Annotated in this window: 54 protein-coding genes and 2 riboswitches (2 of these 56 cut by a window edge); of the genes, 11 read left to right on the top strand and 43 right to left on the bottom strand. The window is 40.3% G+C overall.

The window, feature by feature from the left end; genetic code table 11:
* The 4 genes in view from H0185_RS08550 to H0185_RS08535 are tightly spaced (at most 24 nt apart) and all read right to left on the bottom strand, a layout consistent with a single transcriptional unit that may run on beyond the window.
* Window positions 1-79 carry the beginning of an ABC transporter permease gene (locus tag H0185_RS08550; RefSeq protein WP_221873026.1) on the bottom strand. It extends 869 nt beyond the left edge of the window, so 79 of the gene's 948 nt are visible here — the first part of the coding sequence; it begins with the start codon at window positions 77-79; its stop codon lies off the left edge, out of view.
* A gap of 24 nt (window positions 80-103) precedes the next feature.
* Window positions 104-1,678 carry an ABC transporter substrate-binding protein gene (locus H0185_RS08545; RefSeq protein ID WP_221873025.1) on the bottom strand — a complete coding sequence of 525 codons (1,575 nt, stop codon included), beginning with the start codon at window positions 1,676-1,678 and terminating at the stop codon, window positions 104-106.
* An 18-nt stretch (window positions 1,679-1,696) separates the two neighbouring features.
* Window positions 1,697-3,307: an AMP-binding protein gene (locus H0185_RS08540; RefSeq protein WP_246629071.1), complete on the bottom strand. Its 1,611-nt coding sequence runs from the start codon at window positions 3,305-3,307 to the stop codon at window positions 1,697-1,699.
* Window positions 3,294-3,506: an acetyl-CoA carboxylase biotin carboxyl carrier protein subunit gene (locus H0185_RS08535; RefSeq protein WP_221873024.1), complete on the bottom strand. Its 213-nt coding sequence runs from the start codon at window positions 3,504-3,506 to the stop codon at window positions 3,294-3,296. Before H0185_RS08535 ends, H0185_RS08540 begins: the two co-directional genes overlap by 14 nt.
* 162 nt (window positions 3,507-3,668) lie before the next feature.
* Between H0185_RS08535 and H0185_RS08530 the strand changes: the two genes are divergently transcribed.
* Entirely contained in the window at window positions 3,669-5,711 is a 2,043-nt protein-coding gene (locus H0185_RS08530; RefSeq protein WP_221873023.1) for a helix-turn-helix domain-containing protein, read from the top strand.
* 135 nt (window positions 5,712-5,846) lie between these two features.
* Here the strand turns inward: H0185_RS08530 and ppdK are convergent, their stop codons facing one another.
* From ppdK to H0185_RS08470, 12 genes are all read right to left on the bottom strand, one after another.
* The gene (gene ppdK, locus H0185_RS08525; protein WP_221873022.1) at window positions 5,847-8,516 is read right to left on the bottom strand and encodes a pyruvate, phosphate dikinase; all 2,670 of its coding nucleotides are present in this window, start codon (window positions 8,514-8,516) and stop codon (window positions 5,847-5,849) included.
* Complete coding sequence (locus H0185_RS08520) at window positions 8,516-9,337, bottom strand: pyruvate, water dikinase regulatory protein (RefSeq protein WP_221873021.1); 822 nt, start codon at window positions 9,335-9,337, stop codon at window positions 8,516-8,518. The genes ppdK and H0185_RS08520 overlap by 1 nt, the downstream gene beginning before the upstream one ends.
* Before the next feature lie 22 nt (window positions 9,338-9,359).
* Window positions 9,360-9,995 (bottom strand): transcriptional regulator CcpN, encoded by a 636-nt coding sequence (ccpN, locus tag H0185_RS08515; RefSeq protein WP_343223109.1) that lies wholly within the window; start codon window positions 9,993-9,995, stop codon window positions 9,360-9,362.
* A gap of 253 nt (window positions 9,996-10,248) precedes the next feature.
* A complete protein-coding gene (locus H0185_RS08510; protein ID WP_221873019.1) occupies window positions 10,249-11,001 on the bottom strand; it encodes an exodeoxyribonuclease III in 753 nt (250 codons plus the stop codon).
* A 181-nt stretch (window positions 11,002-11,182) separates the two neighbouring features.
* Window positions 11,183-11,653: a 6,7-dimethyl-8-ribityllumazine synthase gene (gene ribH, locus H0185_RS08505; protein WP_221873018.1), complete on the bottom strand. Its 471-nt coding sequence runs from the start codon at window positions 11,651-11,653 to the stop codon at window positions 11,183-11,185.
* Window positions 11,654-11,670: 17 nt separating this feature from the next.
* Window positions 11,671-12,864 (bottom strand): bifunctional 3,4-dihydroxy-2-butanone-4-phosphate synthase/GTP cyclohydrolase II, encoded by a 1,194-nt coding sequence (locus H0185_RS08500; RefSeq protein ID WP_221873017.1) that lies wholly within the window; start codon window positions 12,862-12,864, stop codon window positions 11,671-11,673.
* Window positions 12,865-12,876: 12 nt separating this feature from the next.
* The gene (gene ribE / locus H0185_RS08495) at window positions 12,877-13,524 is read right to left on the bottom strand and encodes a riboflavin synthase (protein WP_221873016.1); all 648 of its coding nucleotides are present in this window, start codon (window positions 13,522-13,524) and stop codon (window positions 12,877-12,879) included.
* Window positions 13,525-13,536: 12 nt separating this feature from the next.
* Window positions 13,537-14,616 carry a bifunctional diaminohydroxyphosphoribosylaminopyrimidine deaminase/5-amino-6-(5-phosphoribosylamino)uracil reductase RibD gene (ribD, locus tag H0185_RS08490; RefSeq protein ID WP_221873015.1) on the bottom strand — a complete coding sequence of 360 codons (1,080 nt, stop codon included), beginning with the start codon at window positions 14,614-14,616 and terminating at the stop codon, window positions 13,537-13,539.
* A 136-nt stretch (window positions 14,617-14,752) separates the two neighbouring features.
* Window positions 14,753-14,898, bottom strand: a riboswitch (FMN riboswitch).
* A gap of 94 nt (window positions 14,899-14,992) precedes the next feature.
* On the bottom strand, window positions 14,993-16,267 hold the full coding sequence (locus tag H0185_RS08485) for a LysM peptidoglycan-binding domain-containing protein (protein WP_221873013.1): 1,275 nt from the start codon (window positions 16,265-16,267) through the stop codon (window positions 14,993-14,995).
* Window positions 16,268-16,385: 118 nt separating this feature from the next.
* Window positions 16,386-18,968 carry a helicase-related protein gene (locus H0185_RS08480; protein WP_221873011.1) on the bottom strand — a complete coding sequence of 861 codons (2,583 nt, stop codon included), beginning with the start codon at window positions 18,966-18,968 and terminating at the stop codon, window positions 16,386-16,388.
* Window positions 18,969-19,044: 76 nt separating this feature from the next.
* Window positions 19,045-19,332, bottom strand: a complete 288-nt coding sequence (locus H0185_RS08475) for a DUF2653 family protein (RefSeq protein WP_221873009.1) — start codon at window positions 19,330-19,332, stop codon at window positions 19,045-19,047.
* Window positions 19,320-19,751 carry a hypothetical protein gene (locus H0185_RS08470; protein WP_221873007.1) on the bottom strand — a complete coding sequence of 144 codons (432 nt, stop codon included), beginning with the start codon at window positions 19,749-19,751 and terminating at the stop codon, window positions 19,320-19,322. The genes H0185_RS08475 and H0185_RS08470 overlap by 13 nt, the downstream gene beginning before the upstream one ends.
* A 350-nt stretch (window positions 19,752-20,101) precedes the next feature.
* Here H0185_RS08470 and qoxA point away from each other — a divergent pair, with 350 nt between their 5' ends.
* The 4 genes from qoxA (at window position 20,102) to qoxD (ending at window position 23,900) form a co-directional block, all read left to right on the top strand.
* On the top strand, window positions 20,102-21,004 hold the full coding sequence (gene qoxA, locus H0185_RS08465; protein WP_221873005.1) for a cytochrome aa3 quinol oxidase subunit II: 903 nt from the start codon (window positions 20,102-20,104) through the stop codon (window positions 21,002-21,004).
* 67 nt (window positions 21,005-21,071) lie between these two features.
* Window positions 21,072-23,021 carry a cytochrome aa3 quinol oxidase subunit I gene (qoxB, locus tag H0185_RS08460; RefSeq protein WP_221873003.1) on the top strand — a complete coding sequence of 650 codons (1,950 nt, stop codon included), beginning with the start codon at window positions 21,072-21,074 and terminating at the stop codon, window positions 23,019-23,021.
* Window positions 23,021-23,617 (top strand): cytochrome aa3 quinol oxidase subunit III, encoded by a 597-nt coding sequence (qoxC, locus tag H0185_RS08455; RefSeq protein ID WP_221873001.1) that lies wholly within the window; start codon window positions 23,021-23,023, stop codon window positions 23,615-23,617. The genes qoxB and qoxC overlap by 1 nt, the downstream gene beginning before the upstream one ends.
* A 1-nt stretch (window position 23,618) precedes the next feature.
* Window positions 23,619-23,900 (top strand): cytochrome aa3 quinol oxidase subunit IV, encoded by a 282-nt coding sequence (gene qoxD, locus H0185_RS08450; RefSeq protein ID WP_221872999.1) that lies wholly within the window; start codon window positions 23,619-23,621, stop codon window positions 23,898-23,900.
* Between the two features lie 44 nt (window positions 23,901-23,944).
* On the opposite strand, the gene H0185_RS08445 is transcribed toward qoxD, so the two are convergent.
* Window positions 23,945-24,214, bottom strand: coding sequence for a hypothetical protein (locus H0185_RS08445; RefSeq protein WP_221872997.1), 270 nt, complete (start codon window positions 24,212-24,214; stop codon window positions 23,945-23,947).
* A 283-nt stretch (window positions 24,215-24,497) separates the two neighbouring features.
* Window positions 24,498-24,607, top strand: a riboswitch (SAM riboswitch).
* Window positions 24,608-24,707: 100 nt separating this feature from the next.
* Here H0185_RS08445 and H0185_RS08440 point away from each other — a divergent pair.
* From H0185_RS08440 to metH, 4 genes are read left to right on the top strand one after another with little or no spacing between them, the layout of a single operon-like run.
* Window positions 24,708-25,817: a methionine biosynthesis PLP-dependent protein gene (locus H0185_RS08440; protein ID WP_221872995.1), complete on the top strand. Its 1,110-nt coding sequence runs from the start codon at window positions 24,708-24,710 to the stop codon at window positions 25,815-25,817.
* Between the two features lie 3 nt (window positions 25,818-25,820).
* Complete coding sequence (gene metC, locus H0185_RS08435; RefSeq protein ID WP_221872994.1) at window positions 25,821-26,999, top strand: cystathionine beta-lyase; 1,179 nt, start codon at window positions 25,821-25,823, stop codon at window positions 26,997-26,999.
* Window positions 27,000-27,004: 5 nt separating this feature from the next.
* On the top strand, window positions 27,005-28,855 hold the full coding sequence (locus H0185_RS08430) for a bifunctional homocysteine S-methyltransferase/methylenetetrahydrofolate reductase (protein ID WP_221872992.1): 1,851 nt from the start codon (window positions 27,005-27,007) through the stop codon (window positions 28,853-28,855).
* Window positions 28,848-32,297 (top strand): methionine synthase, encoded by a 3,450-nt coding sequence (metH, locus tag H0185_RS08425; RefSeq protein ID WP_221872990.1) that lies wholly within the window; start codon window positions 28,848-28,850, stop codon window positions 32,295-32,297. The genes H0185_RS08430 and metH overlap by 8 nt, the downstream gene beginning before the upstream one ends.
* Window positions 32,298-32,351: 54 nt before the next feature.
* Here metH and H0185_RS08420 read toward each other — a convergent pair whose 3' ends face one another.
* From H0185_RS08420 to H0185_RS08315, 22 genes are all read right to left on the bottom strand, one after another.
* Window positions 32,352-33,566, bottom strand: a complete 1,215-nt coding sequence (locus tag H0185_RS08420; RefSeq protein ID WP_221872988.1) for a NupC/NupG family nucleoside CNT transporter — start codon at window positions 33,564-33,566, stop codon at window positions 32,352-32,354.
* Window positions 33,567-33,620: 54 nt separating this feature from the next.
* The gene (gene deoR, locus H0185_RS08415; RefSeq protein ID WP_221873094.1) at window positions 33,621-34,589 is read right to left on the bottom strand and encodes a DNA-binding transcriptional repressor DeoR; all 969 of its coding nucleotides are present in this window, start codon (window positions 34,587-34,589) and stop codon (window positions 33,621-33,623) included.
* A gap of 436 nt (window positions 34,590-35,025) precedes the next feature.
* Window positions 35,026-36,231 (bottom strand): ABC transporter substrate-binding protein, encoded by a 1,206-nt coding sequence (locus tag H0185_RS08410; protein ID WP_221872986.1) that lies wholly within the window; start codon window positions 36,229-36,231, stop codon window positions 35,026-35,028.
* A gap of 114 nt (window positions 36,232-36,345) precedes the next feature.
* Window positions 36,346-37,053: an ABC transporter ATP-binding protein gene (locus H0185_RS08405; protein ID WP_221872984.1), complete on the bottom strand. Its 708-nt coding sequence runs from the start codon at window positions 37,051-37,053 to the stop codon at window positions 36,346-36,348.
* On the bottom strand, window positions 37,046-37,810 hold the full coding sequence (locus H0185_RS08400) for an ABC transporter ATP-binding protein (RefSeq protein WP_221872982.1): 765 nt from the start codon (window positions 37,808-37,810) through the stop codon (window positions 37,046-37,048). The genes H0185_RS08405 and H0185_RS08400 overlap by 8 nt, the downstream gene beginning before the upstream one ends.
* Window positions 37,811-37,824: 14 nt before the next feature.
* Window positions 37,825-38,856 (bottom strand): branched-chain amino acid ABC transporter permease, encoded by a 1,032-nt coding sequence (locus tag H0185_RS08395; protein ID WP_221872980.1) that lies wholly within the window; start codon window positions 38,854-38,856, stop codon window positions 37,825-37,827.
* Window positions 38,856-39,719: a branched-chain amino acid ABC transporter permease gene (locus H0185_RS08390; protein WP_221872978.1), complete on the bottom strand. Its 864-nt coding sequence runs from the start codon at window positions 39,717-39,719 to the stop codon at window positions 38,856-38,858. Before H0185_RS08390 ends, H0185_RS08395 begins: the two co-directional genes overlap by 1 nt.
* A gap of 63 nt (window positions 39,720-39,782) precedes the next feature.
* Complete coding sequence (locus H0185_RS08385; RefSeq protein ID WP_221872976.1) at window positions 39,783-41,459, bottom strand: long-chain fatty acid--CoA ligase; 1,677 nt, start codon at window positions 41,457-41,459, stop codon at window positions 39,783-39,785.
* Window positions 41,460-41,529: 70 nt separating this feature from the next.
* Window positions 41,530-42,489 carry an alpha/beta hydrolase gene (locus tag H0185_RS08380; RefSeq protein WP_221872974.1) on the bottom strand — a complete coding sequence of 320 codons (960 nt, stop codon included), beginning with the start codon at window positions 42,487-42,489 and terminating at the stop codon, window positions 41,530-41,532.
* 99 nt (window positions 42,490-42,588) lie between these two features.
* Complete coding sequence (locus tag H0185_RS08375; protein ID WP_221872973.1) at window positions 42,589-43,158, bottom strand: TetR/AcrR family transcriptional regulator; 570 nt, start codon at window positions 43,156-43,158, stop codon at window positions 42,589-42,591.
* A gap of 91 nt (window positions 43,159-43,249) precedes the next feature.
* Window positions 43,250-44,422, bottom strand: coding sequence for a thiolase family protein (locus H0185_RS08370; protein ID WP_221872972.1), 1,173 nt, complete (start codon window positions 44,420-44,422; stop codon window positions 43,250-43,252).
* Window positions 44,423-44,465: 43 nt separating this feature from the next.
* Complete coding sequence (locus tag H0185_RS08365; RefSeq protein WP_221872971.1) at window positions 44,466-45,239, bottom strand: SDR family oxidoreductase; 774 nt, start codon at window positions 45,237-45,239, stop codon at window positions 44,466-44,468.
* A gap of 21 nt (window positions 45,240-45,260) precedes the next feature.
* Window positions 45,261-46,466: an acyl-CoA dehydrogenase gene (locus H0185_RS08360; RefSeq protein ID WP_221872970.1), complete on the bottom strand. Its 1,206-nt coding sequence runs from the start codon at window positions 46,464-46,466 to the stop codon at window positions 45,261-45,263.
* Between the two features lie 219 nt (window positions 46,467-46,685).
* On the bottom strand, window positions 46,686-47,084 hold the full coding sequence (locus tag H0185_RS08355) for a PaaI family thioesterase (RefSeq protein WP_221872969.1): 399 nt from the start codon (window positions 47,082-47,084) through the stop codon (window positions 46,686-46,688).
* A 44-nt stretch (window positions 47,085-47,128) separates the two neighbouring features.
* Window positions 47,129-47,518, bottom strand: a complete 390-nt coding sequence (locus tag H0185_RS08350) for a PaaI family thioesterase (protein WP_221872968.1) — start codon at window positions 47,516-47,518, stop codon at window positions 47,129-47,131.
* A gap of 147 nt (window positions 47,519-47,665) precedes the next feature.
* Window positions 47,666-48,604 carry a ketopantoate reductase family protein gene (locus H0185_RS08345; protein WP_221872967.1) on the bottom strand — a complete coding sequence of 313 codons (939 nt, stop codon included), beginning with the start codon at window positions 48,602-48,604 and terminating at the stop codon, window positions 47,666-47,668.
* Window positions 48,605-48,695: 91 nt separating this feature from the next.
* Window positions 48,696-49,463, bottom strand: coding sequence for a class II aldolase/adducin family protein (locus H0185_RS08340; RefSeq protein ID WP_221872966.1), 768 nt, complete (start codon window positions 49,461-49,463; stop codon window positions 48,696-48,698).
* Between the two features lie 41 nt (window positions 49,464-49,504).
* Window positions 49,505-49,906: a MaoC/PaaZ C-terminal domain-containing protein gene (locus H0185_RS08335; protein WP_221872962.1), complete on the bottom strand. Its 402-nt coding sequence runs from the start codon at window positions 49,904-49,906 to the stop codon at window positions 49,505-49,507.
* Window positions 49,903-50,349 (bottom strand): MaoC family dehydratase N-terminal domain-containing protein, encoded by a 447-nt coding sequence (locus H0185_RS08330; protein ID WP_221872961.1) that lies wholly within the window; start codon window positions 50,347-50,349, stop codon window positions 49,903-49,905. The genes H0185_RS08335 and H0185_RS08330 overlap by 4 nt, the downstream gene beginning before the upstream one ends.
* A gap of 24 nt (window positions 50,350-50,373) precedes the next feature.
* Complete coding sequence (fabG, locus tag H0185_RS08325; RefSeq protein ID WP_221872960.1) at window positions 50,374-51,138, bottom strand: 3-oxoacyl-ACP reductase FabG; 765 nt, start codon at window positions 51,136-51,138, stop codon at window positions 50,374-50,376.
* Window positions 51,139-51,198: 60 nt separating this feature from the next.
* Complete coding sequence (locus tag H0185_RS08320; protein WP_221872959.1) at window positions 51,199-52,377, bottom strand: acyl-CoA dehydrogenase family protein; 1,179 nt, start codon at window positions 52,375-52,377, stop codon at window positions 51,199-51,201.
* 295 nt (window positions 52,378-52,672) lie between these two features.
* Window positions 52,673-53,107 (bottom strand): peptidylprolyl isomerase, encoded by a 435-nt coding sequence (locus H0185_RS08315; protein WP_221872957.1) that lies wholly within the window; start codon window positions 53,105-53,107, stop codon window positions 52,673-52,675.
* A 402-nt stretch (window positions 53,108-53,509) separates the two neighbouring features.
* Between H0185_RS08315 and H0185_RS08310 the strand changes: the two genes are divergently transcribed.
* The gene (locus H0185_RS08310; RefSeq protein ID WP_425515815.1) at window positions 53,510-54,961 is read left to right on the top strand and encodes an IS1182 family transposase; all 1,452 of its coding nucleotides are present in this window, start codon (window positions 53,510-53,512) and stop codon (window positions 54,959-54,961) included.
* A gap of 291 nt (window positions 54,962-55,252) precedes the next feature.
* Here the strand turns inward: H0185_RS08310 and H0185_RS08305 are convergent, their stop codons facing one another.
* Window positions 55,253-55,762, bottom strand: a complete 510-nt coding sequence (locus H0185_RS08305; RefSeq protein WP_221872956.1) for a mismatch-specific DNA-glycosylase — start codon at window positions 55,760-55,762, stop codon at window positions 55,253-55,255.
* A gap of 36 nt (window positions 55,763-55,798) precedes the next feature.
* A complete protein-coding gene (locus H0185_RS08300; protein ID WP_221872955.1) occupies window positions 55,799-56,047 on the bottom strand; it encodes a hypothetical protein in 249 nt (82 codons plus the stop codon).
* Between the two features lie 111 nt (window positions 56,048-56,158).
* Between H0185_RS08300 and H0185_RS08295 the strand changes: the two genes are divergently transcribed.
* Window positions 56,159-56,305: a hypothetical protein gene (locus H0185_RS08295; RefSeq protein WP_221872953.1), complete on the top strand. Its 147-nt coding sequence runs from the start codon at window positions 56,159-56,161 to the stop codon at window positions 56,303-56,305.
* Window positions 56,306-56,714: 409 nt separating this feature from the next.
* Here the strand turns inward: H0185_RS08295 and H0185_RS08290 are convergent, their stop codons facing one another.
* The gene (locus H0185_RS08290) at window positions 56,715-56,948 is read right to left on the bottom strand and encodes a hypothetical protein (protein WP_221872952.1); all 234 of its coding nucleotides are present in this window, start codon (window positions 56,946-56,948) and stop codon (window positions 56,715-56,717) included.
* Between the two features lie 169 nt (window positions 56,949-57,117).
* On the bottom strand, window positions 57,118-57,671 hold the end of the coding sequence (locus H0185_RS08285) for an iron-containing alcohol dehydrogenase (protein ID WP_221872950.1). Its footprint extends 664 nt past the window's final position; 554 of the gene's 1,218 nt are visible here — the last part of the coding sequence; its start codon lies beyond the right edge, outside the window; the stop codon is at window positions 57,118-57,120.

Here is a 57,671-nt window from a genome sequence, read left to right as displayed (position 1 = left end):
GGGAAAAGACTACCAGAGTTGTCACGATTAACATTGGAATCACATACAATAAACGCCTAAATAAAAATTTAATAAACATCGGTGTCCTCCCTTTCCTTCGTCTTTATTCTTCTAACCATAAGAATGAAAACTTTGGTTTCCCTAACAAAGTCCCACTGAACCCTTTTACATTAGGTGTCATCGCAGCTGTTGAAGGGGTAAACATAATTGGAACCGTAATGGCCTCATCGATGATGGTTAACTCATTGATCTTACCGTAAAGCTCAGCACGTTCTTGTTGATCATAAGAAGATGCTGCCTTAGTGATTAGATCTTCAATTTCATCTGTTGTTTGCCCGCCTGCATTATAGAAACCATCCCCGCTCAGTAGTAAATTAACTGTTTGCTGTGGATCAGGTCGCCCTGTCCATGCTGTTAAATTGGCTGGGATTTGCTTTTCATTGAAGTAAAGGGCAACCCCTTTCGTTAACTCCATCGGTTCAATGTTAATATCAAAACCTGCTTCTTTTACTTGGCCTTTAATAGCCTCACCTATACGCATATAAAATGGAGCTGAAGGTACAAACATATCAAAACTCACATTTTCTACTCCTGCCGCTTTTAATAGTTCCTTAGACTTTTCTGGGTCATACGGAATCGTTAGTTCTGGGTTTGAAGCCCAATAATCCTTTGGAAACGCCTGATACGCTGCTTCACCCTCCCTAAATGTTAACGCTTCCACAATACTTTCTCGATTAATAGCATGCTGAAACGCCTGGCGGACTTCTTTTTTATCGAATGGTGCCATCGTTGTATTCAAGTAAATGTTATAGAATGCAACTTTCATTTTGGTGTCCAGAGCGATGGATTGGTCATTCTTTAATACTTGAGAATTGTCCGGAGAAACATTCCAATAGAATTGCACCTGACCTGATTTTAGAGCGTTTAAACGGGTATTTTCATCCGGCATAATTTTTACATTAATGGAATCGAGGTATGGAAGACCTTCTTGCCAATAATTCTCGTAAGCTTCTAATTGTATTTCACCATTACGGACCCAATTAACCATTTTGAATGGACCAGCTCCTACAGGATTTTGGCCATAATCGGCTCCAAATTTTTCTACAGCGCTAGGAGAAACCATCATCCCCGAACGATCAGATAAAGCTAATATAATAGAAGAATCTGGCTGTTTAAGATGTAATTTTACAGTATGGGGATCGACAACCTCAACTGAGTCAACACTTGATAAATCCGATATATTTGATTCCTCTGACCTGACACGATCTAGGTTAAATTTCACTGCTTCTGCGTCAAATGGAGTACCGTCATGGAACGTGACTCCTTCTCGCAAATGAAGTACAATCGTCTTTTCGTCCGGGGTTTCCCAAGACTCAGCAAGACCAGCCTCAGGTTCTAATTCATTGTTATAATTTACAAGAGTGTCATAGACAGGATAGAGTAGTGAATGATCATTTCCCGAGTTTCCTAGAATTGGGTCATAATTACTAACATCGGAGTCGTAAGCTACTGCTATACTTCCACCTTTTTTTGGTTCACTAGTTTCAGTAGAACTTGAACCATCCTTTGTCCCGGATGATTGATTATTACTAGAAGTAGAGCTATTTCCTGAACAACCAGCAATAAACAACAACGTGCCTAACAGGACAAGACTAACGATCTTCCTAACCTTTTTCATAAATTGCCTCCTCTAATTTCAATGAATTTTTTCTCCATCCTTCAATTTGCGGCGTAATAGCTTTCCAGTACCCGTTTTAGGTAGTGTATCTCTAAATTCAACGAATCTTGGATACTTATAAGCAGCCATCTTTTCCTTACTCCATCGGATTAACTCTTCCGGGCTAAAATTGTTCACAAATTCAGGCTTTATTACTACATATGCTTTAACTGATTCTCCTCTAACAGGGTCAGAAACCCCTATCACCGCGGATTCGACTACTGCAGGATGTCGATTCAGCATAATTTCAACATCCTCCGGAAAAACACTGTACCCTGAACACTTAATCATTTCTTTTACACGACCAATAAAATAAAGGTATCCTTCATCATCTATCTTGCCAATATCTCCTGTATACACCCACCCATCACGTAAAGTTTGAGCAGTTGCTTCTGGTTTATTTAAATATCCTTTAAATACACCTGGTCCACGAACAATTATTTCCCCTTCTTCACCGACTGCACATTCAAGCCGAGGCTCCTCTAATGAAACAATCCTAATTTCCGTACCAGGCATTGGTTTACCCGTAGTACCAAATTTCACATCTTCAGGATTCATCATTGTATCTGCAGTATGTGTTTCGCTTAAACCATAGGCGGATTCAAACAATCCTACACCCGTTAGTTCCTTCCACTTTGCGGATATTTCCTCTGTTAATTGAACCCCAAAGCTCGTACAAGAATTCATTCTAAGGGAACTGAAATTGACCGCTGTGGCAGTTGGATGATTCATGATTGCTATATTCATCGGGACTACAGTTTGAGCAACGGTAACACGATGACGCTCAATTACCTCCATTGTCGCCTCAGGCGAGAAGCGATTAAGCAGGACGATTGTCCCGCCAGAATAAATGCTTACATTCATTCCTAGCATTCCAGCAATATGGCAAATAGGCATAACTGAAAGCGAAACATCGGTATTGGAATAGCCTCTTAACTCAGCTACACAACGTGTTTTATATAAAGCATTTTTGTAGGTTAACATCGCACCTTTCGGTAAACCCGTTGAACCTGATGTATAGACAATCAGGGCAACATCCTCGGCTGCATCAATATCGATGTTTGGACATGTAGGTGGACTTACTTCTAGTATGCGGGAAAGATTCTGTGCTATAGGTAGGTCATTTTTTGAGTTTCTCTCTTCTGGGAAACTGGGGATTGGTATTTCCGGAAGAAAATCATCATAGCTAGTTGAAATGACTAACTCTAGATTGGTTCTCGGCAGAACGGTTTCTACAATGCTATGTAAATGATCTAAGTAGATTATCGCTTTTGCTCCTAAATCATTTACCTCATACTGTAGTTCCCATTCTTTTAACATTGGATTACATGGTCCAACAATTGCCCCAATTTTTTGTATACCAAAATGACAGATAATATATTGAGGACAATTAGGTAAGAACAATGCTACTTTGTCACCTTTACGAATCCCTTGCGAATAGAGAAATTGGGCAAAACGATCAGATAACTCATCTAACTCTCGATAAGTAACCTCTTTCCCATAAAAAACAATGGCAGTTTTATTAGGACTCATTCTTGCATATTCTCTTAAATACTCATGGAGCGGACGATTGTCTTTATTCAACTTCAAGAATCACATCCCCTTCATTAACGAAATCTCCTTCTGCAACCATTACTGCTTTTACTGTTATCTCTGATTCAGCACTAATTGGAATTTCCATTTTCATTGACTCAAGAATTACGACATCTACACCTTCACTTACAATGTCTCCTTCTTTAACAAGGACCTTATAAACATTACCTGCCATTGAAGCAATTAGTTGATTCATAGACTTCTCCCCTTTTTAAATATAATAGTAAGCGGTTACAATTATAGTTTCTGAATATTTAGTATTTACAGAAAGTATAGTGGAGTTGTAAAATGAAGACAATGTAGGTTCCTCTATTATTCTCACTGTTCTTATGTAGTTTTTTACATGGAGGTAATTAATGTGTTTAACGAGACCCTTGTCCATTCATTTCTTACCAAACAGTTATCTTTGTCAAGATATCAAATTTGGCTTTATCAACCGTTACATCAAAATTGGGAATTAATTGACGCTAAAGGTTTGTCTACTATTGATGTCACTTCGCCATCTAATTATGAAACTCCACTTACCACATACAAAGATCAATCTGTACTAACCTTCACTTTTCCTCAGGGATATCAAGCACTAGTTATCTATCCTGAAGGTATTCCCAGCTTTGCTCAAAATAAAGTAGACATCCTTTATCACCTTTTGTACCCTCTCTATACAAAGGCGATTTTGAATAGCAAAAACCTAGAATTAGAAAAATTAATAGAAGGAACCCAAAATATCACTTCTTCATTAGATTTAGATGATCTACTGGCAAAAATTCTAGATAATGTTGCAGTTGTTATTCCCGGTGCGAATACTACAGCATTTTGGGTATACGACCCTGCACTTGATCGCTTGGTATGTAAGGCTTATCGTGGTTGGAAAAGGGAAATTACCCTTGTTAAATATAAAATAGGAGAATCCGTGACAGGAAAAACCTTTCGAGATGGGAAACCAAGAATTTATCATTCTTTTCGGAAAGCAAATGAGGCTATGAGAGGAACAAGTAAAAGAAATTTAGAATTATTAACCGCCGCTTTTCATAATGGTCGAGTAAAGGCAGCTGTTATAGTGCCAATTAAGTTTCATAATGAAATTAGAGGCGTATTGAGTATTCACCAAGATGAACAGGCTCGAAAACTTACGGAATGGGATTTGAAATTATTAGAGGGGTTATCTGCACAAATTGCAATTGCAATTGAAAATGCACGGCTCTTTACCGAAATAACAAGAAAAAACCAAGTACTTGTTACTCGGAATGAAGTTCACTCTACCCTAACCAAACTTTCTCTGCAAAACAAAGGCGTTGGAATTATTACAAAGGAATTAAACCGAATGATAAAGCCTTCTGTTGTGTTTGTTGATTTTCTTGAAGAGGAATATTATCCCAAAAGAGAAAAACGATATTTCACATTTGATGAACTGTCTAAGTTACTCAATGAACGAAACCAGCCCATCTATGTTGATCTAAGCGACGTTGAGGATAAAACTTTTTATCTTTATCCTATATTTGTAGGAAATGCTTGTTCAGCTTGTTTAGTTGTAACAGGCGCTTTCCCCTTAAAACAACTTGATCACATGATTATTGAACGAGGCGGTGTCTTCCTTGCATTGGAATTAGCCAAGAGGCATTCCGTAACAGAGGTTTTCTATAAAAAAACGCATGATTATTATTATGATCTCTTAAACAATGACGATCCTTTAGTTCTTCATAAGCAAGGACTCGACTTTGGAATTGATCTTGATAAACATCTTTTCACAGTTATCATTGAGTTTTCGAAATTTCATGATTTACAAGTTCTCGAAACGAAAGTTCATCACTTTGTGTGGACAGTTAAACAAAAGCTATCTGATGTAAGGAAATTACTATTTGGAAATCACAATAAGGTGACATTATTAATTGCAATTGATTCACCTAGTAACAAGCCATTAATAATTGATCAGTTAGAAGCCATTATTAATGATTGGCAGGAGAGTGAAAGAATCCATTTATATGCAGGAGTTGGCCGAATTTATAAGGGTATCGATTCAATTAACAAAACACATAATGAGGCGACAAAGGCGTTGAGCTATCTCTTCTCCTGTGGAACACCTGGAGTGATTGACTATGCTGAAATAGGCATTAACCGCTTATTTATTAATCATTCACAAGATGAGTTAAGTCAGTTTGTAGAAGAAATATTCTCCCCGATAAATACACCAAAGTTACAAAACGTTGAACTTGAGAAAACGCTTATAACCTACATTCGAAGCAATCGATCGGCAACCAAGACTGCTGAGGAACTGCATATCCATATCAACACACTCTATCAAAGAATTAAAAAAATAGAAGAGATTTTAGATGTTTCCCTTAATGATTCTGAAGCGATGTTAAAAGTTCAGCTCGCATGTCACCTTCGTGAAACATATGTCTGATACTGATACTTCCTTTGGAATGGGAACACTTTTAATTAGGACTTCCTCCCTTAGTTTATTATCATTTGTTTCCTTGCACTAAAAGGGATAATCTTCCAATTCAGAAGATTATCCCTTTCCTTTCTTACAATTCTATTATTTTACCAATAACTCTTCAGTCGCTTCCTTCCGAAAACGAATAGTTGCCTGTGCCGCAGCTAGGCGTGCAATTGGCACTCGGTAAGGTGAACAGCTGACATAATCTAATCCAGCTTGGTAACAGAATTCAATCGAGCTTTTTTCTCCACCATGCTCCCCGCAAATCCCTGTTTTGAGCTCTGGCTTTGTTTGACGTCCAAGCTTTACTCCTGTTTCGACAAGCTTGCCAACGCCCTCCCGATCAAGGACCGCAAATGGGTTTTCTGGCAACACTTTATTTTCAATATACGCTTGAAGGAATTTTCCTTCCGCATCATCACGGCTATATCCAAAAGTCGTTTGCGTTAAATCATTCGTTCCGAACGAGAAGAAGTCTGCCTCCTCAGCAATTTGATCCGCAGTTAAGGCAGCACGTGGAACTTCAACCATTGTACCAATTGTATAAACAAACTCTTTCCCTGTTTCTTCCTTTACCAGATTCGCAGAATTCACGACAAGCTGGCGCATTTCTTTTAATTCATTTACATGACCAACAAGTGGAATCATGATTTCTGGTTTAGCATCAATGCCTTTTTCGGATAATTTAACCACAGCGTAAAAGATGGCCTTCGCCTGCATTTCATAAATTTCAGGGTGAATCATCCCAAGACGACAACCGCGGTGACCTAGCATTGGGTTAAACTCATCTAACTGGCGGACCTTTTTTAATAATTGTTCTTTCTCTTTTAACTCTATTGAATTAGGTTCGAGAATTTTTAGCTTCGTTGTCTCGACAATCAACTCTTCTTTATCTGGAAGGAATTCATGTAGAGGTGGGTCGAGCAAGCGAATCGTAACAGGGAACCCTTGCATCGCTTCGAGAATCCCTTCGAAATCTTGTTGTTGCATCGGCAGTAATTTTTCAAGTGCAGCTTTACGCTCATCAAAGGTTTCTGCAAGGATCATCTCTTGAACAATTGGAACACGAGTTGGATCCATAAACATATGCTCAGTTCTGCAAAGCCCTATCCCTTCTGCACCGAATTCTCGTGCTTTTCTAGAATCTTCTGGGTTATCCGCATTACTCCTTACCCCAAGCTTCCGTTCTTCATCTGCCCAAGACAGCAGCTGTTGGAATTCCACTGATAATTCTGGTTCAATCATTGGAATTTCTCCAAGCATAACCTCCCCAGTTCCTCCATCAATCGTAATAATGTCGCCTTCTTTTACAACCGTCCCCTTGATATAAAACTCTTTCTCATGCAAATCAATCTTCATTGCTTCACAACCACAAATACACGCTTTTCCCATTCCCCTTGCAACAACAGCAGCGTGACTTGTCATTCCTCCTCGACTTGTGACAACAGCTTGAGCAGCAACAATCCCATGAATATCATCTGGGGTCGTCTCAGGACGAACCAAAATGACTTTTTTTCCATCCTTAGCTAAAAGCTCTGCTTCATCTGCATCAAACACAACTGCACCAGTAGCCGCTCCAGGTGATGCAGGTAGGCCTTTAGCTAGTTGCGTACGCTCAAAGTTGTCATCAATTCGACGGTGCAATAATTGATTTAATTGATCTGGATCAACTCGAAGAAGTGCGTCTCTTTTACTAATAAAGCCTTCTCTGACCATCTCAACAGCAATTCGAATGGCTGCTTGGGCGGTACGCTTACCGTTCCTTGTTTGTAAAATAAACAGCTTTCCACGTTCGACCGTGAATTCAATATCCTGCATATCTTTGTAATGCTGTTCAAGATGGGTACATGTTGCCGCGAATTGCTCGTAGACTTCCGGCATTTCATCTTTTAGCGTGTTAATAGGCTGTGGCGTGCGAATCCCTGCAACAACATCTTCTCCTTGGGCATTGATTAGATATTCACCGTAAAGCAAATGCTCCCCTGTGGAAGGATTTCGTGTGAACGCAACGCCAGTACCAGAGTCATTGCCCATATTCCCAAACACCATACTTTGAATGTTAACAGCTGTCCCGAGGTGTCCAGGAATTTTATTCAAACGACGATAAACAATTGCCCGTTGGTTATTCCAAGAATCAAACACCGCATTAATGGATAGATATAATTGCTGAATTGGATCTTGTGGAAAAGCTTTACGTGTATGCTTCTTGACAATTCGCTTATATCCAGCAATGACTTCCTTCCAATCTTCAGCCGTTAATTCGGGATCAGATTTATACCCTTTTTCTTCTCGCGTTTCTTCTAATAATCGTTCAAAGAAAAACGTATCAACATCAAGGACCACATCTGAAAACATTTGAATGAACCGTCTATAAGAATCATAAGCAAACCGAGGATTGTTGGTTAACCTAGCCACTCCTTCTACGGTTTCATCATTCATCCCCAAGTTTAAAATTGTATCCATCATCCCAGGCATTGAGAAAACAGCACCAGATCGAACTGATACCAGCAGTGGATTTTCAGGGTCTCCAAGTTTTTTCCCGGTATTAGCCTCAAGCTTTTTAAGAGATTGTAAAATCTCATCCTGTACCTCTACAGTAATTTTTTTATCTGCGTCATAATAGGCATTACAAGCTTCTGTAGAAATCGTAAAACCAAATGGGACGGGTAGGCCAATTCTCGTCATTTCTGCAAGATTTGCTCCCTTTCCTCCAAGCAAATCCTTCATTTCACTGTTTCCTTCATTGAACATATACACAAATTTTTTCATTATGTATAGCTCCTTTCACTTTTTAAAATGTCTAAAATTTGGCTTGCAGTTTCTTCCACGGCTTTATTGGACACATTGATGACCGGACAACCTACTCGCTTCATAATTTTCTCAGCATATTCTAATTCCTCTAAAATACGTTCAAAGCTTGCATAGTTAGCCTGTGAGGTAAGCCCTAGTGCTTTTAAACGCTCCTTACGAATTTCATTTAATTTATCTGGTGAGATGATTAGACCTACACATTTTGAGCGCGGGACTGTAAACAGCTCATCAGGTGGTTTTACTTCAGGAACAAGTGGAACATTCGCGACCTTATATCTTTTATGAGCCAAATACATTGATAACGGTGTTTTAGAGGTCCTTGAGACACCAATAAGGACTATATCAGAGCGAATAATGCCACGTGGGTCTCGCCCATCATCATATTTCACAGCAAACTCAATCGCTTCAATTTTCCGAAAATACTCATCATCAAGCTTTCTCATTAACCCGGGTTGTTGATTTGGTGGCTTTTCAAATTTTTGTTCGAAAGCGTTCATCAATGGATTTAGTAAATCAACAGCAACAATCCCCTCTTCTGATGCACGTCGATCGAGGTAGTCTTTTAAATGTGGGATGACAATTGTGTACGCGATAATTGATTGGTTATTTTGCCTAGCTAAAATCAACACATCCTCAATATCTTCCACGTCCTCGACATAGGAACTTCTGCGAATGTCCACACTACCACCGTTAAACTGGGTAGCAACTGCTTTTACCACAAACTCTGCTGTTTCCCCAACAGAGTCAGAAACGACGTAAACTACTTCCTTTTTACCCAAAGCAACTTCACTTCCAATCTTGTTATATTTCAAGGAGTTCAACATATGCCCTGGTAATCGTTGTTTTCGTAATTCGCCCGATTACTTCATACATATCTTTCTCTTTATCTACTTCTCTGACCACTGGTAAGGAATCGATATGATTATGTATTAGTTTCTTTGCGGCATCGAGAAGGGATTCATCATATTTAACGGTTACAATATTGGGCATTCTCGTCATAATGACACTTACCGGGAGCTCTTCAAGATTATTATTTCCTATTGCCGCCCTCAACAAATCTTTACGTGATATGACCCCAGCGAGAAGACCATCCTTATCGACTGCGTATAAGGTCCCCACATCTTCAAGAAAAATCTGCACAATGGCGTCATACACAGATGCTGACTTTTGGACAACAATTGGGTGTGCTTTATAGTTGTTAACGATCTGTTTGGCCAAGTTTGCAGCACTTTGCCTCACTTCACTTTGCGGGTTGAAAAAATAGCCCACCCGCGGCTTTGCCTCAAGACTTCCTGCCATGGTTAAGATAGCTAAATCTGGCCTTAACGTTGCACGAGTTAACGATAGCTTTTCTGCAATCTCTCTCCCTGTGATTGGCCCAGCTTCCTTGACAATCTCTAGGATCTCTAGTTGACGTTTTGATAGTTTAATTGGAATCACCGCCTTCCCTATGAACCACAATATACGTACATATATATGTTACAAATGACCAATTGTGTTATGCTCATTCATATATAGTATATTACATTTAACTCAATTAAGGTACAAGAGATTTATATACATATGACGAATTTTTTAATCTATTGGCTCTGATCCAAAATAAAAAGCTGTCCCAATTACTGGAACAGCCTTTTCGGTCATGCATATCTATAATCTCATTCAAGATGATGATTTATTTGTCACCCAATCGTTATGCTAGTTCTAATAAAATCGGACAGTGGTCACTGCCCATCACCTGCGAGTCAATAGCCGCTTCCTTTATCATAGGTGCCATTCCTTCGGAAACAATAAAATAATCAATTCGCCAACCAATATTTCTTTCGCGAACCTTGTTCATATAACTCCACCATGTATAAGCGCCTTCTTGATCTGGGTGAACATGTCTAAAGGAATCCACAAACCCAGATGCTAAAAGGTCCGTCATCTTGCCTCGCTCTTCATCGGTGAACCCAGAATTTCCGTTATTAGATTTATGGTTCTTTAAATCTATTTCCTGATGAGCGACATTAAGATCCCCACAAAGAATAACTGGTTTCACCTGGTTAAGCTCATGCAAATACTCTTTAAGCTTGTCTTCCCAAGCAAGTCGAAATGAAAGCCGTGCCAAATCCCGTTGTGAATTTGGGACATAAACATTTACCAAGAAGAAATTCTCAAATTCTAGTGTAATTGCTCGACCTTCACAATCGTACTCATCAACGCCAATTCCATATCTTACGGACAAAGGCTCTACCTTCGAAAACACAGCCGTTCCGGAATATCCCTTTTTAACAGCATAATGCCAATAATCATGGTATCCATCTAAATCTAAATCGATTTGTCCTTCTTGAAGCTTCGTTTCCTGAACACAGAAAATATCTGCATCTACTTCCTTAAAATAATCTAAGAATCCTTTCTTACAGCAAGCACGGAGCCCGTTTACATTCCAAGATACTAGTTTCATTGTAAATCCCCTTTATCATGATCTGTTCATCTAGCGTTATAGATCAGCAGTAGTGAAATCTAAATCCATTATCAAGCCTTTGTATTCCTCCTCCCAAAAAAAGAAGGAACGACCTCAAGGTCATTCCCTAAATTATAGTATAAATTCATGAATCTATTAACTAACATGCTTCATCCAATTTTTACTGTTCGATATTTCTGCATAGGTTTGCCATTTCAATGGCTGTGGTTGCTGCTTCCCAGCCTTTGTTTCCGGCCTTTGTTCCAGCTCGTTCAATTGCTTGTTCAATGGAGTCTGTAGTTAATACTCCAAAAGAAATAGGAACTCCACTATTCAAGGCTGTAGCAGAAACTCCTTTGGCTGCCTCGTTGCAGACAAAGTCGAAATGTGGTGTAGCTCCGCGAATAACGGTACCCAATGTCACAACCGCATCGTAGCGGCCAGTGTTTGCCATTTTTTGTGCAATCAATGGAATTTCAAACGCACCCGGTACCCATGCAATATCAACATCTTCATCTGCTACTCCATGTCTCTTAAGAGCGTCCTGTGCTCCGCCAAGTAACTTACTTGTAATAAACTCGTTAAAACGCCCTACTACGATTGCTACTTTCAGTCCTGATGCTACTAAATTTCCTTCAAATGTTCTACCCATGATTTTTCCCCCTAAAATTAAATATGAAGTAAATGTCCTAGTTTTGATTTTTTTGTTTTTAAATAACGTTCGTTTTCCTTTTTTGATTCCATTTCGATTGGAACACGGTCAACAATTTCAAGACCATAGCCCCCAAGACCACTAATCTTTCTTGGATTATTAGTTAAGAGCCTCATTTGCATAACTCCAAGGTCTCTTAGAATTTGAGCACCAATTCCGTAATCGCGTAAATCTGCCCCAAATCCAAGCTTTTCATTTGCTTCCACTGTGTCAAAACCATTTTCTTGTAGCTTATAAGCCTTCAATTTATTGATTAAACCAATCCCTCGACCTTCTTGTCTCATGTACAATAGAATTCCTCTTCCTTCATCTTCAATCTTCCTTAATGCAGCATGAAGTTGAGGTCCACAGTCACAACGGAAGGAACCAAAAACATCGCCCGTCAAGCATTCTGAGTGAACCCTCACGAGAACAGGTTCATCCGTCGAAACATCCCCTTTCACTAGAGCAACATGTTCTTGTCCATCAAGGAGATTGATGTACCCGACAGCTTTGAAATCGCCATATTCTGTTGGTAAATCGATTTCAACCACTTTTTCGACCAATTTTTCTTGTTGATTACGATATTGAATCATATCCTTAATCGTAATCATCTTTAACCCGAAGCGGTCGGCTATTTCCCTTAACTGCGGAACTCGCGCCATTGAACCATCTTCATTCATAATTTCACAGATAACCCCTGCAGGTGCAGCACCTGATAATTTTGCCAAGTCCACAGCCGCTTCAGTATGACCCGCTCTTCTAAGAACCCCACCATCCTTCGCAATTAATGGAAAGATATGCCCAGGTCTTTTAAAATCAGAAGGCTTTGAATCAGGGTTAATCAGCTCTTGAACCGTCGTGCTTCGTTCATGGGCTGAAATACCAGTTGTAGAGCTTTTATGGTCAATACTTACCGTGAATGCAGTTCCATGAGGATCCGTATTATCCTGGGTCATGGCATGAAGCTCCAGCTTTTTAGCCAATTGTTCTTCAACGGGTATACAAACTAGACCTCGTCCATGTGTAACCATGAAATTTATGGTCTCAGCAGTCGTCTTTTCTGCTAAGGCAATAAAATCACCTTCATTTTCACGATCTTCGTCATCACAAACAATTACAATTTTACCGCTTTTCAAATCCTCAATGGCTGCTTCAATTTTGTCAAACATCCTTTTCCCCCCTTAACTAAATCCATTTTCCTCTAAGAAGCTTTTCGTAATCGATGACTTCTTAACCTGTTTTGTTTGTTTTAGATAGTGTCCCACATATTTGCCAATCATATCGCTCTCAATATTGACCATGTCGCCAACTTGCTTTTGACCAATAATGGTTTCCTCCATCGTGTGAGGAATTAATGAAATGGTAAAGGAAGTTGTTGTTACGCCGAAAATCGTCAAGCTTGTCCCATCAACGGTGACAGAGCCTTTCAAGATCATTGCGCTCGCCAACTCTTCATTGACTTCGATTTCAAAATAGACGGCATTTTCTTGACGCTCTTTCCGAACAATTGTCCCAATCCCATCGACATGACCTGAAACAAAATGTCCACCAAACCGACCACCTGCGGCCATTGCTCTTTCTAGATTGACTTTTGATCCTGGCTTAAGCTTACTAATATTAGTCGCCTTCACCGTCTCTGGCATTACATCTACCGTAAACGTTCCAGTCGTGAAAGAGGTTACTGTCAGGCAGACTCCATTTATTGAAATACTGTCTCCTAGGCTCACATCCTTTATGACTTTCTCCGCATGTATAGCCACTTCAAACATAGGTCCTGTCCTTCGGATTCCCGCTATCGTGCCGATTTCTTCAATAATCCCAGTAAACATACATTCAACTCCTTAGCGTGGCGTAGCAATTACGCGGATATCCTCACCAACCATGGATACATCTTTAATTTGTAAAGATACGGCATCACCTATATGTACAAGCCCTTCTCCACCAAATATAGACGGAGCGTTTTTTCCACCTATTAGCTTGGGTGCCATATAGCTAATTAATTGTTGAAAAGCCCCTGCTTTAAGAAAGCTTCCATGCACCTCAGCACCACCTTCCACAAACAAGGAAGTAATCCCACGTTGAGCTAAAGACTTCAAAATTTCGGGAATGGTTAAGGATTCTGTGAGCACAACCACTTCAACACCGAGGGCTTCCATTTCTGCTACTTTCCCTTTCTCCGCCTTGCTAGTGGTAATCAGCCATGTTGGCGCTTCCCCATCCCTTACCACACGGGCATCTAATGGTGTCCTTAAAGTAGAATCCAAGATAATTCGAATAGGATTCTTTCCACCACCTGTCAGTCTAGTTGTCAGACTAGGGTCATCTGCGATTACCGTATTCACTCCTACTAGAATCGCATCATGCTGATGGCGTAGCTTATGAACATCATGTCTAGCTGCGTCTCCTGTAATCCATTTGCTTTCACCGGTTACAGTCGCTGTTTTGCCATCAAGGCTGGATGCTGACTTTAAAGTCACATACGGTAAGCCCGTGTTAATAAAATGAAAGAAGACTTCGTTAAGCTCAAGCGCTTCACTTTCCAGAACTCCGGTTTCAACAGTAAGACCAGCTTCTCTTAACCTACTGATGCCTCGTCCAGCAACAAGTGGATTCGAATCCGTTGACGCTACAACCACTCTTTCAATTCCAGACGCAATGATCAAATCAGCACATGGGGGGGTCTTCCCATGATGACTGCAAGGCTCGAGTGTAACATAAATGGTCGCACCCTTTGTTTTTTCACCAGCCATTCGAATCGCATGAACTTCTGCGTGAGGTTCTCCAGCTTTTAAATGAGCACCCATTCCAATAATTTGATTGTTCTTAACCACCACTGCTCCTACAATTGGATTAGGTGAAGTTTGTCCCGTGGCACTCCTCGCAAGTTCAATGGCCAGCTTCATATATTCTTGATCCGTCACGTCAGTAACCTCCCTCTGAAGATAATAAAAAGGACCCCAAGTATCAACAGATACATTGGGGTCCTAAAAAAGGCAATAAGAAAATAAAGGTCTGTAACAGGCAGATTTTACCCGATAACGAAACCCATTCTTAAAAATTTTCCTTCTCCCATCCAGACTTTCACTGTCGGCTCTGGAGTTTCACCAGATCCACCGTTTAACAAATGTTAACCGGGTCACGGACTAAGAAGCCATCGCTTCATCACCGCCGGTTGGGAATTACACCCGACCCCGAAGGAATATTATATTTAAATCCTATTATATGCTTTTTTAACTAAAAATGAAAAGGAAAGTTATTTATAAAATCAAAAAAGGAAGAATTATTTCATCCTCCCTTTCACTCATACGATTTTAAAACATTGATTCTTTCCTTTACAAAAGCCCAGTTTTGCGGTGCTGGCAAGCTTAATTGCCAATACGTCGATCCCATTAACCCGTACATATCAATTAACCGATATTTTTCAATATAACTTCTTATGTCTTCAAACCAAACAACATGCTCTTGATCATTTTGTCGATATTGAAAGACAGGTGATAGGGCACGTTCATCAAACTGAATAGGCCGCCAATTAGCGAGAGCAATATTCTGTGCAGAGAGGACTGATCGCGCAATCGTGGTATTGTCAGGAACAATTTTATCATATCCATAAAGCGCCATCGCAATCTGCAGTTTTTCCGGTCTGATTTGCGTGAGCGCATAAACAATCACCTGCTCCACCCACCACGCAGGAGAAATAGGGTCAGGTGGACCACCTGGATATCCATAATCAATTGTCATAACGGCAACAATGTCTGCCGCATTACTTATGCCTTGGTAATCATAAGCACCAATAATCGGATTGGTAGGGATATCCTCCGTTTTTGCATGTACATTTACATGCAGAATCAACGAACCAAGTGCATTTTTTAGTTCCCTTAGAAATAGTAGAAAATCATTCCTTCTTGGTGGCGGAATAAATTCAAAGTCTATGCTAACCCCTTTGTAGCCTCGCTCACGAACCAAATTCAAAAGACTAGTGACAAGGTTCTTGCGTAATTGTGGGTTCCCAAGAACTCTTCCAGCCAATTCAGCATCGAATTCGCCATTTAGCTGATTTCGAATCATTAATAATGGCCTTACACCTAATTGATTGCTTGTCGCGACCAGTTCGCGATCATCGAGTTGAACAAACGCATAACCAGCTTCCGTAAAACTATAAGCAGCAACCGCTATGTAAGTCATCTGCCCTGCCAATTCATACACTTGTTCAATAGCAGCTTGTTGAACATATGGTGCGATAAATACCAGTGTAGCCATTTCCAACTTAGCAGTTGTAGGAATATTGATTTTTTGCCCAATAACGAGAGAATTCAAATCAACTGTGGGGTTCGCCTCGTTAATTCTATCGGCTGTTGTATTATATTGAACAGCTATCTTCCACAGGGTATCACCTGGTTGGATGCGATATACACGGTATGGTGATTGGGTTCGTGGAATATAGAGCGCAAGACCAGGGGTAAGAGAATTCGTTGATGGTAAGCCATTAAGCGCCATAATTTCAGAAAAGGAAACACCATATCTCCTCGAAATCGCCCAAAGAGTCTCCCCGCTTTGTACTACATGAACGGCCATACAACCACACCTTTTCTATTCTTTAAGTAGAATTAGGTAGAATTCTCTCTGCTTTATCCTACTTAATAACCAGTTTATGGCGTATAGCGCTTAATATGCTAACAGATAGAGATGGCTGCTATGCCCAGCGTCTATTTCCTCGATGCCCACGTCTATATTTCCCGTGATAGCAAGCATCACATATCGAAAATCGAGAATCATCTGGGAGAGGTTTCCCACATTTTTTGCATTTCTTTTGGAAATTCTCAACCTCGTCTCGTAACTGATCGTGGACTTGATCACTGACTTCCTCTCTCACCCTCTCCCAGTAAACCGCTTCCGTTCTTCTTCCCAATCGATATAAAAATAACAGGTGAAGTCCAATCGCTTTATAGGATAATTCAAAATCCTCTAGCCCTCTTCGTTTAATCATTGGGTCTGGGATTTCGGTATCATCTGCAATCGCCATCATTGTATCTAGCCATTGACGAACCAATGCCGGTTCTCTAGATGCAAATGGCAAATGAAGAAAACCATATAGATCCATCATAGAAAAGCGAGCCTCTATTGGAGTTCCCCTAATCAATTCATATAAATCCCGTTCTTCCGCTAACGTAGCCTTCTTCGTCCCCTTCGGTGGATCAAATTCCTCCCATAGATCAAAAAAAGTACCAAGATCACGGTAATATTTTTGAAAACGCTCAAAAACGGTCGAAGTTGGAGCTATGGCAAACGTCTCTACAGGTTTATCATTTTGCTCCAAAAGCTTACTCATATATTTAATATCAGCGGAAAACGCGACCTTGCCGATATCATAAATACCCTTCCGACCGGCACGCCCGGCGATTTGCTTCACTTCTTGGGAAGTCAGCCTTCTTCTCCTAGTTCCATCAAACTTCTCAGTCTCAAGAAAAACGATTCGTCGAATTGGCAAGTTTAACCCCATCCCAATCGCATCTGTTGCAACAACAACTTTGGTTTGACCAGAGTTAAACAAATCAATTTGCTTTTTCCTTGTTTCTGGCGGCATGCTTCCATAAATCATGCTGACCGAATGACCGCTTCGCTTGAGTTTCGCTGCGGTTTCCAAAACCCTTTTACGTGAAAAGCAAATAAGGGCATCCCCTTTTTTCGTGTGTTTTAACTCAAATTCCTTTTGCTCAACTTCTAATGGGGTATCACGACTATATTCATGTACTTCTATCTCGACGCCTTCTAACAGGTTATAAAGCATGTCTCTAATATTCCAACTTCCAATGATGTGGACCTCACGTGCATTTGCTTTCGTTATTGCTTTGTACCAAGAAAATCCACGGTCCTTATCTGCTAGCATTTGCGCTTCGTCAATCACAACAACATCGTAGTAGTCTTTTTCATGGAACATTTCAACTGTGCTTGAAATATGCTTTGATCCCTCAACAGACTTTTCTTCTTCTCCAGTCTTTAACGAGCAAGGGACGCCCTCAGCATTTAACTTATCGTATACTTCAAGTGCGAGCAGTCGAAGTGGCGCTAAATACAAACCACTCTCAGCTGCTTTCATCCTCTCTAAAGCATGATGGGTTTTCCCGGTGTTCGTTTCACCAATATGCAAAACATACCTTAAATTTGAACCAACTGATGGGATATAGGCCTTCCCGAAGATATCGTCCATAATCCGTGCTTCTTCTTGCTTTCGCCGTTCTTCCTCAGCTCTTTCTTCCTCAATTCGCCTCTCGCGTGCTGAAACATGATTTTCAAACAAATCATTGTGAGTGACTACATCAAACGGGATGTCAGCAATGGCAAGTAAGTCTTCTAGGTATTCTTCGGAAAGTTCCTCTAGACACTCACTCGTTAAATCAACAAATTCTTGGTCAAACCACTCCACTAATTTTGTTTCAGTAAGCTCTTGTTGGAATAATTTTTTATATTCTTCTTGGAGATTCTCAGGAAGTTCCGCAACAAGTCTTTTAGATACTAAATCAAATAAATATTCCATAACCCGTTTTTCATAAAAGTCAAAATAAGTTTCGTACTCAAAGGTACGTGCTCCCCAATCATAGGAAGCCTGGACACCGCCTGTGAGCTCCTCGAAAAATTCAGCTACTGTTCGGTAATCACTTGGCTGAAAGTGCCCATCTTCCACAAGTCTTTCTTCCAATCTAAATGGTTCAATATACTGATATTTCTGTTTCTGCTTCAAATCCTTCATTAGCTGTTTTGCAACAAAATGCCGTACATTCAAATAAAAGAATAAGAAGTTTTTTTCTAAATACTTTTCACCCCACCTTTGCACCTCAAAGGTGTAGGCGTTTCTCTCTCTGTCCACTTCCGCTTGCGCTTGACGCTTTAAATAAGCTTCCCTTGATAGTTGGAAGATCTGCTCCCACTCCACCGGATTTGAGGCAAATTGTTCATCTAGCCAATGAATAACATTAAAAGGTTGAATATTCCTAATTTCATTACGGAAAAGCTTGTTGATAATTTTTTTATCTACGCCCTCTGTTTCATATCCTTTATTTTTCAAGAATAGCTTTTTTTCTTTTTTTGGCACATCATTGGATGCTTTATTCATCCAAACATTCACCCAAATTTGTTCAATAAAAGTCTTTCGTTCTTTAATATAGTCCTGATAAGAGCGAACTGTTTCGCTTTTTTCTAGAAAGTGGGCAATATCTCCATGAAGTTTTTGCTTTGTTTGTTCAATCGCAACAGGATAGATTTCTTCTAATTTCGTCATATCCTTGTCCCCTTTCTCCGTTTTCTTCATATTATATGTAAAAAGCCTGTCCAATTATCGGACAGGCTACATTTCATTAACTGATGATGGCAATAATCCCTTCGTCATCATCAAGAACCAATTGTATTCCTGAAAATGGATCTCTTCCTAGAATTTGGTCTAGCCACATTCTAAGTGCCTCAATCAAATTTTGCTTAACGAGAATTTGTTTACGTCCGTGAACAAATGTTTCAGCGGAAAATCCATAATCATCGTCATACATTAACTCTACTTCCACTTCTTCTACCTTCACTTGCTTTTTATCAGCGACATATAAACAAATGGCATTCACAACATCTTGCTCAGAAATTTTTAACGATGCCAAGGGTCATTGTCCTCTCTCTGCTTTTTCTTAAAAGCGGTAATGACACGGCTAATAAGCATAAATAGAAGCAGAATTCCAATAATATTGATAGCCATTCCAAGGATTGGACCTAAGCCACCCATTCCTGCTAATAAACCACCAAAAAGTAACCCAGCAAGCCCCCCATACATGATGCCACGCATTAACCCGCCATTATTTCGAGGTGCAGTCGCATTCGTTCTGTTATTAACAGTATTATTTCGATTCACGTTTTGATTCTGGTTTGTTGTGGTATTATTGTTATTGTATCTTTTTGTACCAGACCTATATTTCTTTGCACTAACCTCAGATTGGTGCAAATCTTGAACAACAATATTACCAATTGGTGAGAACATCACCATGATTGCAACAAATGCCGCCATTAATTTTCTAATCATCATTCATCCTCCTGTTTTGTACTTTCCCATGTATGATTTACGAAAAAGTACTAAGAAAGTTTCATTTTTTTTAAAAAAATTATTTCAATATCTTCATTATATAGTTTCCAAGCGAAGAAGCCTAATACCCAGTCCCAAAATTTACAAGAAATGTTTTCATAAATTAGTCACAATTAGGGCACTAAGTAAGGATGACTTCTATGTTAAAATCATTCTAAACAGACAAATGCTGTGATTTATATCACACTTACCACAACTTACCGGGATAAATTATGAACATCATGTGAAGAAATGAACATTATCTATGCTATAATGTCCCAAGGTTTGTTGTTATTATCGAAAGGAGAAGTTATATGAAAAGGAAGTGGATGGCACTATCCATCATTTTCGCAATTGCTACGTTTTTAACAGGATGCGAACCATTATTGGTCCTCGACCCTAAGGGGCCACAAGCAGCAAGGCAAGCGCAAGACATTATGCTGTCTATCGGGATTATGTCCATTATTGTCCTTGTAGTGTTTGCGATGTTAATTTTCGTTTTATTTAAATACCGCGCTTCAAAGCAAAGTCCAGATTATGAACCACCACATATGGAAGGAAATATCTGGGTTGAAGCAATTTGTGTTGGGATTCCAGTGATAATCGTTGCTTACTTATCATTTGTTTCTGTTCAGAGTAACTATATCGTTGAGGCGACTCCTCAAGGATACGAAGAAAAAGAACCTTTAGTGATCTATGCTTCTTCATCAAACTGGAAGTGGCATTTTAGTTATCCTGAAGAAAACATTGAAACGGTTAACTACCTGTATATTCCAACAGACCGTCCGCTTGAATTTAAACTTTATTCACATGGACCGATTACTAGTTTTTGGATACCACAGCTAGGTGGGCAAAAATACGCAATGAGTGATATGATCACAACTCTTCACTTAGCAGCAGACGCGCCTGGTGAATTCATGGGTCGAAATGCAAACTTTAGTGGGAAAGGTTTTGCAGAAAACACCTTTGAGGTTACTGCTATGTCCCCTACTGAGTTTGTTGAATGGGTAGATGAGGTTCAAGAAACAGCTAAGCCTTTAACAGAAGAAAAATTTGATGAACTAATAGAGCCAGGTCATCTTGGTCGGATGACGTTTACAGGAACACACTTAGACTTTATGCCTCCACCAGAAGGTCATAACCATGGATCTTCTCATGCAGACGAATCTATTGAAGATTCTCATAGTGAGCATGAGGGCGACCACAGCAATCACTAACAAATAGATTTCTATATTCCTATAATCATAGGACTTACGGATAATTCTCGAAAGGAGATACAAACGGATGGAATTTTTAGAACGCTTTGCCGTACCACATCCAAGTATAGCAATATATGCTTCAATGGTTGCCATTGGATTGACGATGATTGCCATTGTTGCCGGATTAACCTATTTTAAAAAATGGGGCTATCTTTGGCGTGAATGGTTAACAACGGTTGATCATAAACGAATTGGGATTATGTATTTAATCTCTGCTTTATTAATGCTTTTCCGCGGTGGCGTTGACGCAATTATGATGCGTGCCCAGCTTTCCGCTCCAGAAAATACACTGCTAGATGCACAGCACTATAATGAGATTTTTACAACACATGGAGTCGTCATGATTATCTTTATGGCGATGCCGTTTATTTTTGCGCTAATGAACTTCGTTGTGCCTTTACAAATTGGCGCACGTGACGTTGCTTTCCCACGCTTAAATGCCCTAAGCTTTTGGTTATTCTTCATGGGTGCAATGTTATTTAATATCTCGTTCGTTATTGGTGGTTCCCCTGATGCAGGATGGACTTCTTATTTCCCACTTGCAGGAAATGAGTTTAGTACTTCAGTTGGAACGAACTATTATATGCTTGCAATTCAGATATCCGGGATTGGTTCTCTTATGACCGGTATTAATATGATTACAACCATTCTTAAAATGAGAGCACCTGGCATGACCCTCATGAAAATGCCGATGTTCACATGGTCATCATTTATCGCGAACGTTATCATCGTCTTCGCATTCCCTGTCCTAACTGTTGCTCTTGCAATGGGAACGATGGATCGATTATTCGGAACCCAATTCTTTACGATGGAAAATGGCGGCATGGATATGCTTTGGGCCAACCTTTTCTGGGTTTGGGGTCACCCTGAAGTGTACATTTTAATCTTGCCAGCGTTCGGGATTTATAGTGAGGTCATCTCAACCTTCTCGAGAAAGAACTTGTATGGCTATAAATCGATGGTTGCTTCCATGGTTGTAATCTCGCTCATGTCGTTCTTAGTATGGGCCCACCATTTCTTTACGATGGGGCAAGGAGCACTTACAAATAGTATTTTCTCGATTACAACAATGGCGATTGCAGTACCAACCGGAGTTAAGATTTTCAACTGGTTGTTAACCATGTGGAAGGGAAAAATTGAAATTACTACCCCTATGCTTTATTCTTTATTATTTATTCCGTTGTTCACACTTGGCGGAGTTACAGGGGTTATGCTTGCAATGTCTGCAGCTGACTACCAATACCATAATACAATGTTCTTGGTCGCACACTTCCACAATGTAATTATTCCAGGTGTCGTTTTCGCGATGCTTGCTGGTCTTACGTATTACTGGCCGAAAATGTTTGGTTTTATGCTAAATGAACGTATTGGAAAGTGGACGGCATGGTTACTCTCAATCGGGTTCTTATTAGCATTTATGCCTATGTATATTACCGGCCTTGATGGTCAAGCACGTCGTATGTACACATACTCTGAAGCTACTGGGTTCGGACCTTTGAATATGATATCATTCGTTGGTGCGATTATTATGGCCGTTGGTTTTGCGCTGATTGTTTATAATGTGTATTACAGTACCCGTTACGCTTCAAGAGATATCGGTGAAGACCCATGGGATGCACGTACACTTGAATGGGCTACCCATAACCCTGTCCCAGAGTATAACTTTGCAGTTGTCCCAGAAGTACGCTCTAGTGAAGCTCTATGGGATGCTAAAAAACACGGTCATGTCTTGTTTAAAGATCGTAATTATAAGAAGATCCATATGCCAAACAACAGTGGTGTACCGTTTATCATGAGTTTAATCTTCTTCGTCTGGGGATTCTCGTTCATCTTTAGCTTATGGATTCCTGCAATTCTAGCAACAATTGGAATTCTAGTTTGCATGGCTCATCGTTCATTTGAACAAGACCATGGCCATTATATCTCTGTTGAAGAAATTGAAGAAACCGAAACGAAAATGCGAGGTGCTAAATAATGAAAATCGATCACTCGCTGCCACTTGAATATAGTACAGATCAAAACCAGTACAATATATTAGGATTCTGGATATTCTTAGGTGCAGAAATCATGCTCTTCGCGACTCTTTTCGCAACCTATTTTACGCTTGCAAACCGTACAGGTAGCGGTCCTAGTGGAGCAGAAATTTTTGAAATCACTCCAGTATTAATCGAAACCCTACTGCTATTAACCAGTAGTTTTACTATAGGTTTAGGCATCCACGCGATGCGTCTTGGTAATAAGAAAGCTATGCTAAGCTTCTTTTCTATCACCCTACTACTAGGGTTAGCATTCCTAGGAGTCGAAATTTACGAGTTTATTCACTATGTTCATGTTGGAGCAGGAATCCAAACAAGTGCGTTTACTTCGATCCTTTTAACTACCTTGGGAACACATGGAGCACACGTTACGCTTGGATTATTTTGGGGACTCTTTATTATCCTTCAAGTAAAAAAGCGTGGCTTGACTCCACAAACAGCCAATAAGTCATTCATTTTCTCACTTTACTGGCATTTCTTAGATGTAGTTTGGATTTTCATCTTCAGCTTCATCTATTTGAAAGGAATGATGTAAGATGAAAGAACTATTCCCTGCCAAACAAGTTTTAGGCTTTGCGTTTTCACTTGTGTTAACGGTTATTGCCCTTGCTGTTTACTTCCTTGATATGTCCTTTCAGACTGGTATGACCATCCTTTTGGTCACAGCCTTTGTTCAAGCAGGTGTTCAGCTTACCGTGTTTATGCACGCTGGTGAAACCGATGATAAAGGAGCCATCTATTTGAACGTGTATTATGGCTTAATTATTGCCCTTGTAACCATCTTTGGAACATTATTGGCAATGGTTTGGGATATGTGAGTACCCCAACCGTATAATTTAAGGAGTGCCTGAATAGGTGCTCCTTATTTTATTTTGAATGGGATCACTTTTGCCCCCGCCTTAGTTGGAACAATAAGTGTTCCTTTATCTGTTTTCTCCAACATTTCTTCTGTCACAACAAAGAACACACCAATGATAAAAATAAAAATCGCCCCAACAATGGCTCCCATTCCTAGACCTGTTATCAATGTATGGCTAATGACTAACCCAAAGATAAACAGTACCATTCCTAGGGATAAGGTTGTTCCCCCCACATATTTCACAGCATTTAAAACCTTGAAATAAGATTCCATCCTGTTCAACTCCTTAATAATGAATACGCTTTCAGTATCTACATAAAAGCATCATCAACTTTATAATAGGAAGAAACCTAAAATTCAAATTCCCTCCAACAGTGAGAAGATGGTTTTATTTTAACAAAAGATTAACAGAATTGACACAAAATGTTCACAAAAATATCAATCTTTTTTCACAATTATACTAAAATCATTTTCTTAGTAGAATAATAATCAAAATACATTGACATTTACCGATTTACTGTAGTAAAGTTTAGAGAAAATTATAAATTAAAACCATTTCTTATCCAGAGAGGTTGAGGGTCTGGCCCTGTGATACCTCAGCAACCTTCAGCATTCATGTTGAAAAGGTGCTAAGTCCAGCAAGTTGTTAAACTTGGCAGATAAGAAGAAGATTATGTACTTCAATCCTAAGTCTTCTTCTTAAAGAAGACTTTTTTTATTATTCAAATTCAACAACAGAAATAACCGAAACTAGGGAGTGTTACAAATGGCAAAGATCAACACAAAGCTCGCACAAATTGGAAATCGAAGTGAAACGACTACTGGGGCGGTTAATCCACCTATCTATCTTTCAACAGCATACCGCCATGAAGGCATTGGCCAATCTAGCGGGTATGATTATGTTCGTACTGGAAATCCAACTCGAGAAATTCTCGAAAAAGCAATTGCTGATTTAGAAGAAGGCGACCGCGGTTTTGCTTGTAGCTCAGGAATGGCTGCTATTCTTACCGTCCTCTCCTTATTTCAATCAGGGGATGAATGGATTGTATCTAAGGATTTATATGGGGGAACCTATCGAATTCTTGAACAAACCTTTAAGAAATGGGGCTTACAGTCTCAATACGTTGATATGAGCAATTTAGATGAGATCAACGGTGCTATTACCTCGCAAACTAAGGCTATCTTTATTGAAACACCAACTAACCCGCTGATGGAGACAGCTGATATTGCGGCAATTGCCAAAATTGCGAAGGAGAAAGGCATTCTGGTCATTGTTGATAATACCTTTTACACCCCTCTTATACAAAAGCCATTAACCTTAGGCGCGGATATTGTTATTCACAGTGCCACCAAATACCTTGGAGGTCATAATGATGTATTGGCTGGATTAATCGTCTCAAAAGGCGAAAAATTAGGCGAGGCTTTATTCCTTCACCATAATGGTGCAGGTGCAGTGCTAAGTCCTTTTGATTCATGGCTGTTAATTCGTGGAATGAAAACTTTATCATTAAGGATGGAACGACATCAACAGAATGCCTCGGCGCTGGTCAAATTCCTAAAAGAACATGATGCAGTAACAGATGTCCTTTATCCTGGTCGTGGTGGAATGCTATCTTTCCGTATTAAAAAAGAATCTTGGGTGAATCCATTTTTACAAAATTTAAATTTAATTACCTTTGCTGAAAGCCTTGGTGGCGTGGAAAGCTTTATCACCTATCCGGCTACTCAGACTCATGCTGATATCCCACAAGAAGTTCGCGAAGCTAATGGCGTAGATAATCGCCTCCTCCGCTTTTCAGTTGGAATTGAAGATGTCGAAGATTTAATGGTTGACCTAAACCAAGCCTTTGCACAAGCAGAACAGGAGGAATTGTAAAAAATGACAAAACATGACTATTCTTTTGAAACCCAGCTTCTACATAATAAGCATAAATTTGATCCTAGCACAGGTGCTGTCAGCGTACCTGTACAATATGCTTCGACTTTTCATCAACCATCCGTCGATACCTTTGGGAAATTCGACTATAGTCGCAGCTTAAATCCCACACGTGAAGCATTAGAAGATATCATTGCTGAAATGGAGGGTGGTACGCGAGGACTTGCTTTTTCTTCAGGGATGGCCGCAATTTCAACTGCGTTTCTATTACTCTCTCAAGGTGACCATGTAGTAGTTACAGAGGATGTCTATGGTGGAACATTTAGAATGGTCACGCAGGTGCTTAGTCGTTTCGGGATTGAGCATACCTTTGTCGACATGACTAATCTTGAAGAGGTACGTGCAGCAATCCAACCAAACACGAAGCTCCTCTATATGGAGACTCCCTCTAATCCATTAATGAAAGTAACGGATATTGAAGCGGTTGTAGCCATTGCGAAGGAAATTGGTGCACTCACTTTTGTTGATAACACCTTCATGACCCCTTATCTCCAGCGTCCGCTAGACTTGGGTGTAGACGTAGTTCTTCATAGTGCCACGAAGTTTTTAGGCGGACATAGCGACACCTTATCAGGTCTTGCCGTTGTAAAAGATGAAGAGCTCGGAAACCGTTTATATACTTTACAAAATTCATTTGGTGCCGTCCTCGGAGTCCAGGATGCATGGCTAGTCATGCGCGGAATCAAAACCTTGTCTGTCCGAATGAATCAATCACAGGAAAATGCGAAACAAATCGCAGCATTCCTTAAGGACCATCCTTTGGTTCAGAAGGTCCACTTCCCTGGCTTGGAGGATCATCCTCAATACGAGATCCATAGCCGGCAGGCAAAAGGACCAGGTGCTGTACTCTCTTTTGAACTAGAAAATGAGGAGCTTTTCAAGGCATTTGTAGAAAATGTAAAACTACCTGTATTTGCCGTGAGTCTCGGTGGTGTAGAATCCATTCTCTCCTATCCAGCGAAAATGTCACATGCGGCGATGCCTGAAGGTGAGCGTCAAAAACGTGGCATCAGCAACACGCTTCTTCGACTCTCTGTCGGATTAGAGTCTGTAGAAGATATTATTCACGATTTCTCTGCTGCACTAGAAGTTGCCTCGAACACTTTATTGAAGAAAGGATGAATAGGATGAGTTTCCTGCAAAGATTAAAAAATGAGATTTTAATAGCCGATGGTGCAATGGGGACCCTTCTTCATTCCTTTGGAACAGATAGCTGTTTTGAGGAATTTAACCTCTCACGTCCAGAAGACATCGTTGGAATTCATCAAGCTTATATTGACGCAGGAGCTAACATCATCCAAACAAACACCTATGCTGCAAACTATCTAAAGCTTCAACGCTACGGACTTGAAGATCATGTAAAAGAGATTAATAGCTTTGGAGTACAACTTGCCCGAAAAGCAGCAAATGACAAGACGATAATTCTCGGTACCATCGGTGGTAATCGAGGGATTAGACCTAATAAAGTTTCTCTAGAAGAAATTAAAAGAAGCTTCCGGGAGCAGCTGTATTGCCTGCTCCTTGAGGGAGTGGACGGAATTTTGCTTGAAACTTATTATGATTTTGAGGAACTTGAGACGCTTTTAACTATTGCCCGTAAGGAAACTGAATTGCCATTAATCGCTCAAGTAACTCTCCATGAATCTGGTTTTTTACAGAATCGAATGAAAGTAAATGATGCCTTTTTAAAATTAGAATCTCTCGGCGCAAATGTAGTTGGATTAAATTGCCGACTCGGACCACACCATATGATTTCCTCTCTAGAGGGTGTTGAGTTACCACAGAGTGCCTTTTTATCTGCCTATCCGAATGCCGGTCTCCCTTCCTACACGGATGGAAAGTTTCAATTCGAAAGCAGTGCTGATTATTTCCGTCAATCGGCACGAAAGTTTCGTGAACAGGGGGTTCGGCTGTTAGGAGGCTGTTGTGGCACAACACCAGAACATATTCGAGCATTCGCAACCGAATTGAAAAACCTAGCACCTGTGACAGAAAAAAATGTTATTCATCGCAAGGAAAAAGTAGAGATTCAAGCTTCACCCTTTAATCGACCCGAACAACCGCTACATGACATTGTCAAAACACGCCCTTCTATCATTGTTGAACTAGACCCACCACGAAAGCTTAATACAACAAAATTCTTTGAAGGGACTAAAGCATTAAAGGCAGCTGGGATTGATGCAGTCACACTTGCTGATAATTCGCTTGCCTCCCCAAGAGTTGCTAACTCTGCGTTAGGACATTTGGTCAAAGAGAAGGTTGGGTTACGTCCACTCGTTCACCTAACTTGCCGTGACCGAAATATCATTGGTCTACAGTCCCATCTAATGGGTCTTCATACGCTTGGTCTCCACGATGTTCTTGCGATTACGGGGGACCCTGCTAGAGTTGGTGACTTCCCTGGTGCTTCCTCTGTTTTCGATGTTTCATCCTTCGAACTGATTGAGTTAATCAAACAATTCAACGAAGGTCTCTCCTTTTCTGGAAAGGATTTAGGGCAGAAAGGTGATTTTTCCATCGCTGCTGCTTTTAACCCGAATGTCCGGTCACTAGAAAAAGCTGTGGTTAGAATGGAAAAGAAAATAAAATGTGGCGCAGACTACTTCATCACCCAGCCTGTTTATTCTGAGAAACTTCTATTAGAAGTCTACGAACAAACAAAGCACTTAGACGCTCCTGTTTATATTGGTTTAATGCCGTTAACAGGAAGCAGAAATGCTGAATTTCTTCATAATGAGGTTCCGGGTATTAAGATTTCACAAAATATTCTTGATACAATGGCAAAATTGAAGGATAACCCAGTTCAATCGAAACAAGAAGGCATTGCCATTACAAAATCATTAATTGAAATCGCTGCCGAGCTCTTTAACGGTATTTATTTAATCACCCCATTTATGAATTATGAAATGACGGTTGAACTTGCCCATTTTACACGTGAATATACGGATCGTCTTTCAAGGAGGAAACAAAATGTCTAAAGCTTTACTAACACAACAGCTGAAGAAGAAAATCCTCATTATGGATGGAGCAATGGGAACTATGCTCCAGCAAGCAAATCTCACCGCTAGTGATTTTGGTGGTGAGGAGTTTGAGGGCTGCAATGAAAACCTCAATCTTACCTCGCCATCAGTAATCGAAAACATCCACCGCGAATATTTCCAAGCTGGTGCGGATATTATTGAAACCAATACGTTTGGAGCAACAAATTTGGTCCTTGATGATTATGCTCTTGGACATAAAGCCTATGAAATAAATAAAGTAGCAGCTGAGATTGCCCAAAAAGTGGCTAGTGAATTTTCTACACCCGATAGACCTCGCTATGTTGCTGGGGCGATGGGGCCAACAACGAAAACACTTAGTGTTACGGGGGGAGCAACCTTTGAGGACTTAACGGTTGCCTACGAAGAACAAGCTCTCGGATTATTAGATGGTGGTGTCGACCTGCTTCTATTGGAGACGAGTCAAGACTTATTGAATGTAAAAGCTGCCTATATTGGCATTCAAAATGCTTTTACCCAAAAAGGATTTGAAGTGCCATTTATGATTTCTGCAACCATTGAACCAATGGGAACCACCCTAGCCGGACAAACCATTGAAGCTTTTTATATTTCCATTGAGCATATGAAGCCAATTGCAATTGGATTAAATTGTGCAACCGGACCAGAATTTATGCAAGAGCATTTACGTTCGTTAGCCAATCTATCTTCTTCAGCTGTTAGTTGTTACCCGAACGCTGGTCTCCCAGACGAGGAAGGCATTTATCACGAAACACCAGAAACGCTCGCTCAAAAATTAACTGGTTTTGCTGAGGAAGGCTGGCTGAATATTGTCGGTGGCTGTTGCGGGACCACCCCTGCTCATATTAAGGCGATTGCCGAAAAGATGGCATCCTATCAACCACGTGTACCATTGTTGACTCCACAGCATATGGTTTCTGGAATTGAACCTTTTATCTATGACGATCCAACCTTGAGACCAATAATGGTGGGAGAGCGGACAAATGTCATTGGTTCTAGAAAATTTAAGCGATTGATTTCTGAAGGGAAAATTGAGGAAGCGGCGGAAATTGCTCGAGCTCAGGTAAAAAACGGAGCTCATGTCATTGATCTTTGCCTTGCCGACCCTGATCGCGATGAGCTTCAAGACATGGAGCAATTTATTCAAGAAGTGGTTAAAAAAGTAAAAGTACCACTTGTAATCGATTCAACTGATACAAACGTTATTGAAAAATCTCTTCGTTATTCACAAGGGAAAGCCATTATCAACTCAATAAACCTTGAGGATGGCGAAGAAAAGTTTGAAGCAGTAGCACGGCTCGTCCACCTTTATGGTGCAGCGGTTGTCGTCGGAACAATTGATGAGAAAGGGATGGGAGGTACAGCACAGAGAAAACTAGAAATAGCGAAACGCTCTTATCAACTTTTAGTTAACAAATATAAAATTGCTCCTCAGGACTTAATTTTTGATCCATTGGTATTCCCAGTTGGAACCGGAGATGAGCAATATATCGGCTCAGCAAAAGCTACTGTAGATGGAATCAAACTGATAAAAGAAACATTCCCAGAAACACAAACGGTTCTCGGCATTAGCAATGTCAGCTTTGGTCTTCCTCCTGTTGGTAGGGAAATTTTAAATTCTGTTTTCCTCTATCACTGTACACAAGCTGGACTTGATTATGCCATTGTCAACACTGAAAAGCTTGAGCGCTTTGCTTCTATTTCCCAAGAGGAAGTAAAGATGGCTGAAGAACTACTTTTCAATACAACTGATGCAAATCTTGCGACGTTTACCGATTTCTACCGTGGAAAGAAAAAGGAAGCAAAAAGCTCTATTCCAGAAATGACGCTAGAAGAGCGACTTGCCTACTATGTAATTGAAGGAACAAAAGAAGGATTAATTCCCGACTTAGATATCGCTTTAACCAGCTACCCTGCCCCACTCGATATCATTAACGGGCCTTTAATGGATGGAATGAAAGAAGTCGGCAAGCTATTTAATGATAATCAGTTAATTGTTGCGGAAGTTCTTCAAAGCGCTGAAGTCATGAAAGCAGCTGTTGCCCATCTAGAACCTCATATGTCTAAGACTGACAGCAGTTCAACCAAGGGAAAAGTTATTCTTGCAACGGTAAAAGGTGATGTTCATGATATCGGGAAAAATCTCGTCGACATCATCCTAAGCAATAACGGTTATGATGTCATCGATTTAGGGATTAAAGTTACTCCAAACGTTTTAATCGAAGCAATCCGGAAAGAAAAACCAACCATTGTTGGTCTCTCCGGTCTGCTAGTAAAATCAGCTCAACAGATGGTATTAACAGCAAAGGATATGAAGCAAGCTGGAATCAATTTACCCATTCTCGTCGGTGGTGCCGCACTAACAAGGAAGTTTACTGATACAAAAATTGCTGCTGAGTATGGTGGTCTCGTTTTATATGCAAAAGATGCCATGAACGGCCTGTCTCTAGCCAATCAATTAGGAAATCCTGAAGAACTAGAAAAAATCATCACCGAAAAACAAGCTAAAGCACAAGAACTAGCACAGCAAGCACCAAAAGTTATCCAATCAGGAACGGCCACAGCAGTTTTAACTAGAAAAAAAACCGTCAAAAAGGCTCCCGTTTATGTTCCACAAGATTTAAAAAGGCATCTATTAAGATCCTACACGCTCGCCCATATTGAACCTTATATCAATAAGCAGATGTTGATTGGACACCATTTAGGAGTGAAAGGAAAAATTGAGAAACTTCTTACTGAGGGCGATGAAAAGGCAACAATGGTGAATGATGTCGTTCAGTCACTAATTAGCGAAGCTTCTGCGAATAACTGGATAGAGCCAAAAGCAATGTACCAATACTATCCTGCACAAGCAGACGGAAACAAGGTACTTATATTTGATCCTTCCAATTATAGTAGAGTTATTGAAACCTTTGAGTTCCCACGTCAAGAGGCGGATCCTTGTCTCTGTCTGGCTGACTTTCTACGCCCGATAGGTGATAGTGAGATGGATTATGTTGGTTTCTTTGCCGTAACAGCTGGAAAAGGCATTCGAGACTTGGCTGAGAAATTCAAACGTGAAGGACGCTTTCTTGAGAGCCATGCCCTTCAAGCTTTAGCTTTAGAAACCGCAGAAGGATATGCCGAGTTGATTCATCGGCAAATGCGCGATCGCTGGGGATTCCCAGATCCACCAACCATGACGATGAAGGAGCGTTTTGCCGCCAAATACCAAGGTCAACGTTTCTCCTTTGGTTATCCTGCTTGTCCAGAGTTAGAAGATCAGAAGAAGCTCTTTAACCTTATTCAGCCAGAAGACATCGGTATAAAGCTAACAGAAGGGTTTATGATGGAGCCAGAAGCATCTGTCACAGCCATTGTTTTCTCCCATCCTGAAGCTAGGTATTTTAATGTATTGCGTTAACAGTTCAGAACAATAAAAGGCCCCTCTTTGCTGTACAAAGAGGGGCCTTTTTTATTAAAATAACATCCCTGCCATCGCGGCACTTAATAAAGATGCTAACATACCAGCAATAATTGCACGGACACCCATATGTGCGATGTCACTCCGTCTTTCTGGCGCTAAGTTACCAAGACCACCTAGCAGAATTCCCAATGAGGAAACATTGGCAAAACCACATAAAGCAAAACTAACGACTGCTACAGTCTTTTCTGATAACTCTGGGATTTGTGGAGCAAATGATGCATAGGCAACAAATTCATTGAGTATTAGCTTCTGTCCAATGTATCCACCAGCTTGAACAGCTTCTGCCCATGGAACACCTACTACGAACGCAAGTGGCGAGAATATATACCCTAGGATCATTTCAAGCGTGACACCTTCATACCCGAATAATCCCATGATTCCACCTAAAATTCCATTAATCAGTGCAATTAAGGCAATAAACGCTAATAGCATCGCCCCAATATTTAAAGCGAGTTGCAACCCAACTGAAGCACCATTTGCTGCTGCATCAATTACATTAGCTGTCTCTTTATCATCTTCCATCTTAACATTAGAGGTATCTTGGGGCTGCTCTGTTTCAGGTATCATAATTTTCGCAAGTACTAAACCCGCTGGTGCAGCCATAAAGCTTGCCGCAAGTAAATATTCTAGTGGTACACCTAATAATGAATATCCAATCAACACAGAACCAGCTACAGAGGCTAGTCCTCCAACCATTACGGCAAATAACTCTGATTTTGTTAAAATTTTAATATAAGGTTTGATGACTAGAGGCGCTTCAGTCTGACCAACAAAAATATTGGCAGCAGCAGATAGTGATTCTGCATTGCTTGTCCCTAATAGCTTCGAAAGTCCTCCACCTAATATTTTAATCACCCATTGCATGATTCCTAAGTAATATAAAACAGAAATTAACGAAGAAAAAAAGATGACAACAGGTAAGACTTGAAACGCAAACACCATGCCAATGTTTTCCGCTTGAAAAATTCCTCCAAACAGGAAATTTACTCCTTCATTCGCATAATCTATGACATTCTGAACCCCCATTGAAACCTTTTGAAGAATGTTTCTTCCTGTCTCCCATTTTAGAACAATGAAGGCAAAAATAAATTGAATTGCTAATCCCCCTAACACGGTTCGAAGCTTTATCGACTTTCGATTTGAGGATAATAAAAACGCAATTGCTAATACTGTTATAATGCCAAGTAAACCCCACAAATAATTCAATATGTTCACCTCAATAGTTATCTTGTTGTATGTTTTATCTTTTTATTCCAGTTTTTAAAGACTATTTTCATTATCAAGTCTGTCTAGTAAAAATCTTGCAGTGAATTGATCGGTTATTAAAGTGTTCGCATAGTTTCCTACTAAAGCTCCATAGATTCCGTTAATTTTATCTGCCCCACCAGCCACTAATATAGAGTGCTCCTTGGTTTTCAAAGCCTCTAATTCAATTCCTAGTGTCCTGTCATTTAAATCCTGATTACAAATAACACCATTTTGATCAAAGAACCTCGAACAAATATCTCCAACTGCTCCATGTTTTATTGATTTTAAATCATTATCGGTAAAATACCCCATCTTAAATAGAAGTGCATCTTCTTTAACCGATCCCATCGTAAAAACAGCAATATTTGCTTGTTTCCCTAAGTCTAAAATTGCCCGGATATGTCTGTCTCTTTCCATAGCCTCTTTGACAATTGGTGAATCTACGATGGCTGGAAGCGGCAATTGGTGAGATGTACTGTTAAACGCTTTCGCAAATAGGTATAAAACCTCTGAGGCATAGCTGTTCGTCTCAGCATGACTAACGCCCCCTTTTAACTGTACAACCTGAACGTTTCGAACAAATCGTTGCTTCAATTCAACGGCTACATGGTATAACGTCGTTCCCCAGGTCACTCCAATAATATCGTCGTCCTTTACCGTTTCAGTTAAATAAGCTGCGGCGACACCACCTAGGTAATTCTTAATTAAATGCTCTTCATATTCAGGTACCGAGGTAACAATTGCCTTTTTCAACTTGAACCTGTTTTCCAACTCTAGTGAGAGTTGATCAACTTCCTCTGTTGGGTCGTTTATTTTTATCTGAACAATTCCCTCACGTTTCCCTTGTTGCAAAAGCCTCGAAACCGTAGGTCTAGAAACACCCATTTTTTTTGCGATCTCACTTTGCGTATAATCAAGTAGGTAATACAACTTTGCCGCTTCAATTACCTTGCTTAATTTATCGTCTTTTTCCAATAGCATCACCTTGACTAACTGGTTTTTTGAATACGCTTTATAGTTTATCTTCTTTTTGCAAAAATGTAAAAGTCTTATTTTACATTTGTAAAAGTACATTAATTTTGAAGATTCTCCATTTATATATAGAACATGGTTCACACACCGTGCTCCCTACATTCACCTATTTTTTTATACCTCCTGCCTAAACGTTTTTTCCTTCTATCTACATAAATCCTACTCTGTATTTTCGTAGAAAAAGAAAAATTTACAGACATCAGAAAAAGGGGAGTTAAAGATAACAATAAAACGTTAGGAACTACGGTATTGCCACAATCACGGAACCAACCAATATAAACACAAAAACGGTACAACTAACTAATGAACTAGTTAGATGCGCCGTTTTTTAAATAAAAAATACCTGCTCTGAATAGCTCAGAACAGGCATCTTTTCATTTAGAAATTATTCAGCTGGTACTGTGATAACTTTCCCATCTTCAACTGCACCAACTTCTAGTTGATACAAGAAGTTACCGCCCTCTTTATCGATACCATCAACTCGATATATTTTTGCTTCTTCTGGGATATTAGCGATACCATCTTCAATGTGTTCACGAATTTTCGCTGGATCGTCAACAGAATTTGCTGCTTCCATTGCTTTCGCCATGATATGCATAGCGATGTAGTTCAATCCTGCTTCTGAACCAGGATCTTCGCCATATTTTTCATTGTACTTTTTCACATAATCAGGTACAGCTGCTTCTTCAGAGTTGACAAGTGGAAGTACACCGATAGATCCTTCAAGCATTTCATAGGAATTACCTAATGCCCGGCTCATTTCATCAAGTTTAGCTTGGTCCATAATGACGAATCCGCCTTCAAATCCAAGTTCACGAGCTTGTTTAACAACTTTAGCCGTTGGTTCAGATGCTCCACCAATGAACATAACATCTGGTTTTTCCTTTAATGCGTTTGTTATGATTGTAAAGAAATCAGTATCCTTCGCGAAATCGATGGAAGCGTTGTAAACAACTTCTCCACCTTGCTCTTCCCAGTATGGCTGCAGTGCTTCTGCCCAATCTTTTCCATATTGAGAAGCTGTTGGTAAGAAGGCAATCTTTTTACCAAAGCGCTCCATTGTATACTTTGTAAAAGGAGGCAGATATCGGTCATAACGAGGAGGAATCATAACCGTTAATGGGTTCTTTGCTTCAGCAATAGCCGGTTCACTCGAATATGCACCAATTAAGAAATTATCAATTTGGTTAAACACTTGTAGGGCAAAAATCCCGCCACTATGTGGAGTAAAGACAATTGGTGTTTCGTTTTCTTGAATCAGACGCTTGGCATTAGAACCAGCCTCGTTTGGTAAATACTTGTCATCTAAAGAAACAACATTAATTTTAAATTTCTTGCCGTCGATATCAACGCCACCTGCTTCGTTGATTTCTTCAGCTGCCATTTTTACACCATTTAATGTACGTTCCCCATAAAATGCTGCAGGGCCACTAAGAGGTCCTGTATATCCAATGTTAACTGTACCTTCACCACCGGATTCACCTGATCCACCACCAGATGATGATTTGGATCCGCCACCGCTACAAGCAGCTAATAAGAACATAAATGCGATTAAAATCATTGATAAGAAACGGAACTTTTGCTTTTTCATTTGGTTTCCCCCTTGATTGGTCTTCATTCTCATTTTATTAACAATTAGACTTCAAATTATCGGTCCTCCGTTTCTCACCACCCTTCAATTTCTGATTAATGGCAAAGGAAACAATTAAGCTCCGATATAAGCCTTTCTAACACTGTCATTTGTGAACAACTCTTCAGATGTGCCTTCAACCACTACATTCCCATTTTCAAACACATATCCTTTTGTGGCAATTTTTAAGGCAGCATTTGCATTTTGCTCAGCTAATAAAATTGTTGTTCCCTCTTTATTGATTTTCTGAATGACCTCAAACATCTGCTCAACAATCAACGGAGCGAGTCCTACAGAAGGCTCATCTAGCATCATGACTTTTGGTTTTGCCATCAGCGCGCGGCCGATAGCGACCATCTGCTGCTGACCACCACTGAGGGAACCCGCTGGATCATCTTTTTTCTGCTCCAAAATTGGGAATAGTTCAAACACATGATCCATCGTTTCTTTAATTTGGGCTTTATTCCGTCGATGGACATAGGCACCCATTTTCAAATTTTCAAATACACTCATCGCTGGGAATAGCTTTCTGCCTTCCGCACACTGAACGATTCCTTCTTTCACGATTCGGTCAGCGGATAGTTTGTCTATCCGCTTTCCTTCAAATACTACGTCTCCCTCAAACGGCTTGCTTAACCCGCTGATGGTATTAAATGTTGTACTTTTCCCTGCTCCATTAGCACCTAATAATACGACAATTTCGCCTTCATTGACCTCGATATTAATATCGCGGATTGCCACAAAGCTGCCATATTTAACGGAAATATTATTGACCTTAAGCAATCGCGCTTCCCCCTAGGTAAGCCTTAATAACGGCTTCATTATTTTGAATTTCTTCTGGTGTACCCTCAGCAATCTTCTCACCGTAACTTAACACCATGATTTTGTCCGCTAATTTCATGATCATGGACATTTTGTGTTCAATCAAGCAAACCGTAATACCATTTCGCACCATTTTCTCCATTAGCTCTGCCAGACCTTCCGTTTCATCGGGGTTTACTCCAGCAGCTGGCTCGTCAAGGAAAATTATTTCTGGACTGGTTGCTAATCCAAGAGCAAAGGCAACACGCTTTTTCTCTTCTTGTGATAAACTTCCAGCTAATTTATAGGCCACGTCTGTTAAGCCAACAAATTCAAGAACTTCAATCGCTTTATCTCGACATTGTTTTTCTTCTTGTTTTAATCGCTTCGTTCTAAGAATAGCGTCTAATAAATTCGATTTTGTCCGTAGGCGGTGACCGACAATAACATTATCGAGCACCGTGGCTTGATCAAATAGATTCGTTGTTTGAAAGGTTCTCGCTACCCCTAACTCAGCAATTTTATTTGATGGAAGGTGGGTTATATCCTTTCCTTTAAAAATGACCTGTCCTGAAGTCGGAGGATGGAAGCCGCTCACCAGGTTAAAGAAGGTTGATTTTCCAGCTCCGTTTGGGCCGATGATTGCATTGATTTTTCCTTGTTCAATCGTAAAGTCTACATTGTTAACGGCCGTATTACCGCCGAATTTCTTTGTTAGATTCTTAGTTTCCAAAAACATATCCGCTTCCCCCTTTACCCGTTTTTATTTGAAGCAGCAGAAGTTTCCTGAGCGGAGATCATCTGTTGGTTTTGATTTAGGTTTGATTGATTTTGTTTCTTTTCTTTGCGTTTTGCTCTAAAGTCGATAAATCCACCTGAAATTCCTCTAGGGTAGAAAATGACCAGTAAGGTTAAGATTGGACCGAAGATCATCATTCGATAATCTTGTAAAAATTGTAATTGCTGAGAAACCCAAACAAGTAGAATTGTTCCGATAACTGGACCTGACAGCGTTCCAATTCCGCCAACAATCAAATAGGTTAATAGATCAAAAGTAATGGTAATATACCCGATATCTGGACCGATAAAGCGAATGAATGATGCATATAATGCGCCCGCAAGTCCGGCAAAGAAGGTAGAAATAACAAACACCACTAGTTTATTCCTCGTCGTATTAATTCCGATTGTTTGAGCAAGATCTTCACTATTACGGATCGCAATATACGTTCTACCAGACAAGGAATGAACGATACGATAGACGACCAAAATCGTGAACAGTAAGAAAAATAAAACTAAATAATAATTCGAAACTGGTGTATTAAATTCAATTGGACCGATGTTTCCTGGTGAAGGAATCCCAATTAACCCTCTGACACCGCCTGTTAAACTATCCCATTTATCAATGACTAGATAGATAATGTACCCTACGCAAAGTGTATAAATCGCGAAGAAATGTTCTTTCGTTCTTAATGAAATTAATCCAATCAATAAACCGAGAACGCTTGTGATGATAAGTGCTAACACAAATGCCAGCCAGTAGTTCATCTGAGCCTTTGTCGTTAATAATGCAAGTGAATAGGCTCCGATAGCAAAGAACCCTGCATGTGCTAGTGATAAGTATCCTGTGTACCCAGCTAACAGATTCAAGCCGTATACAGCGATAATCCAGATAAAAGCAAGTGTCATAATATGAATTAAATAATTATTATTTGTAATGAACGGGAACACGATTGCAAAAAGGATGAGAACTGCAATAACATTCCTTTGTTTAAGTAGATTAGCCATCAATGTCCCCCCTTAGCGAATAATCCATTTGGCTTAATAGTTAATATAAGAACAAGAATAACGAATGCAATGACATCTTTGTAATCATTCGAGAGGTAAGTTGCCCCTAGACTCTCTGTAAATCCGAGGATATACCCTCCGGCAATTGCACCAGGGATACTCCCCATTCCACCCAGGATGATAATAACGAACGCCTTTGTTAATACTAGGTGCCCCATTCCTGGGAATACTAGATTAATTGGTGCAGATAGTGAGACGGCAATCGCTGCTAATGCACCAGAGATTAAAAACGTTAGCATAGCCACTCGATTTGTGTTGATTCCAACTAGGTTAGCACCTTCACGATTTTGCGATAAAGCAATGATTGTTGCCCCTGTGAATGTCTTTTTCAAGAAAATATATAAGACAATCATTACGACAACTGTAGAAACAATGATCAACAAGCGTTGCATGGTTAACGTGACACCTGCAACATTCACAACTTGTCCGTATGGAGAAACCATTGTTTGGTATTCAGCTCCCCATATGAATTGGACTAGTGCTTCAAGGAAAAGCATAATCCCGATTGCAGCAATTTTGTCATGAATAGCAGGTGCATGCCTTAGAGGATGGAATACCAATCTTTCCATAAGAACAGCTAAGCCCCCAACGACTACGCATGATATAACAATCGCAATCCAGTAATTCAAACCTGCCTGGGTCATCATTGTTAATGTGATATACCCCCCCACCATGTACAAAGCACCGTGGGCAAAGTTTGGGATATGTAGTATCCCATAAACAAGTGTCAACCCTAATGCAACTAGGCTGTAAACACTCCCCAATGTCAAACCATTAAACAGCTGTTGAATCAATATGTCCATCCGTTCTCCCCCTGTTCGTAAGAAGCCCCTTGCGGATCCTCTCGCAAAATGTTTGCATATTCTTTATTTTAATTGTATATTGCCAGCTTTTTGTTTTTCCTCTTCTTGAAGTTGACGCCAGAGGATTTTTCCACTGCTTGTCATTGGAAATTGATGTTTAAACTCTACCTCTCGAGGGTATTTATAAGCAGCCATATGCTCTTTTGCCCATTCAACAATTTCTTCTTCTTTTACCTTGCCCTCATATTCTTCATTCAAGATGACAAAGGCCTTAACAGATTCACCGCGTCGCGGATCAGGTACCCCAACAACACAGGCCTGTTGAATCGCAGGATGTTTATATAAATAGGACTCCACTTCGGTTGGCCATACTTTAAAACCAGAAGCATTGATCATCCGTTTTACCCGGTCTACTATGAAGAAATACCCTTCCTCATCATAGCGGCCAATATCACCAGTCCGGAAAAAAGTCTTTCCATCTAATTCAAGGAAGGAGTCTCGGTTCTCATCATCACGATTATAGTAACCGACCATTACTTGCGGTCCATTTACGATAATCTCTCCCACCTCTCCAATCCCCAATTCTTTCCCTGAAGCTGGATCAATAATTCTTGAATCAACATCAAACGAAGGTAAACCTAAACACTGCATTTTCGGACGCTGAGGAGGATTGAAGTGTGTTTGAGCAATTGTTTCTGATAAACCATAGCCCTCAACAAAGCGCAACCCAGTTAATTGAAATAATTTCTCTCCTACAGCTTCCGGTAAAGCCGCTCCCCCACCAGACAGATAGGTTAGTGAAGCAATATCCTCTTTCTTGAGCTTCGAATTTGAAACGAAATCAACAATCATTGTCGCGATCGCGCACCAATGCGTACATAGATGTTGTTTGATTAACTTAACAGCTGTTTCACGGTTCCATCTCGTCATAATCACCATGCTTCCACCACTATAGATTGGCATATGCATACTGTGAATCATCCCGGTTACGTGAAACAATGGCAAAGTCATAAGGTGTACCGAATTGGGCGTTACACTTGCCCAATGAAAGGCACCTACTGTATTCGACTGTACTGAATGGTTAGTATGCATACACCCTTTAGGAAGCCCTGTCGTTCCAGACGTATATGGAAGAACAGCAAGATCGTTTGCAGCTGTCGTATGTTCACCTGGTTGAAGGTTTGCTTCAATAGCATTCATCCATATATGATGACCTTCTTCTGTAAAGACAGCTCGATTTGCTTCTACCTCTTGAGGAACATCCCCCGAAAATTCACCGGTATAGTCGGAGTAAGCTGCATAAACGACATTTTCAAGTGATGTACTACTGTAAAGTGGTTTTACTTTTTCATAAAGTTCTTGTCCAACAAGAGCCGTTTTCATTTCAGCGTCTTTGATATAAAACGACAACTCATTAGCAGTTAACATTGGATTAATTGGTACAACCACTGCATTGGCTCTTAGGATGGCATAAAAACCAATTACAAACTGAGGTGAGTTTTGCATAAATAGCAGAACTTTCTCTCCTCTATTAACTCCTAGTTTTTGTTGAAGATACCCTGCAAGCGCTGTTACTTGCTCATCCAACTCTCGGTAGGTTAGGCTATTCCCGTAATACTGAATTGCTAAATTTTCCGGATATCTCTTCGCACTAACCTGCAAGTTCTCATATAATGAGGTTTCCGGCACACTTAAGGATTTCGTTAAGTTAGGCCAGTGTTCATGATGAAGAGTTAACATGACAACATCTCTCCTTTGTAAAATATCTAGTTGGGTAGAGTAAACTTCTATGTGTTTACCTTGCCAAATTCTACCGATTTTCTGTATGACTGATATCAGCAGTGAATTTTGCTTTTAATTCGCTAGCGATTTCACTAACGGCTTTCTTCCCATCACTGACAAACTCGGTCATTCCAAGAAATCCATGAATCATTCCTGGATAGCAAACATATTTCACTTCAACACCTGCATCCTTTAGTTTCGTAGCAAAGGCTTCGCCTCCATCACATAAAGGATCGAATTCAGCAGTCATTATGTAGGCAGGTGGTAATTGTCGAGTGGCAGCATCCGGAATAAGCAATGGCGCAGCTAGAGGACTCTCAGTGTCATCCTCCCCCGTTAGGTACTGATCACGGAACCAGGCCATCGTTGACTTTGTTAAATAATAGCCCTCACCGTACTTCTCATACGATTCGGTATACTCAAAACCCGTAGAAGGATAAAGTAACATTTGATATGCAATGGTAAGGTTCTTCCTTTCAACAGCTAAATACGATACAGCTGCAGCTAGATTTCCACCAGCACTATCTCCACCAACAGCAATACGTTTGGGATCAATTTCTAGCTCATCACTGTGATCATAAGTCCACTTGGCAGCAAGGTATGCATCTTCTACTGGTTCAGGAAACTTACTTTCAGGGGCCAGACCATAATCAACAGATACGACAATACAGCCAGATTCTGCTGCAACGGTATGGCAAAGGGCGTCATGAGTTTCAATATTCCCAATTACCCATCCACCACCATGGTAATAGACTAGGGCACCAGTTGTACCCTTTCGTTCAGGAGTATAGATTCGAATAGCAATTTCTTTTTCACATCCCTGAATCTTCCGATCCTCTGTGTTCACCTTTACTTCGGGCTTGCTCATTAATTTAGCTGAAGCTTCAAAAGCTTGGCGTGCTTCCTGAACACTTAGTTGTTCCATCGGAGGAAGCCCTCTAGATTCGATCATTTGTAGCAAAAATTGAACTTGAGGATGCAATCCCACTTCTACCCTCTCCTTACTGAGAAAATTTTTATATAAACCCAATTATGAAAATTCAGACATAAACGAGTGAAAATATCATAGGATAGTAGTACATTCATCTTAGCTTGACGCTTTTACTCCTTCTAAGATGAGATTCGTAAACATTTGGGCAAGCTCCTCTTCTGAGACTTCGCCTTCCGGATTATACCAATAATAAGTCCAATTAATAATACCTAAGATTCCAAATGTCAGCATATCTGCCGGAATCGTATCCTTAAATTCTCCTTGTCGAATACCCATTTCAATCAGTTCCTGGTATTGCCTGCGAAACAAATTCCGCTTTGCCCTGATTTCCTCAACATTCTTGCCGCTAAGATGCCTTACCTCACGCGTAAAAATCCTCGCGCTTTCACGGTTACTTCCAATATTGTTAATCACCATAAAAATTAAGCTGTATAATTTCGCAACGCAATCCTTTTCTAAATCTTCTAATATGACTTTCTGTTGCTCTATGAGATCATCAATATAGGTTAAATGAATATCCTTCAACAGTTCTTCTTTACTCTTGAAGTAATAGTAAAAGGTGCCTTTTGTTACATTCAATTCCTCAACAATTTCCTTTATAGATGTTCCCGTAAATCCTTTTTTATCGAATAATTGTATACTGGTTTCAACGATTCTCTCCTTCATGGCTGCGCCCCTCGCTCAACTTCGAAAAAGATATAAGACAGCAAAGGCCGGATACTGGATAAGATCCAGCATCCCTCCTTTTCCCTTTATACTATCTTTCATTTTCGATGATTGTTGCAATTCCCTGACCGCCACCAATGCATGCAGTAATTAGAGCATAACGACCACCTGAACGCTTCAGTTCATATATTGCTTTAGTGGTTAGTATCGCCCCTGTTGCACCAAGTGGATGCCCATGAGCAATTGCACCGCCATTTACATTGACCTTCTCCATATTCATGTTCAGTTCACGATTACAAGCAAGGACTTGGGCGGCAAATGCTTCATTAATTTCAATAAGGTCCAGGTCATCCATCGATAACCCTGAGCGCTCAAGCACCTTCTTTGTGGCAGGTACTGGGCCAATCCCCATAATATTTGGATCTACCCCTGCAACAGCATATGCTCGCACGGTTGCTAGAGGAGTAACCCCCAACTCTTCAGCTTTTTCACGTGACATAATCACAACTGCAGAAGCCGCATCATTTAAACCAGAAGAACTTCCAGCTGTGACTGTACCACCATCTAAAAACGCTGGTGGAAGCTTTTGCAGAGCCTCAATTGTAGTCTGTGGCCTTGGATGTTCATCTGTTTTGAACACAATAGGCTCCCCTTTACGAACAGGAATTGTGATTGGAACAATCTGCTCATCAAAACGGCCTTCCTCCATTGCTGTGGCCATCCGCTGTTGACTCAATAACGCGAACTCATCCTGTTCTTCTCTTGTCACATTATATTTCTCAGCTAGGTTTTCTGCGGTAATGCCCATCGGCGGGTCACCAATTTCTTCAGGCGATAATTGCGATTTTCTGAACCTTGGAGGTTCAGCGCTGTATGCCTTTTCAGTCCGGTCCAAAAGGTAAGGAGCACGGCTCATGCTTTCAGTACCACCTGCCACATAAATATCTCCATCACCAGCATTAATTGCCTGTGCTGCAAGATTGATAGCATTGATACCTGAACCACACTGACGGTCAATCGTTAACCCCGGTATATTAATCGACAAACCTGTCTGCAATGCCGTCAGTCTTGCAATATTTCCACCAGCACTTAACACATTACCGAAAATCACATCATCAATCTGTTCTGGGTCAACCTTAGCGCGTTTAACCGCTTCCTTAATGACTTCAGCACCGAATACATGTGCAGGCACAGTGGCTAATGCACTCCCCTGTCTACCAATTGCTGTACGAACAGCCGAGACAATTACCGCGTCTCTTTTCATCTAGTACATTCCCCCTCTTTAAGGTTTGGTCCGTGTCCAAGACTTACATCGCATTCGTTCCGCCATCAACCACAATCGTTTCCCCTGTCATAAAATCAGACGCTTTGGAAGCAAGTAACAAGGCAATTCCTTTTAAATCACTTTCGGTACCGTATTTCCTTAAAGGAGTCCCCTCTAAAATACTGTTCCCACCCTTTTCTAACAAGCCTTTTGACATTTTTGTAGGAAAGAATCCAGGTGCAATGGCGTTTACATAAATTCCTTTAGGTCCCCATTTAACAGCTAAATCCTTGGTAAAGGTGATAACAGCTCCCTTACTTGCATTGTAGCCAATTGCATCCATAACTTCTGGCCTTGAACCCTTAAAGCCAGCAACCGAAGCGATGTTGATGATTTTTCCGTATTGCTGTTCTATCATTACTTTTCCAACTGCCTGAGACATTAGAAACGTTCCAGTAACATTTACATTCATCACTTTATTCCATGCTTCCAATGGCATTTCTTCCGCTGGTGCTCCCCAGGAGGCACCGCTATTGTTTACAAGGATATCAATGCGACCAAACTTATCGAGTGCCGCCTTTACAACCTTATTTACATCCTCTTGGCTTGTTACATCACATTTTAATGCTAGTGCCTCAACACCGAGTTTTTTCATTTTCTCAGCCACTTCTACACATGCCTCTTCTTTTCTAGAGCAGAGAACAAGATTCGCTCCAGCTTCTGCAAAGCCCTCAGCGATTTGTTCGCCGAGTCCTCTGCCGCCTCCTGTGATGATGGCCGTTTTTCCTGTTAAATCAAATAGATCCTTGATATGCACGGTTGTCTTCCTCTCCTTGAATTAAAGGTATTTTTTCAGCTCATGTCTTGCAATCGCACGACGATGAACTTCATCCGGACCATCAGCAAGTCTTAAAGTACGAATGTTTGCCCAGCTTGCTGCAAGTGGAGTATCCTCACTAACACCAGCAGCCCCAAACGCTTGAATAGCACGGTCGATAACATTTAATGCCATATTTGGAGCGACAACTTTGATCATCGCAATCTCAGCTTTCGCTTCTTTATTTCCGACTTTATCCATCATATCAGCGGCTTTTAAGGTAAGAAGCCTTGCTTGTTCTATTTCAATTCTAGAATCAGCGATCCATTCTTGAATGACACCTTGTTGTGCCAATTTCTTTCCAAATGCTTCGCGTTCCTGAACACGCTTACATAACAATTCTAACGCCCGCTCTGCTGCACCAATTGTTCTCATACAATGGTGGATTCTACCAGGTCCTAGTCTACCCTGTGCAATGGCAAATCCTTTTCCTTCATCCCAAAGCATATTAGAGGCTGGTACGCGAACATTTTTATATTCAATTTCTGCATGGCCATGTGGTGCATGGTCATAGCCGAATACTGGTAGAACACGTTTAATAGTCACTCCTGGAGTGTCAAGTGGCACTAGAATCATAGATTGTTGTTCATGCTTAGGTGCATTGGGATCATTCTTCCCCATTACGATTGCAATTTTACAACGTGGGTCACCTGCACCTGAGGACCACCATTTTGTTCCGTTGATCACGTATTCGTCACCATCACGAATGATGCTCGCTTCAATATTAGTAGCATCAGAGGAAGCGACATCTGGTTCTGTCATCGAGAAGCAAGAACGAATTTCACCATTTAGCAATGGTTGTAACCATTTTTCTTTATGTTCTTCTTTCCCGTAACGGACAAGCACTTCCATGTTTCCGGTATCTGGGGCTGCACAGTTGAATACTTCTGGGGCAATGCTTGAGCGACCCATGATTTCGCAAAGTGGTGCATATTCAAGATTGGTCAAACCAGCACCCAATTCGCTTTCCGGAAGGAATAAATTCCAAAGCCCGTTGTCTTTTGCCTTTTGCTTTAATTCTTCCATGATTGGCGGAACTTTACCGAAACGATCCTGAGGATCAATTTGCTCATAATATAATTTTTCATTTGGATACACATAATCGTCCATAAACTTAGTTAGTTTCTGTTGGAGCTCTTTTACCTTATCTGAATAAGTAAAATCCATTTAGAACACTCCCCATTTAATATTCATTCACGCCTACTAACTAGTCGGTATGTAACTACCAACAATAATAAACAAAATTTTTGCAATATTCAACAGCGAATTTTGTCGTTTTATTTATTATTTTTCGAGTCTCGTTCTCCCACGAACCAACCCAACTAATCACTCATGCACAACATATAATTCTTCTATAATAATAGTTATACAGAATGTAACTCATGACTACCTTCTAATCTTATAAACCCCAGATCCCTTTGCTATCAATTCACCACGTTCATCAACAATCTCTGATTCCACCGCTGCTATTTTATATCCTTGTTGAATGATTCTTGCATTAGCGGTAATCAAACCTTGGTTGATTCCGGTAACATAATGGACATTTAAATTCAGTGCCGTAACATTTGTTTTATAAACAGTCTTGAGAGCAACTGATTGAATAGTATCCAGCATCGATGCATGAACCCCACCATGAAGGTTTTGTTGGATATTTAGATGCCTAGAATCGATTGATAGTTTTACTAGAATATCTTTTCCGTCTTGAACCATCACTTCAAAGCCTAGATGGTTTAAATACGGGTTTTTGTCAAACCAATCAATCTTTTTGTTTTCGACAGCGGTCACTACACATCACCTCCTTTCCTAAATTCGACAAAATTTGATTTTTCTTAATAATTTTTTGGATTCAGCTTAAAGGATCCTGTTGCCTTTGCAATTCTCTTTTTATTTTGATCATAAATTACACCATCTGCTGTTACATATTTTCCATCACGATGTAGAATGACTGTTTCGGCGGTATAATTTGCTTTGGGTTCCAGATCAAAATAACTTAAATTCAAATTTATCGTGGTGGCAAAAGAATCAGTCTGTCTTGAAATTGTCGCTCCCATCATAATATCCAGCATCGTCGCAAAGACACCCGGATGTACTGTCCCATCGTCCTGAAGTAAAAAGGGATTAAGCGGAAGTTCGAGTTCAAAGCCAGTTTCAGAGGTTTCATCCCCAATAAAACCAAGATAATCATAAAAAGAGGATATCGTACTCTTTGTCTCCTCCATCAGTCTCCACCTCCACATTGTTACTTTAAGGCTCTTTTCTCAAACTTTGTTGCATTGAAGATCAAAACAATTCATTTGAGCTCTTTCTGAGCAATCCTAAGAAATCACTAATGAGAAATGAGCTTGCATACAATCGAACCTGAAACCCTAATAACTAGCTGTACGACTTAGACGTTTCATTTCCTCTGTTTTGAGTAGTAAATAAATTGTTTCTAGCACTGGTGTCTCTACACCTAAGTCCTTCCCTTTCCTAACGATATAGCCGCAGATGGATTCGATTTCCATCGGTTTCCCGTTCCGTTTATCTTGAAGCATAGAGGTTTCATGATGTCTTGCCGGCTCGCTTTGCTCAATCAATTGACGAGCGAGAGCGTCTTCTAATGGGATGCCCGCTTTCCTGGCAACGGCAATTGCTTCCCCGCATACCCGTTCTGCTGTGATTCTCAACCCATCGTTATCTAAAATTTCGCCAACTTTTCCTTCAATTAAAGCGGACAGTGGATTAAACGTTACATTCCAGAGGAGCTTTTTCCACTTTACTTTCAAGATATTACTAGAAACATGGGAAATGATGCCCGCTGCGTTCATTAGCTCACTCACTTCGTTAACAAAGGGCAAATCTCCCTCAGATGTTAACGCACCTATCACTAGTTTAGTAGGATTCTCAATTTGTTTTACAACTCCTGGCTCTTTCATATGTGCCTGTATATAGGTAGCTGCAGACAGGATTCGCTCATTTCCGAAAATCTCACCAAGAATCTCCTCATTATCCACGCCGTTTTGCAAAGTAAGAATATAAGCATCCTTCTTTATAATTGGAACAAGCTGGGTTGCCACTTCCTTCGTAGCAGTCGCCTTTACACAAAAGAGGATAAGGTCAGAATCAATAAGCGCATCGTAACTGTCGGTTATGATACCTGTTGCCGTAAAATTCCCCTCAATACTCTCAACGGACATCCCGCCATTCCGTTTCATCGCCTCGAGATTTCTCCCTCTTGCGATAAAGGTGACCTCATGCCCTGCCTTGCTTAAAAATGATCCAAAATAACCACCCACTGCACCAGATCCAACCACACCAATCTTCATTAAGCAATCCTCCTTCCAGTTAAATTGAATATGTATTTATATGTTTTAAGGAAAAGGCGAAGTTGCGCTCCGCGCCCTTCGCCTTTATCTTTTAGTCCAGCAAATCTGGCTGTTCCTTGACAATTCTGTTCCATAATGGTTGGAATTGGAACCATCCAGCATTGCTATTCCCAACCTGGTTGTAAGCAGCTTGTGCACCTTCATGATCGATCAAGATCGGGGTACCGGCAGATTGAGCCAACAATTGGGCTTGACAGGACCGCTCCATCGTAATAAACCACCAAGCGGCTTCATCCACAGATTTCCCAACCGTTAATAAACCATGATTTCGGAGGATACACGCTTTCTTATCTCCAAGAGCGACACCGATTCGACGACCCTCCTCCAGATCATGCACGACACCGGTATAATCATCAAATAGTGAATGATCACGATAAAAAGCGCAAGCATCTTGAGTAATTGGATCAAGTAGCTGCCCAAGTGCGGAAAATGTTTTCCCATATACTGAGTGGGCATGGGCAGCTGCAATAACATCTGGTCGGGCAGCATGTATTTGTGAATGAATGGCAAATGCCGCACGATTAACAGGGAGGTCCCCCTCGACGACTTCTCCTTCATGATTACATAAAATTAAGTCGGAAGCTTTGATTAAGCTAAAATGAACACCAAACGGGTTGACCCAGAAATGATCTTTCCGCTCAGGGTCTCTCGCCGTAATATGGCCCGCGACTCCTTCATCAAAACCAAACTTTGAAAACAACCGAAACGCTGCAGCCAATCGTTCCTTTAAATGTTGCCGTTCCTCTTCCACCGTCTGGAAAACAGGTGGTTTAAAACTCACCTTTGCTTTTACAGTCATAAAATCCTCCATTTCCCGCCACTATGAAAGATAAGGATATCTTAAAAGAGTCTATAGACGACATTGCCCTTCAAGACAGGCTTACCTTCTTGATTTACAGCAAGCACATCGAATTTCAAAAGATTTTCATCTCGTTCCTTTAGCTCAGCTTTTAGGGTGACAACATCATTTAAAAAGACCATACCACGGAATCGAATTGAATAATCCTGGATAAATCCTTCTTCATAGTAAGTAGTAAATAGTTTTGCTAGATTTCCCATCGTCCACATACCGTGAGCAATAATTCCAGGTAAGCCAGCTTTTTTTGCTTCTTCATCAATCGTATGAATTGGATTGAAATCACCAGAAGCACCAGCATATTTGATCAAGTCAATTCGAGACACTGGATCTAGCTGAATTTCATTCAGCGTATCCCCAACATACAACTCTGCAATCTTTGTCATACTTGCTGCACCTTCCTATAAGCTTCAGAAAGAATAACAATAGATTTAGACGTAAAAATCGTTTTGCCATCCTTGTCCTCGCCATTATTTTCTAATACAACAAAGCCCATATTGCCCAAAGCCCCTGGTTTTTCATAATAATCGGATACTTTGGCATAACAATAAACATCTTCCCCAACCAAGAGTGGTCGCTCATAATGGTAAATTTGCTCACCATGGATTAACCCCTTATTAGGCATGTTTAACCCCTCAATCACTCCATAGTCAAATACTCTTGCGAAGGTTGGCGGAGCAATATTTTCTCCAAAGCGCGACTTCTTACCGACTTCCTCATCAAGGTAAATTGGGTGCACATCTCCAACCGCTTCGGCGAATTTTTTTACTGCACCGCGTTCAACTGTATTTCGAACCTTCGCTGAGGCTTTCCCAATCATTTCTTTCATAAATTTGTCACCTCACAAAATGAATTAGTTTTTCGGTCCACCAGCAACATAAATCACTTGACCACTAACAAACCCTGAATTTTCATCCGCAAAGAAAGCAACAGCGTTAGCTATGTCCGCTGGCTTACCACTTCTAGCAACTGGAATATTTGCTACACTAGCCTTAATTAATTCTTCAAACGGAATTCCAATTCTGCGTGCTGTTTCTTTAGTCATGTCTGTTTCAATAAATCCTGGAGCAATCGAATTGGCTGTAATTCCAAATTTCCCCAGTTCGATTGCCAATGTTTTTGTAAATCCTTGTAAACCAGCTTTCGCTGTTGAATAGTTCGCTTGTCCTCTGTTTCCAAGTGCAGATGTAGAGGAAATATTGATGATGCGGCCATATTTTTGGTCTACCATGTACTTCTGAACCGCTTTAGTCGCAAGGAATGATCCTTTTAAGTGCACATTCATGACGGTATCCCAATCATTTTCCGTCATTTTAAATAACATATTGTCACGGATAACACCTGCATTGTTGACTAGAATATCTACTGTGCCAAGAGTATCAACAATTTCCTTAACAGCTGATTCTACTTGCTCCGCATCTGTAACACTAGCAACCTTGGAATATACCTCAACGCCTTTTTCTCTTAGTTCAGCAGTTGTCTCAGCTAAAGCTTGCTCATCTAAGTCAATGAAGGCAACCTTTGCGCCTTCTGCAGCAAAAAGCTCAACAATTCCCTTTCCTATCCCTCTACTTCCACCGGTTACAAATGCAACTTTTCCTTCAAATCTTCCTGCCATACTCGTTTCCTCCTTCAATCTAGTAAACTCGCATCTATTAGATAGCGCTTACAAACTATATTATATGAATTGTCCTAATTTTACATGACCTTTAAGTAAGTTTCTTGAAATGATCACTCTCTGAATTTCATCTGTACCATCATAGATTCTCCAAAGTCTTGCTTCACGGTACCAACGCTCAAGTGGCAATTCTCTTGTATAACCCATTCCACCATGAATTTGCAGGGCACGGTCAATGACTCTGTTCCCCATATTTGCACCATAAAGTTTTGCCATTGATGCAAGATGACGATTGTCTTCGCCTTGGTCTAATGTATAAGCTGCGTTTAAAACTAACCAACGAGCCGCATCTATTTCAACAGCAGAATCAGCAATCATAATTTGAATCGCTTGTCTGTCGGCAATTGGCTTCCCAAACGTTTCACGCTCTTTTGCATAATCGATGGACATTTGCATAACACGCTCTGCTGCTCCAACGGCACGAGCTCCAACAATCCATCTTGCAAAGCCAATCCACTCAAGGCCTAAGTTATATCCTTTATTCAACTCACCAAGAATATTTTCTTCAGGCACACGAACATTGTCGAATACTAATCCAGCTGGACCCCATTCACCCATTGTATGTATATACTCGGATTTCCAGCCCATATCGCGGTCAACGATAAAGCATGTCACACCTTCGCGTCCTCTTGTTGACTTATGGAGTTCCTTATCCGTAATCGCAATAGCCATAACGAAATCTGCTTCATTTCCGCCAGTGATAAATGTTTTTTCACCATTTAGGACCCATTCATTTCCATCTTTAACAGCCGTCATCTTGATGTTCTGTGTATCAGAACCAGCACCAGGCTCTGTCATCGCAAAGCATGATTTCTTATCACCGTTAATAGTTGGAATCAAATACTTCTTCTTTTGCTCTTCATTTGCGTAGTAAAGAATATTATCCGCTGAACCGCCAAAGCTAAACGGTACGAATGTTTTTGCTACTTCCATGTACACAAGTGCCAACATCATTTGACCAAGGTCTGCACCACCATATTCTTCTGGTGTATTAATTCCCCAGAAGCCTGCTTCTTTAGCTTTTAACTGAAGCTCCTTCAACTTTCCAGGTGGTAGACTTGGTTTGCCTTCTCTTTCATTTCTTAGTACATCATTTTCAAGTGGCATTAATTCTTTTTCCACAAATTTGCGGATAGTTTGTTGGACCATTTTTTGTTCATCCGTTAGGCGTAATTCCATGTTTTCATCCCCATTCCTATTTTTGATTGTAGAAATTTACTACTAATGGTTATGCTAGTACCTTCTTTTTCATACCAACCAGTAGGTATGTATATCTCTATTCTATTTTGAACTTTCTGAAAAAACAAGTCTTAATTTGTAATTTATTGAATAAAGATGTGGTTTTGTTGGTGGCATAGGAGGGATTGGAGGTTGAGATGTAAAACTAGCACCCGATATATATATGAGCAATGTTGTCGATACCATTCATAAATGCAAAAAAATCCCTCATAGTAGAGGGATTTTTAAAAAGGTGTTAGTCTTCAATAACGACTTTCTCCATTACATCGCCATTTCTCATCGCTTTAGCTGCTTCCAAACCAGTTGTAACTTTACCGAAAACAGTGTGAACGCCATTCAAATGAGGCTGTGGTTCATGAACGATGAAGAATTGGCTGCCACCTGTATCTTTTCCAGCATGAGCCATTGATAACGAACCTGCTTCATGCTTGTGAGGGTTTCCTTCAGTTTCACATTTGATTGTATATCCTGGACCACCAGTACCTGTTCCATGAGGACATCCTCCTTGTGAAACGAAACCAGGAATGACACGATGGAAAGTTAATCCATCATAAAACCCTTTCTTTGCGAGGGTTTCGAAGTTTTCAACTGTACCCGGAGCTTCGTTTGGATATAATTCAAACTCAATTTTATCTCCGCTTTTCATTTGTATGTATCCTTTTTTAGCCATGTAAAACAACTCCTTATTTTTGAATCTCAATTATCATACCATTTTTTAGCTTAAAAATAAAAGGACTTGTCCGAGGCCACTGAAAAAGTCCATTAAAAACAAAAGGTAAAAACGTTCATCAGTTAGTGAACGTTTTTGCCTTCTTTTCTATAATGGCTCTCTTAACCAGGGGGTTGATTTCCGCTCCAGGCGCTTGCTTTCCGCGGGGCGGGCGGTGAGCCTCCTCATCGCTTGCGCTCCTGCGGGGTCTCACCTGTCCCGCTGCTCCCGCAGGAGTCAAGCGCCTTCCGCTTCAATCAACCGGGGCAAAAAACAGGAAAAGGTTAGTTCCTCAAATATTTTGGGGAATCTAACCTTTTTTGTTTTATAATTATAGTATCAAACTCAAGTGGGTGGTTTCGGGTGATTCAAGAACAACAAACAATGACCTTTAGTCCATACATGGAACTCTATAATTTAATTGTTCCTGTAGATAACATGTTACGAAAAATTAATGATTTGATTGACTTTTCTTTTGTTTACGACGAGGTGAAGGATAACTACTGCCATGATAATGGCCGAAACGCCATCGACCCTATCCGTATGTTCAAATACTTATTTTTGAAGTCCATCCATGATCTTTCAGATGTTGACTTGGTTGAACGCTCTAAATATGACATGTCCTTTAAATACTTTCTTCACATGGCTCCAGAAGAAGAAGTAATTGATCCCAGTTCTCTAACCAAGTTTCGAAAGAAACGGTTGAAAAATATTAACCTTTTAGACCTACTTATTAATAAAACTGTAGAATTAGCGATTGAAAAGGACATTATCAAAGGTAATTCAATCATCGTTGATGCTACCCATTCGAAAGCCCGCTATAACCAAATGTCTCCTAAAGAGGTCCTCATGGACCGTTCTAAAAAGCTAAGAAAAACCATTTATGAGATTGACGAAGGTATGAAAAAGAAGTTTCCAACCAAAACGACTACGAATGTGTTTGAAGATGAAGTTGAGTATTGCCAAATGCTCATCGAAGTCATTGAAAAAGAAGAGGTTCTTGTACAATATCCTAAAGTTAAAGAGCGGTTAAACCTTCTAAAAGAAACAGTTGCCGATGACCTTGAACAATTACAACTTTCAAAGGATCAAGATGCTAAAGTTGGACATAAAAGCGCGGATTCCGCATTCTTTGGATACAAAACACACATTGCCATGAGCGAAGAGAGAATCATCACAGCTGCAACAGTTACTACAGGTGAAAAGAATGACGGAAAGCAACTGCAAACACTAATTGAAAAAAGTATCAAAGCTGGTATGGACGTTAAAACTGTCATCGGTGATGCAGCCTACTCTGAAAAGGGAAACATCGAATACACAAATGAGAATGAAATGAAACTAGTAGCCAAATTAAACCCTTCTGTAACACAAGGTTTCCGTAAAAAGGAAGATGAATTTGAATTTAATAAAGATGCTGGAATGTATGTTTGTAAGGCAGGTCACATGGCTATTCGGAAAGCTCGACAAGGTAAAAAAGGGGTAGCTGCAAACCAAGTAGACACGTATTACTTTGATATTGAGAGGTGTAAACGATGTCCTTTCAAAGATGGATGCTATAAGGAAGGAGCAAAAAGCAAGAGCTATTCTGTAAGTATTAAATCCAATGTACATACGGAACAGATAAAATTTCAAGAAAGCGACTATTTTAAAGAAAAGTCGAAAGAGAGATATAAAATAGAAGCTAAAAATAGCGAATTAAAACACCGACACGGGTATGATGTAGCCACATCCTCGGGTCTACTTGGCATGGAGTTGCAAGGGGCCATGGCAATCTTTGCCGTAAATGTGAAAAGGATTTTGAAGCTAATGAAATAAAAAAAGGGGTAAATCCCTATCAACATACGAAAAAAGACGACTTTACATTCAAAAAAACTGAATGTAAGTCGTCTTTTTCTGAGCTTTTCTTAAGAATTAAGAAAAACGTCAGTTTTTCAGTGGCCTCACTTGTCCTTCGGTCTTTTTAGAGTGTATATTTCTACTGTAAATATGATATAATAAGAATGCTCCTTCCGATCTTTCGCTTGTTGCGGGACACTTAACCACTGTACGGACGGAAGGAGCCCTGCTTTTGCAGGTTACATAAAGGTCGCGAACTAGAGGGTTTCTCTAGTTTTTATTTTTTATATCCGCTAATTGGTGGTAAATTTGAACAATCTCCTCAAGTTTCATCCTAACAAGCCCGCTTGAGGAAGGAGCAACAAAGTCAACAATCCCTTTAATTACTGGTTCTTCTTGAACGCCCCAATCCATTTTCCTTTTCCCGCTATATTCTTGATATACACCTTTTCCAACAAAGCAAGCAATTTTCGGACGATAATATTCAAGTTTGGATTTTAGACTTTCTCGGCCTACACGATATTCTTCCTTCGTAATCTCATCTGCTGCCTTAGTAGGTCTAGCAACGATATTGGTTAGACCATACCCGATGTTAACGATTGACGCGTCCTCAACAGCCTCATACTTCCTAGATGTTAGTCCTGCTTCATATAATATTTTCCAAAAGCGATTATTTGGATTCGCATAATGATGACCTGTTTCTCCGGAGCGAATACTTGGATTGAAACCAATAAAAACAATATCTAAGTTTTTATCAAGGTGATCTCCAATGGTTTTCATTTATCTCCCTCATTTTTACTTTTTATCTTCGCCTTTTTACGATCTGGGAAAGATTCTAAAATCATTTCTTTCATAAACGTACTTAAACACTCGCAGTTGATAGAGCAACTCGTCAAAGCATTGGTTTTCTGCATCCTCGTAAGAATATGCATCAAGGAAGGCACGCAAGACATCTTCTTGAATGGTTTCAGCTATACCTGTTAACCAGAATTTATATTGATGTTTTTCATAAATAGTTGACCATCCGCAATCGTCAAACATTTCTTCTATTTCACTACTTTCCATTCTCATCCTCCTTCATTCATCTAGTATTTCCGGGTCACCATAATTCAATCGTATTCATGCTTAATCTAGACAAAAAAGGAAATGATAACATGGTAAAAAGGAGATGATGCAATGAAGGATAAACAGAAGGAGTTTCAAGATGTCGTGCTACCAACTGAAAATACCCACGGTGAGCATAGCTTGATTTGTAATGAAGATTTATTTTACGCCGAATTAAGAGCTGCAGCTGAGGATTCGGAAAAGGAAGAAAACGAATGATAAATGTTTTACAACCGGCAGTAGCTCTCTAAGTTTTAAACATAATCCAGGCAGTTGTAAGCCTGGCAGCAGAACTAGTACTGACGCCGGTATGTGCTTCTCATTGCCCGATCAGTTCTTAGAAAGGCACTGAACGGGAAATAACAGCCTTCTAATTAACCGTAACAGCCTAAAAATACATGACCAGGGAAATGGATTGGCTCTAACTCCCAAAACTCTTCTAAAAAGTCGCCGTATAGGAAAATAGAGGCCAACTCATGACTCGATCCTGTCTGGTTTAGCGCCATCTGGGAAATAACCGATAAGCAAAGCACAGAAATGGTATATATAGCCTCGAACTGTCTAAACAAGATCTATCGTAAAACAAAAGGATGCCTCTTTATGAAGGGGCATCCTAGATTTATCTATCTTATAGTCGTTCATCACTGTAATTTTCTGCTCGCTCTTCTTCTCGTTCAAGATACCAATTTTTTACTTGTGTCAATATTGAAAATAAGAGGAAGAAATTCATAGCCCAGACACTAACAAACGGGGAAATTCCGCCAAATTCAACGGTTTGATACCCTTTGAATAGCATTACAATATAGGATTCTATGAACACGAGGATAAACCCTGCAACACCAGCAACAGACATCCGAACCATTTTTTCAGCCCCTATACTAATTTTTTCTTGTTAAGGAAATAATACCGTATGATTTTACGGATAGCAACAAAAATGTTCAAAATATAGACAAAAACTTTCAGCAATTTCGTGAAAAAGGTATAAAAAGAGGTGCATAACTGCACCTCTTTTGTTATAATCTTATATTTTATTAGTTATTTACCCCTGACGGAACAACACGTTGACCGACTGCTGCAATGAGCTCTTTAGGCATTGGGAAGTTTACCGCAGCTGGATCCTTGCTTACCGCCGGTATTGCTTTAGCCAGGTCTGCTTCTGTCAAATTGTAGGAAGCAAAGTCCTGTGGTAATCCTGTCTTTTGCTGTAAGAGCCTTATTTTCTCAACAGTCTTTGCCAAAATCGTTTGTGAATCGTCTTCAATTAACACGTCCACTCGAAGAGCCTCGGCCAACTCCCTAATTTTAGGCAAATATAGCTGTGGCACTGATTCCATTACAACTGGTAAAAATACAGCGTTTGCTAGCCCATGCGGGATGCGAAACAATGCACCATAAGCATGCGCAAAATTATGAACTGGGATTGCATTTAACGCAAAGCTAAAGGCTGTAATTCCCATTAAACTTGCCTGAAGCATCTCCATTCTGGCGTCCACATTGCCTCCGTTTGCAACCACCTCAGGCAAATTCTTCTCAATTAACCGAATTGCATGCAAAGCATGGGCGTCAGTCAATGCCGTTGCTGTAG

This window comes from Mesobacillus maritimus (genome assembly GCF_019749255.1).
GTDB lineage: Bacteria > Bacillota > Bacilli > Bacillales > Cytobacillaceae > Mesobacillus_B > Mesobacillus_B maritimus_A.
The sequence above is the reverse complement of the archived record's forward strand: the minus strand, read 5'-3'. Positions and strand labels throughout refer to the sequence as shown.

What these genes read in the sequence shown, in the direction of transcription:
- H0185_RS08545 (WP_221873025.1), bottom strand. Translation starts at nt 1,678, where the DNA reads ATGAAAAAGGTTAGGAAGATCGTTAGTCTTGTCCTGTTAGGCACGTTG.
- ppdK (WP_221873022.1), bottom strand. Translation starts at nt 8,516, where the DNA reads ATGAAAAAATTTGTGTATATGTTCAATGAAGGAAACAGTGAAATGAAG.
- H0185_RS08470 (WP_221873007.1), bottom strand. Translation starts at nt 19,751, where the DNA reads ATGATGATTAGAAAATTAATGGCGGCATTTGTTGCAATCATGGTGATG.
- H0185_RS08445 (WP_221872997.1), bottom strand. Translation starts at nt 24,214, where the DNA reads ATGGAATCTTATTTCAAGGTTTTAAATGCTGTGAAATATGTGGGGGGA.
- fabG (WP_221872960.1), bottom strand. Translation starts at nt 51,138, where the DNA reads ATGGCAGGAAGATTTGAAGGAAAAGTTGCATTTGTAACCGGTGGAAGT.
- H0185_RS08385 (WP_221872976.1), bottom strand. Translation starts at nt 41,459, where the DNA reads ATGTTAACTCTTCATCATGAACACTGGCCTAACTTAACGAAATCCTTA.
- H0185_RS08410 (WP_221872986.1), bottom strand. Translation starts at nt 36,231, where the DNA reads ATGAAAAAGCAAAAGTTCCGTTTCTTATCAATGATTTTAATCGCATTT.
- H0185_RS08340 (WP_221872966.1), bottom strand. Translation starts at nt 49,463, where the DNA reads ATGACTGTAAAAGCAAAGGTGAGTTTTAAACCACCTGTTTTCCAGACG.
- H0185_RS08485 (WP_221873013.1), bottom strand. Translation starts at nt 16,267, where the DNA reads ATGGCCGTTCATGTAGTACAAAGCGGGGAGACTCTTTGGGCGATTTCG.
- H0185_RS08295 (WP_221872953.1), top strand. Translation starts at nt 56,159, where the DNA reads ATGAAGGATAAACAGAAGGAGTTTCAAGATGTCGTGCTACCAACTGAA.
- qoxD (WP_221872999.1), top strand. Translation starts at nt 23,619, where the DNA reads ATGAAAGAACTATTCCCTGCCAAACAAGTTTTAGGCTTTGCGTTTTCA.
- H0185_RS08500 (WP_221873017.1), bottom strand. Translation starts at nt 12,864, where the DNA reads ATGTTTGACAAAATTGAAGCAGCCATTGAGGATTTGAAAAGCGGTAAA.
- H0185_RS08300 (WP_221872955.1), bottom strand. Translation starts at nt 56,047, where the DNA reads ATGGAAAGTAGTGAAATAGAAGAAATGTTTGACGATTGCGGATGGTCA.
- H0185_RS08375 (WP_221872973.1), bottom strand. Translation starts at nt 43,158, where the DNA reads ATGAAGGAGAGAATCGTTGAAACCAGTATACAATTATTCGATAAAAAA.
- H0185_RS08360 (WP_221872970.1), bottom strand. Translation starts at nt 46,466, where the DNA reads ATGGATTTTACTTATTCAGATAAGGTAAAAGAGCTCCAACAGAAACTA.
- H0185_RS08400 (WP_221872982.1), bottom strand. Translation starts at nt 37,810, where the DNA reads ATGTTTTTGGAAACTAAGAATCTAACAAAGAAATTCGGCGGTAATACG.
- qoxB (WP_221873003.1), top strand. Translation starts at nt 21,072, where the DNA reads ATGGAATTTTTAGAACGCTTTGCCGTACCACATCCAAGTATAGCAATA.
- H0185_RS08330 (WP_221872961.1), bottom strand. Translation starts at nt 50,349, where the DNA reads ATGAAAGAAATGATTGGGAAAGCCTCAGCGAAGGTTCGAAATACAGTT.
- H0185_RS08390 (WP_221872978.1), bottom strand. Translation starts at nt 39,719, where the DNA reads ATGGACATATTGATTCAACAGCTGTTTAATGGTTTGACATTGGGGAGT.
- ribE (WP_221873016.1), bottom strand. Translation starts at nt 13,524, where the DNA reads ATGTTTACTGGGATTATTGAAGAAATCGGCACGATAGCGGGAATCCGA.
- H0185_RS08370 (WP_221872972.1), bottom strand. Translation starts at nt 44,422, where the DNA reads ATGAAAAGAGACGCGGTAATTGTCTCGGCTGTTCGTACAGCAATTGGT.
- H0185_RS08320 (WP_221872959.1), bottom strand. Translation starts at nt 52,377, where the DNA reads ATGGAATTACGCCTAACGGATGAACAAAAAATGGTCCAACAAACTATC.
- H0185_RS08395 (WP_221872980.1), bottom strand. Translation starts at nt 38,856, where the DNA reads ATGGCTAATCTACTTAAACAAAGGAATGTTATTGCAGTTCTCATCCTT.
- ribH (WP_221873018.1), bottom strand. Translation starts at nt 11,653, where the DNA reads ATGGGTAGAACATTTGAAGGAAATTTAGTAGCATCAGGACTGAAAGTA.
- H0185_RS08480 (WP_221873011.1), bottom strand. Translation starts at nt 18,968, where the DNA reads ATGACGAAATTAGAAGAAATCTATCCTGTTGCGATTGAACAAACAAAG.
- H0185_RS08305 (WP_221872956.1), bottom strand. Translation starts at nt 55,762, where the DNA reads ATGAAAACCATTGGAGATCACCTTGATAAAAACTTAGATATTGTTTTT.
- H0185_RS08350 (WP_221872968.1), bottom strand. Translation starts at nt 47,518, where the DNA reads ATGGAGGAGACAAAGAGTACGATATCCTCTTTTTATGATTATCTTGGT.
- H0185_RS08430 (WP_221872992.1), top strand. Translation starts at nt 27,005, where the DNA reads ATGAGTTTCCTGCAAAGATTAAAAAATGAGATTTTAATAGCCGATGGT.
- qoxA (WP_221873005.1), top strand. Translation starts at nt 20,102, where the DNA reads ATGAAAAGGAAGTGGATGGCACTATCCATCATTTTCGCAATTGCTACG.
- H0185_RS08335 (WP_221872962.1), bottom strand. Translation starts at nt 49,906, where the DNA reads ATGACAAAGATTGCAGAGTTGTATGTTGGGGATACGCTGAATGAAATT.
- deoR (WP_221873094.1), bottom strand. Translation starts at nt 34,589, where the DNA reads ATGCTATTGGAAAAAGACGATAAATTAAGCAAGGTAATTGAAGCGGCA.
- H0185_RS08535 (WP_221873024.1), bottom strand. Translation starts at nt 3,506, where the DNA reads ATGAATCAACTAATTGCTTCAATGGCAGGTAATGTTTATAAGGTCCTT.
- metC (WP_221872994.1), top strand. Translation starts at nt 25,821, where the DNA reads ATGACAAAACATGACTATTCTTTTGAAACCCAGCTTCTACATAATAAG.
- H0185_RS08345 (WP_221872967.1), bottom strand. Translation starts at nt 48,604, where the DNA reads ATGAAGATTGGTGTGGTTGGATCTGGTGCAGTGGGTGGTTATTTTGGA.
- H0185_RS08315 (WP_221872957.1), bottom strand. Translation starts at nt 53,107, where the DNA reads ATGGCTAAAAAAGGATACATACAAATGAAAAGCGGAGATAAAATTGAG.
- qoxC (WP_221873001.1), top strand. Translation starts at nt 23,021, where the DNA reads ATGAAAATCGATCACTCGCTGCCACTTGAATATAGTACAGATCAAAAC.
- H0185_RS08510 (WP_221873019.1), bottom strand. Translation starts at nt 11,001, where the DNA reads ATGAAACTAGTATCTTGGAATGTAAACGGGCTCCGTGCTTGCTGTAAG.
- H0185_RS08440 (WP_221872995.1), top strand. Translation starts at nt 24,708, where the DNA reads ATGGCAAAGATCAACACAAAGCTCGCACAAATTGGAAATCGAAGTGAA.
- H0185_RS08290 (WP_221872952.1), bottom strand. Translation starts at nt 56,948, where the DNA reads ATGGTTCGGATGTCTGTTGCTGGTGTTGCAGGGTTTATCCTCGTGTTC.
- metH (WP_221872990.1), top strand. Translation starts at nt 28,848, where the DNA reads ATGTCTAAAGCTTTACTAACACAACAGCTGAAGAAGAAAATCCTCATT.